This is a genomic window from Chryseobacterium sp. WLY505, from assembly GCF_030846215.1.
GTDB lineage: Bacteria > Bacteroidota > Bacteroidia > Flavobacteriales > Weeksellaceae > Chryseobacterium.
Genome location: NZ_JAVCWI010000004.1, coordinates 115,154 through 172,824, shown reverse-complemented (window position 1 = coordinate 172,824; position 57,671 = coordinate 115,154). Strand labels below are relative to the sequence as shown.

The window sequence follows — 57,671 nt, the reverse complement described above, 5'->3', positions numbered from 1 at the left end:
GCTGTCTATCTGTTTTTTGCTTCTGTATACATAAAGTCCGGAATTTGCTTTTTCCCGGATGGACCGGAATGTTTTAAGGTCTTCTACAAACTGATCTGAACTGAACTGGCCGTTCAAAACAGGTACGTTTTTGGATTCTGCAATAGATACTTTTGCGATTTTACTTTTTTCAAGATAAGATTTGGCCCAGATTTTTACTTCATATTTTTTTCCTTTTTCAGGGGTAAAATACAAACGCTCCACACTTTTTATTCCTCTGGAATCATCCTGCTCTCTCATTTTTTTTCCATCTGTGAACAAAGCGATTCCCAGATTAGCATCAGCAGACTGTACGGAGATCCACGATGGTTTATGAGAATGTGGCAAATATTTCAGGGTGTCTCCCGGTTTAAGCTCCACCTGGGTCTGCGCATAGGCAGTGTTGAAGAATAACAAAAGTGGAATGATAAGAGGTCTGGTCATTATTATTTTTTGAATGGGCTAATATACAAATTAACCTCAACCGATTGAGCATTCTTCAGCTATTCCCCTTGAACATTATAATTTCACACTTTTCTCCTGTACTTCTTCTGCAGAAAGCCCATAAATCTGAGGTGTTTTTACGTCCAGAAGATTCAGATAGATATACAATTCTGCCCTGTGATGGATTTCATGTTCTATCATGGCACGAAGCCATTTCCATACAGAAATTTCACTATTGGCTGGGGTAAGACATTTTCTGGTAAGATCTTCGTCTGATAGTCCTTCAATGATGTGAAGAGTCTGCCTGTGCATTTCGTTGAAAAACTGAACTGTATTTTCATAGCCGTCAGCAAGGTCTTTACCACATCCGGGATAAGCACTTTTTCTTCCTGTAATGGTTTCTCCATACATATACCGTTCAATGGCAGCAATGTGCCTTATCTGATCACCAATGGTAAATTTCCCGGGTTTATAGGAAAAATTAATATGTTCAGGAGGAACAACTTCAATAATACGGTTGGTTCTTTCTCTTATTTTTTCATAATACTCAAGGAATGACTGCACAGTTTTTATTTCCATATCTTTTGCTTTTTTCCGTAAAGTGAATATAAGAAATCTAATGATATTGGGGTTAGGGTTTTATTGTAAATCAGCCATAACATTAAAATAATCCCCAATAAGTGAGTCTAAAATTTGGAAGCTCAATAAATAACCAATATTTTAGTTAAAAAATAACCATGATGAAAAGAGGAATCTGCCTGTGTATTATTCTATTAAGTTTTAAAAATCTTACTGCCCAGTCTGCAAAAATTGATACTGAAAAACTTCTTGAATTTTACGAAACACAACGTTATGCTGATGCTGCTACTTATCTTCAGAGCATATATCCCGGAGATACACAGGATATAAAAGCCCTTTCACAAATTGCTTATTGTAATATGATGGCGGGAAAACTTCCGGACGCAGAAAAAAATTATCTGAAAATCAATACCATTCAACCCAACAACGTGCCTACTTTATTCAGCCTGGCAAGTATCAATTCGAGACGTGGAAATGTTTCTAATGCCAAAACCTATCTTCAACAGATCATTCAGCTTGACAGCCTTAATTTTAGTGCTTACAAACAACTTGCTGCTTATGCAGAAACACCTGAATCCAGACTTCATTATCTTAAAAAAGCCAGTACCCTGAATGCTGCCGATCCTGATGTGGCTTATGATCTTTCCCTAACCTACAGCGGTCTTAAGCAATATCAACCCGCTTATGATATATTGAAAACAGCGATCGCTGCTGATACCGAAAACTTTACTTTACAACAAGCCCTACTGCCTGTGGCCAATCAGCTCACCCAATATCCGGAAGTGATTGAAATTGGTGAAAAGCTTCTGAAAAATCATGCTGATGTGAATGTAATGAACGATGTGGGACAGGCTTATTTTTATGTAAAGGATTATCAGAAATGTATTATACTTTACAAAATGCTGGAAGATATGGGAGTGCAAAATGAAGGCACATTATATTTTATGGCATTGAGCTATCGTGAACTGAAAGATTATAAGAATGCGGCCATCTATACTCAAAAGACTATTGATGAAGCTATTTCAGACCACACCAGCCTTTACTATGCGGCACTGGCAGGCATTTATGAAGCTCAAAATCAGTATAACGAGGCGGTGACCGCTTACAAAAGAGGACTGACTTTTGGGACCAGCAATATTATTTATTACCGTTTGGGACTTCTTTATGATCTCAACCTGAAACAACCTAAGAATGCAGCAACCTACTATCAGCTGTATCTTAAAAACAATCCGGATCAGAACAAAGAAAAAGAACAGATTGCCTATGCAAAAGGAAGAATTCCTGTTTTAAAATAAATTCAAAAAGAGATAAAAGCATTTTGTGATTATAGTCACAAGGGAATGTTCAGTGAACCTTTAATTTTGTATTCAACAATAAAAACAATATTTATGGACGATACAACTCGAAACGTAGCAGAACAGTTTATCCGCTATTTAAATGAAGAAGATTTTGACAAGGCGGAAAGCTGTCTCGATCCTGACTTTAAATTTATAGGAGTATTGGGTAAAAGAGAAGGAGCTTCTGTTTATATGAAAGATATGCAGAAGATGAAATTTAAGTATGAAATTATCAGGACTTTTACTTCCGGTGAAGATGTTTGTTTCTGGTACAATATTGATATGGGAGAAAAAACAATAGAATCTTCGGGATGGTATCATATAAAAGATGGAAAGATCCGTATTTTAAAAGTTCTGTTTGATCCGAGACCTTTATTAAAAGAGTCTTAAATCCAGCCTGCTTTTTTTCTCCAAGCTGTATATTCAACGTCTTTGCTATCAATTTCCGGAATAGCTTCAGGTTCCGGAATTTTGCTGATATCTGATTCAGGCAGAACCCGTAGATTTACCTTTTCACGCTCTGCATTTAAATTTTCTTTGTTTTCTACTGGGTAAATTTTTCCTTCAGAGGTCAACTGTGTCCCATACTTTTGAGGTTTACTCTGAAAAACCTGAATTCTGTCGTATAAATAGGCTTTATGCAAAGGATTAATATCATTGGAATGTTCTTCCATCGTAGCATAACATGTTTTCATAAATTCAGGTTCACCGATAGCATGCTGGATAATCAGCCAGGCTGCATCATTAGCTTTCTCGCCGACTTTTGAGATGGTGGGATAACCAATTTTTGCTATAATTTCCCGCAGCCGTCTGGCATTGGCTCTATGAATATTTTCCATTTCAGGATGATATCCTCCGGATAATTCACCAGCCAGCAAAAGTTTTTCTCTGACGGACAGATCCTGGTCAGCCATTTCGATCAGTTCTTTTTCAAAAGGAAGATTGTTCATATAATAGTTGATAAATGATGATTGATGAATGAGGGGCTTTTTCTATGTGATTCGATCAAGAATAAAACGGGCTCTTCTTTCTATTGAAACTTTAGGAACTTCGATAACAGTATAACCATATTCCTGATAAATTTCTTTCATACACTCAAAGGTTTCCACTGCTTTTTCAAAGGTTTGTTTTCTTTCAGGATCGTTTTCATAGATTTCTTTCCACGGGGGAAGAATGAAAACATTATGATGATAAACCATTTCTCTCGCTTGTGCTTCCATAGACACCGGAATTGAAATATGTTCAAGTTTCATATAGCCCAATGTATCCAATATCCCACGGTCAAAGAAAACAGGTTTCTTATGAGGTATTTTGCTTATTTCCAGGTAGGTTTTTACAGATTCTTTAAACATCAGTTCTGCAAAAAGTTCTTTGTTAAGCCAGGGAAGCCCTTCACCACCGGAATCCATTTGTTCTTTAATGATTTTTCTTCCTTCTTCGGGCACAGTTATCCATTCATGCCGGTGTAATTCATCCAGCAACGTTGTTTTTCCTGCCCCGGGGCCTCCTGTAATGATATATAATGTTGATATATTCTGTTTCATGGATTTGAATTAAAGGATAAATAAAGCTGCATCGCACCACAGAAATTTCATACTGTGGAGTTTATCTGTTATTTTTAATGATACTTTTATAGGTGTTGATACGATCTTCTTCCCGGTACATATTACACAAGATCAGAAGATCATCTGTATTGTACTTTTGGGCGATCTCATCTAATTTCTGATGAACGGACTGTGGTGTTTCTATAATAATTCTGTTTAAAACAGCAAAGAATTCTTCCTCATCCTTTGTTCCCAAAACTTTCTGTTCTACCGCTTCCGGAGAAAGAACCGCATTGGGACTTACCAATTGCCTGGATTGCAAAAACTGATAGGCCATTCCATAGGCATTCCGTCTGGCATCTTCAATTTTATCTGCTATTGATACCGCTACCGCAACCTGTAATGAAGGCTGAGGAAAATATTGTGTGCTATCAAATTCTTTGAGATAAATATCTGTATTTTCTTTTCCATTTTCACTATTCATAAAAGCGGCGAATGAATATCCGATCCCGTGTTTGGCTGCTTCTCTGGCAGAAGTCATTCCTGAACCGAGCCACATAATTTCCGGAATATGCTGTACATGAGTCGGCTGCGCGATAAGTCCATTATAAACTCCTTCTTCGTCTTTTATGAATTGAATGATCTCTTCCAGTTTTGTTTCCATATTGGATAAAATGACTGGTTTATGATTGTTGAGAGCCATTACAGCATCTTTTAATCCGCCCGGTGCTTTTCCCAGTCCGAGAATAAACCGTTCAGGATACAAGGTAGACAGCATTTTGGTCCATTCTGCAATTTTATAGGCAGAATAGTTTCTCATCATAATCCCTGCCGTTCCTACTTTGATCCGGTTTGTTGTATTGAGGGCAATGGCAGCTAAAAGTTCAGGACTTGAACTGGCATATGCTTCTACGCCATGATGTTCAGAATACATAATGCTGTGAAATCCTGTTTCTTCCGCTAATAGAGCAAGGTTAATACTGTATGTCAATGCAGTTGCAGCACTCCCTCCCATTGCGGTGGGTGACTGATCTAATATCCCTAACTTCAGCTTCATATTCTTGAATCTATTTTATGGTGAAGTTATGAAAAAACCTTCCCCTTATCGGAAGGTTTCTTTATAAAAAGTGATTATGCACATAAAAGGGTTCCACAGCCTCCACCGCCGCAGTTTCACACAGTGTTAAATAGTAATTGATTTTCCTATTCTAAAACTTTAGAGCATTCAGATGATCAAAATCTTCCTTTCCGTAGATTTTTTCAATTTTCCCATCCTGGAGCAGTGCAATCTTATCACAGGTATGAAAAAGGGTTTCAATAATATGGGAACTCACCATTACTACTTTATTTTGGGATTTCAACTGTCTGATAATATCATAAAGAATATGAACACCTTCAAAATCTACTCCATTGAAAGGTTCATCCAGAATATTAATAGGCTTATCCAGCATCAGCATTCCGGTGAGAGCCAGTTTTTTCTTCATTCCGCTGGAGTAATACTGTACATATTTTTTTAAAGGAAGATTAAATTTTTCAATAATATCTTTAACCTCCGCTTCTTTTTTTGAAGTGAAATAGGCCAGATATTCTTCTCCAGTAATGTAAGGATAAAAGTAGTTTTCAGTTTCAAGATAGGAGATCATTTCGCGTTTCAACTGTTCGTTCTTCCATGTGATCTCTCCGGAAAACGGAGTACTCTGGTACAGAGATTCAAACAAAGTGGTCTTTCCGGCTCCGTTTTTTCCAAGCAGTCCTACAATGCAGCCTTCTTCTATGGTTAGATTCAGATCGTTTAAAACTTTCTGATTTTTAAAATGGACCTGTACGTTTTTAATCTCCAACATAAGTTTTGATATTTTGGGAAGCTTCTTTTATATTTTTTTTCCATACAAATAGTGCCGGAATGATGGTCAAACTACATATTGTATATTCAATAAAAACTCCCATATTAAAATGATTTCCTCTCTCTTTGTAATGATACTGTTTGTATTTTCTGGTGAGAATCAGTAAGAAATACAGATTCATAAAGACAAAATAATAAAGTATGTACAAGGCCTCGGCAGAATGCAGAACGAGAAACAAACCATATACTGGCAACAGTAAAATATTAAAAAACAGTGAGTTTTTCCTGAGTTTCTCTTTTAAAGTATATTTCCTGAAATACATTTCCAGCATTTCTTTGCTTTCATTGAGCTCGTAAATATGTGAGACATAATCCAGTGCAAATACTCCCGCCAGAATCAACGTTACAGGATGATAAGCCGAACCCCAGATTACGATAAGGCCGAAAATTGCCAGCCAGGTATTTTTTCTCAGAAAACTTTTCCATTCAAATAAATCATCCGGAATAGAATTCCATTGTAACGCCAGCCAGGGTCTTGTTCTTGGTGTGATAAAAGCCAGCACGACAAAGGCCGGTAGTGAAAATAATACTGTTTTCTCCAGTTTGTAATGGATGTTTCCACAAAGCAGAACACTGTAAATAAATACTGCTTCCAACATAATAACCCATCGCCAGCTGGTAACAAAAATTTTTTTCAAAAAAGGAATATCTTTTCTTTCATAATGAAACAGCAATGCCAGTATAAAAAACAAAGGTGGATAATACCAGACTTCAGGCAGCTTCACTACAATCAAAGCGCCAAGCATGATCATAACAGGAATACTTGCTCTGGGATTCAGATTTAACAGTCTGAAACTTTGATGAAATCTGAATTTTAAATGGTGTAAAAGTTTTTTCAATGGGGATTAAAGATTCTCTTTTTATAATATTTTCATCTGAAGATGACAGATTGCGAACGCTAAAGATAAATATTTTTCATCAGGATACCTGAAATTCAAGAAAAAACCCCTTGTCTATGCAAGGGGAGATTCTATCTAATAAAATGAAACATCTAAGTTTTTGGGGTTACTCCTGCATGATCTTTTGAACTTCATTGAATTCACTTTCAATAACAGGATCAGGCTTATAGGTTGATAATGAAACAATCACGTTGGTCAACAGAGAAAGCGTAAACCCAGGAATGATTTCATACCAGTCTTTCAGTGGGTGTTGCAGATAAACCCATGCTAAAACAGTAATTCCTCCTACCATCATCCCGGCAAAGCCTCCCTGCCATGTTGCCTTTTTCCATAAGAGAGAAAGCAGGATCAAAGGTCCGAATGCAGAACCAAAACCGGCCCATGCATTTCCTACCAGATTAAGAATACTATCCTTAGGATCCAGGGATAAAAGTACTGCAATGACAGCTACGAGCAAAACAGAAAGCCTGCTTGCTATTAATAATTGTCTGGAAGTTGCTTTTTTATTCAGAAATGCTTTGTAAATATCTTCTGTTAATGAGCTTGAAGTCACCAATAGCTGGGAAGAAATTGTACTCATTACCGCTGCCAGAATGGCTGTAAGTAAAAATCCTGCAATAAACGGATGGAATAATATACGCGAGAAATAGATGAAAATAGTTTCTGCTTCCGTCTTTGATCCATCAAACTTTATCATAGTATTCAGATCGAACTTTTGCAGATAAGCAATTCCTACCAATCCTATGGCTAAGGCTCCGGCAACAGTAAAGATCATCCATGTAATCCCGATGCGTCTTGCTTTGATCAGATCTTTCGGTTTATCAATGGCCATAAAACGTACCAGAATATGGGGCTGACCGCAATATCCTAATCCCCAAGCCAGTAAAGACAGAATACTTACAGTCGTAGTGCCTCGGAACAGATCCAGATATTTTGGATTTTTTGCTTCAATCAGAGAAAAAGTCTCTCCCACACTTCCGATTTGGGTAATCGCTACAATAGGAACAATCACCAATGCCAATACCATAATGGTGCCTTGCACAAAATCAGTAAGACTTACTGCCAGAAATCCTCCTAGAAAAGTATACAGCACGACTACCAGACTTGTCAGGAGCAAGCCCACCGTATAATCCATCCCGAAAGCTGATTCGAATAATTTTCCGCCGGATACCATTCCTGCAGAAGTGTACAGAGTAAAAAATACCAGAATGAAAACAGAGGATGTAATTTTCAGAAGCTGATTTTTATTTTTAAATCTGTTTTCAAAAAATACAGGTAACGTAATGGCATTCTGCGCCACTTCTGTATAAATTCTGAGCCTTGGGGCTACAATAATATAATTGAGATAAGCTCCAATGGTAAGCCCTATCGCAATCCACGCGCTTGAAATTCCGGACAGATACATTGCTCCCGGAACGCCCATCAAAAGCCATCCGCTCATATCGGCTGCTCCTGCAGACAATGCTGTTACGGCAGCTCCCATTTTTCGGCCGCCAATTAAAAATTCCTCTGAATTACTTGCTGATTTTCTATAAGAATATATGCCTATACCTATCATTAACAACAGATACAACCCCACAGAAATCCCTTCATATACTTGCATATCAATATTTTTATGAAGCCGAATATAACCTTTTTTTGAAAAAGGTTAAATCTTCTTCCATCCATAGAATCTTATGAAAAGGCTAAAAAAATCAGAAAATCAATAAAATTTTAATATACAACCAATAATATATTCAAGGATAAAAGAAATTCATTTTCAGATCTTTCTTATTAATCATCTATTTATGAAAAGGCTATTTATGGCCGGTTTTAGACTTTTCTGCCATTCATAAAATCTTTTAAGCCTTTTGTAGCTTTATCAGTATATAATCTTTTGATAAGATCCAGCTTTCCGGAATAATCATTTGTTTTTTGGATGCTGTCATAAGCCGTCCAAAAATTATCAATATCTGAAGTAAAAATCATGGTCGGTTTCTGTGAAAAACCAGTGGCAAAAACCAGTGAAAAAATAATAGCAGTAAAACGTTTCATGGTCATTTTTAATACAGCAATCACACATATAATTATTGTATTTCACAACGATCTTTTTACCGTTTAAACACTAGAAATTTTAAAAGAACAGAAGATGAAATTATATCGTAATAACTCCAAAAAAACAAAGCAGAAACAGGTACTTTATTATTTATTTATATTAATTCCAAATAATTTTAATTCTTTCCATTTCATTGTCACAAATATTTAATACTTTAGCTTAATAATTTGAACGAATGGGAATAATCCTTAAACCAATTGATATTGTAGATGACATTTCACAAGAAGATTTCCGTGAAAAGTATCTAAAGCCATGTAAGCCAGTGGTAATCAGAAATATGGCAAGAAAGTGGCCCGCGTATCAAAAATGGACGATGGATTACATGAAGGAAGTGGTAGGTGACGTTGAAGTTCCCCTTTATGACAGTTCCAAAGCAGATCCTGCAGCTCCTATCAATACTCCGACTACAAAAATGCCTTTTCGCGATTATGTGGATCTTATTCAGAGAGAGCCTACTGATCTGAGGATTTTCTTCTTTGACCCTATAAAATTTGCGCCTAAACTATTGGACGACTATGTTCCGCCAAAGAATCTGATGGGTGGATTTTTAGATAAATATCCAAGTATGTTTTTCGGAGGTAAAGGTTCTGTGACTTTCCTTCATTACGATATCGACATGCCGCATATTTTCCATACTCACTTCAATGGAAGAAAGCATGTTCTTCTGTTTGAATACAAGTGGAAAACACGTCTGTATAAACTTCCGTATGCTACCTATGCACTGGAAGATTATGATATTGCCAATCCTGATTTTGAAAAATTCCCGGCATTGGATGGTATTGAAGGAATTGAGTGTTTCCTGGAACACGGAGATACATTATTCATGCCTACAGGCTGGTGGCACTGGATGAAATATCTGGATGGGTCTTTCTCTATTTCACTGCGTGCATGGGATAAAAGCTGGGCTGTAAAAGCACATTCTCTCTGGAATCTTGCTGTTCAGCGTAATTTCGATAACTTTATGAAAGCCAGATACAAAAAAAGGTATATGGACTGGAAAGAAAGAAAAGCGGTAGAAAGAGCCCATATTGCATTAAAAAAAGGGCTTCCGAAATAAAATATTCCTTTTAGATAAAAAAATGGATGATTCACTCAGAATCATCCATTCTTTTTTATTCACTTTTGAGATGTGTGGCAAAAAATAATTAAATTGCAAAACGTTCCCCCTAATACAAATACACATATATGTTTGAAAAATTAATCGATAGCTTTGAGAAGCTGTGCCTGCAGATTATTATTGAAATATTATTGGTTCCGGTAACTATCTTCAAGTTATTTCAGGACCCGCGCCGATGTTATGACCTGTCTGTTCATGAGATGGAAAAAGAAGAGGCTGAACGTTTTCACGACTACCTCTCCCCTATCAAATTGTCTGTGTACACCTCTGTGATTATCTCCGTAATTTTAATGGATTATGGTGGTGAGCACAATATTATTTCAAAGATCAAGGGGCTAAGCATGGTAGAAAAAGCGCTCTTTATTTTTTTGATGAATAATATTACTGCAGTCATATTCACTGTTGCTTTGTTATGGTACAAAAAAGAAAAAGTAAATACCGTGATCTTCCGGACCTTATTATTTTCTTTTATTTATACAACCGTATATACTTCTACTCCTTTTTTTATATTAATCAGTTCGGCTATGTTTCTGGGGCAAACTATGAATGTAGATGCTTATATAGAAAACCTGACCAAGATAAGTAACTATGGTACAAGAGAATATATGTTCTTTCTGGTCTTTCTGGTTTTTATTATCATTGGAATTATCGGAATTTTCAAGCTTTTCAAAGCGTTGCATTATATTCTGAAAAATAACTTCAGCTATCATCCTTACATCGTATGGTTTTTCACCGTACTTTTCTTCGTTATTCAGCTCTATTATGCCAGAGGTTTTATTTAGAAACCACACGTACCGGTCTGTTCATATTTTAATTACATTTGTAAAAATTTTACATTATGCCCAAACCCCGCGAAAGAATAATAAGCACTGCTATGGTTCTCTTCCATAGACAGGGTTACAACAATACGGGCATCAATCAGATCATTGATGAAGCTGATGTATCCAAAGCAAGTTTTTACCAGCATTTTAAGTCTAAAGATGACCTTTGTATTGAATTTCTCAATAAAAGGTATGATTACTGGGTATCCGAACTTGAAAAATTTACATCGAAGGCGGAAACATTGCAGGAAAAGTTTCAGAAATCCTTTGATTTTCTGATTGATATGAATAAAAGAGAAGATTTCAGAGGATGCAGCTTTCTGAATATTTTGTCGGAAATTCCTGCAGATAAAGAAGAAATTCACAATGTAATCCGTCATCATAAAAATAAATTGAGAGCATGTTTCAATGAAGATATTCAAAACGATATGGTTTCATCACACGTCTATCTTCTTTTTGAAAGCTCCATACTGACCAGCCAGCTTTACAGATCGAATGAATTAATTGAAAAGTCTAAAATTATCGTGCAGGATCTATTGAATACTTCTCACTAAACGAAAATTCTATGTTTGGGCTAAAGCCAATAGAATTATTTACAATTTGTAAGACGGGCTAAAGCCCACCCCTATTGAATTTTAACAACAAGATCTTTTATCTTTTATCTTTTATCTTTTATCTTTTATCTTTTATCTTTTATCTTTTATCTTTTATCTTTTATCTTTTATCTTTTATCTTTCCATATTAACAATTCTTAAGAAAACCTTAATTTTCTCTTCAACTCCTTTTCCAAACAGACGTTTAATTTTGTTTTGATTTTTATCTAAAATATTAAAAGTGAAGAAAATTTTTACGTCTGTTTTATTTTGTGCCTCTATTTTTTTCTATGCACAAACCGGTTCTTTGTCCGGAAACATCAATGATGACTCAAAGATTGCCCTGCCTGGGGCCAAGATTTCTCTAAGCCCGGGAAATATATATACTACCTCTGATGAACATGGAAACTTTGTATTTCTCAATGTTCCTCCGGGAAGTTATACCATGAAGATTGATTACCTTGGCTATGGTGTGCATGAGTATACTGTAACGGTAGAAGCTGAGAAAAACACCCGTCAGAATATTATTTTCGACAAAAAAGAAACCTCCATTGCTGCCATTGTCGTTTCAGGAGCAACTCTTAAAAATCAGGCAAGAGCCTTAAACAAACAGAAAAACAATGCCAATATAACCAATGTGATTTCTTCCGATCAGATCGGGCGTTTTCCTGATGCCAATATTGGGGACGCTTTGAAGCGTGTTCCGGGAATCACTATACAGAATGATCAGGGTGAAGCCAGAAACCTTATCATCAGAGGGCTTGCTCCCAATCTTAACTCAGTTACCCTGAATGGAGACCGAATTCCATCTGCTGAAGGAGACAATCGTAATGTCCAGATGGATTTGATTCCGTCTGATATGATTTCCACCATCGAAGTTAACAAGACTTTAACTCCGGATATGGATGCCGATGCCATCGGAGGTTCTGTAAATCTTATCACCAGAGCTTCCCCGAATGGTCAGAGAATCTCCGCCACCGTTGCCGGAGGATACAACCCCATCCGTGAAAAAGGAAATTATACCGCCGGATTTGTCTATGGAAACAGGTTTTTGGATAAAAAACTAGGCGCTGTATTCAGCTTTTCCTATAACAATAACAATTTTGGTTCTGATAATATAGAACCTGTATGGAGCCAGGCCAATGATCTTGCCCAAACGGTTTATGTAAGCAAAATGGGAGTACGTTATTATAATGAACATCGTATCAGACATAGTTTTGATCTTAATATGGATTATGAATTCAATTCCAAAAACAAGATCTACGCTTCTGCGATGTACAACTTCCGGAATGATAAGGAAACCAGAATGGCATTGGGATATAAAATAAAGCCTGTTTACAATGCCGATGAAACTGAGATTACAGACTGGAAAGGAAGTATCACCAGACAGAATAAAGGAGGTGATGCCGATAATGACAACACCCGTCTGGAAAAGCAGAAAGTGCAGAACTATGCCTTAAGAGGGGAACATTTATTAGGCTCTAAAGTAGATCTTGACTGGTCTGTAAACTATGCCATCGCCAGTGAAGACAAACCTCATCAGCGTTATATAGAATTTGAAAACAGCAAGATGAACTTTTCTCCGGATCTTAGCAATCCTGAAAAACCAATGTTCAATCTTCTGGCAGCAGACAATCTGGGCAGCTATAAACTGAGTGATCTTTCGGATGCCAATAACTTTACCCAGGAAAAAGAATTGGGCGCAAAAGTGAATGTACGTTTTCCGTTTTCCGTGATTGACGGACAGAAAGGACGTCTTCGTACCGGTTTCCGTATGCGTTTGAAGAAAAAGGAAAGAGAGAATGATTTCTATGCTTTTACTCCGGTCAACAGTATGGGAAGTCTATTATCCGTACCCACCATACATCTTAATGGTGAGAACTTCCAGCCTGGAAATTATGTTCCGGGAACTTTTGTTGATCCATCTTTCCTTGGAGGGCTGGATTTGTTCAATCCAACTTTATTTAACGGCAAACTTAAACCTGAAAAATATCTTTCCAGCAATTACAATGCAAAGGAGCAGATTTATGCAGGCTATATCCGATGGGATCAGGATTTTAATGATAAACTATCGATGATCGTTGGAGCACGTATTGAAACAACCCAGATTGATTACACCGGAAATTATGTGATGAATGAGAAGGATCTGGTAGGACAAATCAATAATACCAACACCTACACCAACGTACTTCCGAATATCTCCTTTAAATATGTTCCGATGCAGGATCTTGTCCTTCGTGCAGCATTTACTACGGCTCTTGCCCGCCCGAATTACTACTCGCTGGTTCCTTACCTGAATGTTATTTCAGAAGATGAAATTGTTGCAGCAGGAAATCCGAACCTGAAAGCGACCTATGCCTACAATTTTGATTTCATGGCAGAAAAATACTTCAAATCTGTCGGAATTCTTTCAGGAGGTGTTTTTTATAAAAACCTGAACGACTTTATTTATACTTATTCAAAGAGAAATTATACTGCGAATGACTTCGCGAATGATTTTGCAGGACAAACCAACCCTATTCCTGCCGGAGAAAGCAACTGGAAATTCACCCAGCAGCGTAACGGTGACAATGTAGATATTTATGGTTTTGAAGTCGCTTTACAAAGACAGCTTGATTTCATTCCCGGAGCTTTCTGGAAGGGACTTGGAGTCTATGTGAACTATACGTACACCAAATCTAAGGCAAAGGGAATTACCAATGAAGATGGGGTGGAAAGAACGGATGTAGGACTTCCGGGAGCTGCTCCTCACATGTTCAACGGATCTCTTTCATGGGAAAACAAACGTTTTTCGGCGAGAGTTTCCATGAACTATGCTTCTCATTATATTGACGAGCTTGGCGGCAAAGCATTTGATGACCGTTATTACGACAAACAGTTCTTTCTTGATGCCAATGCTTCTTACAAGATTACCAGCCAGCTGAGAATTTTTGCAGAAGCCAATAATCTTACGAACCAGCCGTTAAGATACTACCAGGGAATCCCAAGCAGAACCGCACAGGCTGAATATTACAGACCGAGGTTTACGATGGGAGTGAAATTTGATTTTTAAAATACGCATGAAAAACATACATTATATACTGGCTCTTTCAGTTCTTCCTTTTGTGATCAACTGTACAGGGCAGAAAGAAGTTATAGAAAAATTAAAACCGACCGTTATTACAGAAACCGTAGTTCATGATACGGACGATCCTGCCATATGGATCAATCCTCAGGATGCTTCAAAAAGTATCATCATCGGAACAGATAAAGATACTGATGGCGGATTGTATGCCTTTGATCTTAATGGGAAAATTATCAATAAAGTGTTAGGATTGAAACGTCCCAACAATGTTGATATTGAATATGGTTTTATTTTCAATGGAAAGAAAACAGATATCGCAGCGGTAACTGAAAGGGAAACCAACAAAGTAAAATTATACTCGCTTCCTGAACTAAAAGAAGTGGGAGAAATCTCCGTATTTGAAGGTGAAACTGAACGTGGTCCGATGGGAGTTTCCATGTATAAAAATCCGCAGACAGAAGAAATATTTGTGATTGCAGGAAGAAAATCTGGTCCAAGTGATGGCTACCTTTGGCAATATAAACTTTCTGAGAAAAATGGGTCTGTCACAGGAGAAGTTGTCCGCAAATTTGGGAAATACAGTGGTCTGAAAGAGATTGAAAGCATTGCTGTAGATGATGAAATGGGTTATATCTATTATTCTGATGAGCAGTTCGGGGTTCATAAATATTATGCTGATCCGGAAAAAGGAAATGAAGAATTATCGGTATTCGGAAAAGGAGATTTTAAATCTGATGTGGAAGGTATTTCGATCTATCCTACTGCTAAAGGGAAAGGATATATTCTGGTTTCAAATCAGCAGAATGATACCTTCAATGTGTATTTAAGAGAAGATCAGTCTAAAGGAAGGATTGCAGAAATTCCGGTTTCTACACTGGAAAGTGATGGGTCTGAAGTGACAAATGTTAACTTGGGACCGAAATTTCCTAAAGGCGTTTTTGTTGCCATGAGTAATGGCAGAGTATTTCATTATTATGACTGGAGAGTGATTGAAAAAGCAATAAAATCTGCTATGAAATCGGGTAATAAAAAATAATCTTTAAACCATTAAGGCTGATAAGGTTTTAAGAGTATTAAGTTGAGTTACAAGTATGAGATTGCTTCACCTTTGGTTCGCAATGATAGGTTGCTCATCTTAATACTCTTCATTTTTTCATTATTCTTAATGGTTTATAATCTTAAAAGTTTTTCAACGCAAAGTTGATTCTAAGGGTAGCAATATTTTAGAAAGCTAAGAGAGAGTTAATTTGCAATCAACCGATGAAGCTGATGTTTATCTATAAGCTTTTTAAGCAGCTTGCTGCAGCTCTTTGCTACCTTAAAGTAAAAAATTATCTCTTAAACTTTGCGTTAAAATTTAATTCCATTCTTATAAAGTAAAGCTCATTCTAATACTCTTTATTTTTCATTCCTTTCACTGAATATGTTTCCTCAGAAACTCCGCGGTATATGATATTTTGTTTTTCAATAGCTCCGGCGGAGTTCCTTCAAACAATACTTCACCACCAAATTTACCTGCGCCCGGTCCCATATCAATAATCCAGTCTGCCTGCGAAATAATATCAAGATTGTGCTCTATAACAATCAATGTGTTATTCTGATTTACAAGCCCGTTAAAGAACGTAAGCAGCTTTTGGGTATCACTTGGATGCAGTCCGGTACTCGGTTCATCAAGAATAATGATCTGATTGGTGTTTTTCAGTTCTCTTGTGAGTTTCAGGCGCTGTCTTTCGCCTCCGGAAAAGCTGTCCAGCCTTTGTCCTAATGTAAGATAATCAAGACCTAATTGTATCAGCAGACTAAAATTTTTAAGAACAAATTTTTCCTTAAAAAAATCAGCAGCCTCAGAAACCGTCATGTTCATCACTTCCACAATTGTTTTTCCGTTATAAGTATATTGCAATACATCCGGATCAAATCCAGATCCTCCACAAACTTCACAGGGTTGCTCAATATCATCCATAAAAGCAAGGTCAATTTTTTCTATTCCCAATCCTTTACAGTTTTTGCAGGCTCCGTCACTATTCCTGCTGAAGAGTTTATCTGAAACATGATTGGATTGTGCAAAAAGCTTACGTACAATATCTGATATTCCGAGATAAGTAAGCAAATTGGAACGGGCGCTTGCTGCAAAGAGCGATTGATCAATAATGGTCACCTCCGGATAAATTTCCGGCAGAATACGATTAATCAGAGTACTTTTTCCAGATCCCGCCACTCCTGTTACCACTGTCATTACTCCCGTTGGAATCTGTACGGTTACGTTTTTAAGATTATACCTGTTGGCATTTTTAATTTCAAGATAGCCATCAGGTTTTCTGAATTCTTGTTTGATGGAAGGTTTCGTTGCGAAATAAGAACCTGTTTTACCTGCAGAATTTTTTAGATTTTTAAATGTTCCGTTATACACCACTTCTCCTCCATTTCTTCCTGAACCCGGGCCTATATCAATCACACGGTCTGCCATTTTTATGAGATCCGGATCATGTTCTACGATTAAAACAGAGTTTCCTTTGTCTCTGATCTGCTGAATAATAGTGATGATATTCTGCAGATCCTTCGGATGAAGTCCAATACTGGGTTCATCAAAAATATACAACAGATCTATCAGGCTGTTTCCCAGGCTCCTAACCATTTTTATACGCTGAGATTCTCCTCCGGAAAGCGTATTGGTACTTCTGTCCAGAGTCAGATACTGCAATCCGATCGTAATGATATTCTGCAGCTTTGCGGAAAGTTCTTTGATGACGACTTCATATGCTTTTGAATCCAGTGAGGTAATAAACTCAAGCAGTTCATCCACTGAAAGGGCCATACAATCTGCAATACTTTTACCTTCGATTTTACAGGACAGTATTTTTTCATTCAACCGTTTTCCGTTGCATAACGGACATGTTTTGGTAATAACAACATGGTTCAGGGCGTCTTTTCTTGTAATGTTTTCTTTTGAATCTTTTTTCAGAAACGCTTTTTCAATCCTTGGAACAATTCCTTCATATTTTACCGTTTTTCCCCATTCTTTATGAGGATGCTTAGGTTTGTGTTCCGGCGCATACAGCAGGGTTTCCCATTCTTTATCGGTGAAATCCTTTAGTTTTTTATCGTTATCGAAATAACCGGAGAAAGTATATCTTGTTAAACGCCATCCTCCAGGTTGAAAAGTTGGGAAACGGACTGCACCTTCGTGTAAAGATTTATCACGATCAATTAAAACATTGACATTTAATGTCTGAACAAAACCTAATCCTTCACATTCAGGGCACATTCCCTGTAGATGATTGAATGAAAATACATTGGAATATCCTACAAACGGCTCTCCCATTCTCGAAAACAACAGTCTCAGAGAAGCAGACACGTCCGCTGCCGTTCCCACTGTAGATCTGGCATTTCCGCCCAACCGTTTTTGATTGATAATGATTGGAACATTAAGGTTTTCAATTTTATCTACATCCGGAAGGCCATAATGCTGCAGGCGGTTTCTGATAAAACTGTTCTGGGTTTCATTAATCTGTCTCTGTGCTTCAGCCCCAATGGTTTCAAAAACCAAAGATGATTTTCCGGATCCTGACACTCCTGTAAAAACCACAATCCTGTACTTTGGAATTTTTATGGAAATATTTTTGAGATTATTCTGCCGGGCATTAGTAATTTCTATATTTTCCATGATAAAAATGTTTAACTTTGTTAATAATTAACTAAGTTAAGTATAATTCTCATGAAACCCATTGAAAAAGAATTTTTTAACACATTTACTGATTTCCAATGTCTTATTCTGGCTCATATGAATCGGGGCGACATTAACGGAGTAACTGCTGCTCATTATAATATTATTGAATTTATTATGAGGAAAGGAACAGCAACAGGAAGGGAAATATCATTGGCCTTTAACATAAGCCAGCCAGCCATTTCAAAACAGCTGAAATTTCTGATCGGTCAAGATTTGATTGTCCGGGAACAGGAGAAAGCAGACCACAGGAAATTCAATCTTTCAGTAACGGATAAAGGAAGGTTTATTGTAGATAATTCTGAAACGTTCCGTAAGGCTATCACTCATCAGACGGCTTCTATACTTACCTCTGAAGAATTAAAAAACTTTAATTATCTGCTGGACAAAGTACTGAATCATCTGAAACTTTAATGCCAAAAGTTACTTATAGGTTCCGAATACCCTGTCCCAGACCGAAGTATAAAATCCGAAGTTTTTACTTTCATCAAGATGGTGCTGATTGTGAAACCTTGTTGTTCCTACAAAGAAACGGTCAAAAGAAGCCGGAAAAAACTCTCTGTTCAAATGCCCTATCGTTCCCCAGATAAGATTAAGTAAGAGATAAACTGAAATGGAGATCACAGAAAAATCATAGCCTATAAGTAAAACCAGCATCATCATTCCGAATCCTATGGTTTCAAAAGGATGCAGAACAAAAAGGCTCAAAAAATTGGTACTGATATGGTCATGATGTTTTCCATGCAAAACTTTGTAGATAAAAGGTAAATGTGCTGCATAATGAAAGAAATACATCAGAAGATCCATTAAGAGCAGTAAAACAACTACTTCCGTTATTATTCCAATTACAGATTCTGTTTGTCCCAGCACTATCCATCCGTTTTTCCATAAAAAAGCTCCCAGAAGCATTACAAAGCTGTTACAGACTATGGTAAGCAGACTAAGATAAAAGTCAGATTGGGTAACAGGATGATTTTTTTCCTGTAACTGACTTTTACGGCAAGTTTTTTCGATAAAAATATATAAACTTATAGAAAACAGATATAGGAAAATATTAGCGATCAGACTGAATATAACCCATTGTGGCGAGGAAAACTGCCAAAATATCTGTAAATAACCGGAAAGTTCTGTTGGGTTAAAATTCATAAGTTTTTCATCCTTCATCTTGATGGTCATAAAGGTATGAATTTCACCGCAAAATCAACTGATAAAGTATGTTTCAGACATTATTTCTGTCTTGCTTTTCTTCTCAACTCCCGCAGTCTTGACGTCAGTTTCTTTCTTAAATTGTTATGATATTCCCGGTAGTTTTTAATGCTGTTCTCCAGATTTTTTTTGTTGAGCAGATACTCCTCATACAGATGACCCAGTTCTGAAATCTGAGTAATAACCTCTGAAGGCTGGCTTTCGGGATCTTCCGCAGCTTCTATCAGCAGACGGTAATATTCAATACGGCTGGTCAGGTTCATGTGAAGTTTTGGTTCTATTCCCTGCATGATTTTATCATTTTAGTTATTTTGTGAATTGGTAAAGGATAAAGATATTTTTTATATTATTTTTTGTTTTTGTATCCAGCTTATTTTTCCATCATAACCGGAGGTACGTCACTCTGAAATAAAATTTTGATATTTCCATTCTTTTCGTGAGCAGCTGATTTGAAATATCCTCCGTTAAGTGCAGAAGAAATAAGCGTTTCGTTAGGATCTCCCAAAGGTAATAATGGAAGTCCTGCAAATTCATTGACAATCACCTGTGGTGAAATTCCATTGCTGTATTCTCCTCCTCCGTTGGCATTAAAAACTTTATAAATCACCGGATGAATCTGCCAGGAAATTTTTCTCGGTTTACGTTTGTCTTCCACAACAAATCCAGCCATATCTTTCCCCAGCGTAATATCTCCCAGCTGAATAACCTGCATGTAAGGTTTCAGGTTATTCACCACAATTTCGGCTGCAGATGCTGTACTGTTTGATGTGAGGATAAATACTTTCTGCAACCCCAAAGCATTCGCACGCAAAGTTGTAAAGTCCAAAGCTTTGGGATCGTAAGCAATCTGTTGGGCAAATGTTCTTTTTACTTCACCTCCGTTTTTATTTCCTTTAAAAATGATGAAGGGGGAACCAGATGATAATCCCGAAGGAATTAGGGAACAAAGTGCTGCGGCAGAGGATACCGAACCTCCATAATTGTATCGAAGATCCAGAATTAATTCCTTCACTCCGGCGGCTTTCAATTCCCCAAACTTTTGGTACAATGTCTGAGTCATTCCGTCAGGGAAATCATAGATGTACAGATAACCTACTTTTTTACCATTTTTTTCAAAAACTTTGGATAAAACAGGCTGTTCAAAAGAAAAACCATAGTACACGGTGATATTTTTTTCATCCGTAACACCTCCATTTTGCCACTTTCCAACGGTAAGCTCTATAACCGTCTGGTCTTTAATGGATGAAGCTATTGCTTCGGCATTCGCAGCTGTCATTACTTTTCCATTGACTTTGGTAATGATCATTCCTCTTTCCAGTCCTGAATTGAACGCAGGAGAATTCTGAAGCACCAGCTTTACCACCGTAACAACCTCATTATTGACAAGTTGAACAACCGTATAATCAAAACCGTACATATTCCTTATAGAACGTGGATACGAAGAGGAATCTTCCGTATTCACCATGAAAGAAAACCGATCTTTGGAAGACAATAGACTTTTGAAAAAATCTTTTACAGGAAGCTGATAATCCGGCTTTGCAGGCATCTCATCTGCCCAATAATAATACCGTTTCATACTGTCCTGAACCCATAGATTCACAAATTCTGTACTTCCCTCCGGAAAAACGGGTGCACTTTCGTCATTATTATTGGTACACGAAATGAGAAAAACTGCGATGGCAATATATTGAAGTTTTAAAAAGTTTTTCATATATATAATTACAGATATTCTGCTACGTCAATATCTCCTTTTACCACCCATTCTCCATTTTCCATTTTTTCCTGAAGGACAATCATATTGGCGCCCGTGTGTTGTTTTAATTTCACCTGAATCATTTTAGATCCTGCGTAAGGCTCTGTAGTTCCCGGTTTGTACAATTCCAGATATATGGGAGCTGTCGAGCTGAAAAAACTATAGATTTTTACTGCGGTAAAGTTGTCTTTTCCTATATTGTCAAACTCGGCAAGCACGACTCCGTTTTCTCTTTTCAAAATGCCCTTTACATCTTTTAGAGAAGTTCCGGAAAATTCTCCCAGGTTAGGAATAATAAACTCAAAACCTACTTTCCCGAGATTCACCTGAGGTTTTACCGCATAAGTCTGCAGATAAATTCCAGGAAGATTAAAGAAGTAGAGGTCTTTATAATCATTTACATTGTCATATGTAATATTGTATTTTGCAATTTCAGCGCCTGTTTCATTATTGTAGACAGACAATTTGTTGGTTTCTCCCTGATCCAGAACAAACTGAAGCTGGGTTTCTATTTTATTGGTGTAGGACGTTTTTCCAGCTATAGATACAGGCTGTCCGTTGAACCTCAACTGAAGGACATCAGGTTTGGAAAACCCTTTGATATTAACCTCTCCGGGTTTCTGTACTTTATCATACAGCTCCATCGTATTGCTGTCTGTACATGAAAAAAGTGCAGTAAAAAACAGTAGTAATGCAAAGATTTTATTCATCTTTTTCAATTATTTCTTGTAAAACTTAAAAAATATTGCCCGGCCCATGAGCCGGGCAATATATAATTATAAAAAAACTAGTTGGATATGTTCTGGATAACCTTTTTGCGAAGGCTACCCATTATTTTATATAAAATTTCATAGTGCTGCTAAAAATCAGATTCCAGGGGATAGAATGATTATTTTTTAATAAACTTCAGTCTTTCCGTAGTTTTTCCATCCGTAATTTCAGCGATATACGCTCCTGCTATAATACCAGCCATATTTATCGCTTTAGCATATGGAGTGGTTAATACTTTTTGTCCTGCTGCATTGTAAATATTGACTACAGTTGTGTTTTCTTTCAATGCCGGGTTAAGCTGCAGCTGTAAAGATTCTCTTACCGGATTTTCTGCTATTTGTGTAAGTGTTTTGTTTCCTTTTACATCCTTAGTTCCCAAAAATGGAGTATTAAAAATTCCTATTTCATCAATATTAATGTTCTGGACATTATTTCCGCTTGTTTTTCTGTTTGACCACATTCCGATATAGATCTTTTTTCCGGCAAAAGCAGAAAGATCTACAAGGGATTCTACAAACTGGGTAAGATCAGCCGGAAAAGGATTGGCTGAATCACCTACTTGTATTTTATACATACTCTGAACATCATTTCCGTCTGCATCTACGGTCATTGCCTGAAAGTCCGATAACGTTGGAACTTCTTTCTGCGGTGTGCTTACATAGATAAAAAGTTCTCTGGCAACAATTGTATGAGTAGATCTCTGTCTCCCGATATAAGCGGCCAGCGTAATGGTTCCTGCAATATTGGTAAGGTCAATCTGAGGAGAAATAATCCAGTCATTTTCTGTGGTAAATCCGTTAGCATTTCCATTTGGAACCAAATTGATAGAATGGCGGAGAACACCTGCAGTTCCATAGGCCAAGGTAGTTCCGTTGTGATAGATGTTTTCTCCCTGTACCCATCCGTTTCCATTGCCATTGAGGTCATGAAAGGTCCAGCCCTGAAGATCGGCAGGAGTATCAAAAGAATTTCCCCATACCAGAGACTGTGCTGCAGCCAGGTGGGATAAAAACAGAGCAGATGATAAAATTATTTTTTTCATAATGCTGATGATTAATGTTTTTGAAGTAAAAGCAAGGAAGCAGCATAAGCTGTTCCCTGCTTTTTAAAGTTTTTTATTATTCTACAACAGAGAAATTGTATTTTGTCCAAAGTCCCTGGAAGTTTCCACAGTTTCTTGGAGATACATTCCAACCACCTTCGTTGAAGAACGGCTGGCTCATACCCCATAGAGATGCAGGAGTTCCAGTTAACAGATTGGCTGCAGGGATTCCCGCTGTTCCTGTACCTGTAACGGAAGTAGTAAATCCGTGAACCTGGATTGTGCTGTAAGCTGAAGCTGAAGAAAGTTCAGAACCTGTACCTTCTACTTTGATTCCAACAGGATATCCTGTAACGACAGCGTTATTTAATGTTAATCTTCCATGTCTTCTGATGTGGATACCGTTTTCATACAAAGCACCTTTAGTAGAGTTCTTAGAACCAACGATAGTAAGGTTGTTGATCACCGGGTGAGTTAACAATGTTGTAGAAGAACCTTCTGCGTTGTTATCAAGCTCGATACCGTTAGAATCAGGGCTTGATCCGCTAAGACTGTGTGTAGAGTTGTAATCTGCCAAAGCTAATGCACAAGTAATAGTTCCTGTATATCCGTTATCGAAATCGAAGTTATCATCATCTGCAGCAAAAGAAACAAGGTTTGAAGCGTTTACAGTACCACCGAAGAATTCGAAAGAGTCATCTTTTCCGAAAGATACCTGAATATGATCCAAAGTAGTTCCGTTTCCAACCCCTCCTAAAGTAAGACCGTTGATTTCGTTTCCTGAGTTTGGCGCTAAAAGATCGTATCCTGCAAATTCGATACGTACATACTTCAATGTTCCCCCGTTATGAGAAGCATTGGTACCTCCGTAATAGAAATCAGGACCAGATAATCCTTCAATTGTTTTTGTGAAAGGCGTGTTGGTAGGAGCATCTCCTAAGATAATAACCCCTCCAAAGTCACCAGGAGCAGCAGTTGTATCTTCGTTTCCATCTAACAATTTGTAGCTTGTGAAAATGATTGGCTGAGCTTCCGTACCTGCTGCGTTGATTTTTCCTGTTTTAGAAATTACCAAAACTCCTGTAGCTGTATTGTTTGTGTTTGGTTTAGCCTTAATGAATGTACCCGGCTGGATTGTTAATGTAGCCCCATTTTTTACAGTTACAATTCCATTTAGTTCAACTACACCACTCCATGTAGTATTTGAAGTAATATCACCACTTACACTGGTTACCGGCAGCGCAGAAGCTGTAAGGTACTCAGCAGAAGTAGATTTCATTTCGAATGGAGAAGATGAATCTGCCAGTTGATCATTTTGACAAGCTGTAAGAGATAATGCTGCCACTGCAATTAGAGTTAGTCTTTTCATTGTTATAATTTTTAGTACAATCCGGCTGTGTTATTTTTATACCAGATCAGTTTTTTAATATTCAGGAATATCTTCCTCTCTATTCCTTCGATTTGTTTTTTGGTGTTCATCCCATCGCTGCAGGAGGAACTGCATTGCGGGCGTTCCCATAAGAATCGTTAATGCCTGGGAAAAGCTGTTAACGTCCGGTTTTTTCAGAACTGTACTGCTGTGCGCATCATCAGTAATTTTCAGTTTTGATCAGGTTCCCGAAACCTGTACGCTGCTATATTTAAGATATCTTTCTCTATTGTTGTTTTTGATATTCGTGTTTTAGAACATATAGTTCACACTTAGGCTGAACATTCTTCCGCTGTAGGCCCGAAACATAATCTTATCAATATTCTTATCATATCTGTCTGTTGCACCGGGTAAAAGTCCCCAGGCTTCCCGCTCAGTTCCGATGGCACTCCCCAATCCCAGAGGTATCGCATAGGAATTATAATTATTATAGTATTCCTTCACCCTGTTGAATAAGTTTCTGGCATTTAATTTTAATTCAAGGTTTTTATTCCGAAGAAATTTATAGGAGATCTGTGCGTCTGCCACAGCATAAGGGCGCTGTATTTCTTCACCCTTGTAAGCATATCCGACAGTGATATACTGATCTCCTTTAGCATTGTATAAAAAGCTCAGTCCCAAACGGTCACCATCATATGTCAATCCAAGATTATAGGCATAAGGAGTCTGTCCATAGAGCGGGCGTTTTACTTCATAGGTTTCATCATTGTCACCTGTTTTATAAAGGTCTTTAAAAGCCACTACTTTCGTATGGTTATAGGTAAAGTTTCCACTGATGAAAAGCTTTTCCAGAAAGGTTCCGTCTGCAATAAATCCTAAATTCTTTCTTACTTCAGCTTCCACTCCCAATAATTTTGCATTTTTCGAATTACCATTATAGAGATATAAGTTTCCTTCGCTGGAAATATGCCCCTCACGTTCTATCGGCCGGTCTATATTTTTATAATAGAGCCCTGCAGAAAATATTTCTCCCAATCCGGGAAACCATTCAAATTTGAAATCATAATTATTAATGACAGAAGATGTCATTTCGGTATTATAGATTAAACCATTAGCTATCGGATCGAAATAAGGAAGTCCTGTTCTTTCATTGAACTGAGGACGGATCACAGATCTGTTGTAAGCAAGCCTTAGATTAATTTTATTGGTAGGGCTGTAGGTAAAGTTTGCAGAGGGCATCCATTGCCATGGCTTATCCTCAATAGCCGCTCTTTCTACATTCTTTGTATCACTTGGGTCTAATTGCTGTGAGATAAGATCATATTTAAAGTATTCTGCACGAAGTCCCCAAACTAACCTTAATTTCTTCCAACGGTTATCAAACATCACAAAAACCGCATGCTGACTCACCTCTCCTTCATACTTGTCATTTTTATACAATGCTTTGGTTTCCCATCCGATACCACCCGGTACATATTGAGATCCATTGAACCAATCTGCCAGAGCTCCATACATCGTCAAATAATTTTTCTCACTATTCGGAACATTTCTGTTCTCATCCACTCGCAGAAAGAACTTCTGTTGTTGATTGGTATTATTCTTCAATGTACCTGCATAGCCTGTCTTAACCGTATTTTTTAAATTTCCCAAATCTAGATCCCATTTAACGGAAGCTCCATAATTGTAATCTGTTTCTTTATTGGCGATATATCCTCTGTAAAAATTTCCTCCGGTATTATAAATTTTATGATAGGTCAGAATTTCACTCCCGATAAAATCATAAAGTGTCAGATATTGTGTATAATCTTTCGTATCAGATGTTATCCCTGTTCTTGCTGCAAACCAGTTGACTTCTGCATTTCCTATTTTATGATTTCCTTCCAGTTTATTTTGTAGAAGCATCTGAAAAATAGGGTAATTGGTGTTATCAGTATAAGGCCTGTCTAAGTTTTTAATCTGAGCAGGATCATTATTGGGGATGATACCGTTATAAAAATAATTATAGGCTAATTCCGCGTTGGAAGCCATGGAACTACCAGTGGTATATTCATTCCATCCGGTAACTCTTGTCAGTGTATTATCAAAAATATGAGTATATGAATTACGGAATGAGATTCTGTTTTTCCCTAGCTGAAGCCCAAAATTAAGCATCCCCGCTACCGTAGAGTTGTAATTATAGGAAGCTCCTTTATTTTTGAAATTATAAAATGGTATCGGAGCGACTCCCTTTGTTTCCCAATCAGCGACATAAGGTCCTGTGGTATCCAGCCAGTTTCCTCTTCCTGTATGGTCAATATCCAGTTTATTCTGCTCATTTCTGATGACAAATGCTCCTGCAAATCCCCATTTATTATTGTTTTTAAGAGCGTACGTTCTTCCCAGTGCCAGCTGTATATTAGATCCCATGTCACCTCTGGTTTTATAGGTGCTGAAATTGTCATTGGTAAACTGCCTGGATTGTTCAAAAAACCTTGGATCTGTCCAGTTCATCGGCTCCAGTCCTTTTGGAAAATCTCTTGTACCATCATCATATCCAAAATAATCATACTTTCCACGTTTACGGGTTAGAAATTCTTTGAAGGCCGACTGATCATTATATGAAGTTCCCAACGTTACGGTTGTAAAATTTTCATTGGGAATATCTTTCGTTCTCACTTCTACATAACCTCCTGCAAAACTGGCATTCATATCCGGGGTGGCCGATTTGCTTACCACCACACTTTCTACCATTGCCGTAGGAATAATATCAAATGAAAAGTTCTGGTTATAAGCTTCCGTACTTGGCAGGTTGATTCCATCCATGGCAGCAGTGTTCCAGCGTTCTCCCATAGATCGTACCACTACATATTTATTATCAATAGTCGTGATTCCTGTTACTCTTTTCAAAGTTCCTCCTACATCGCTGTCCGGTGTTTTGGAAATTTGTTCTGCAGAAATACCATCACTCATCTGCGCTGCTTTCTTCTGCTGGGCAAGAAGTCCTGCCTGAGTATCTGCTTTACGGGCTGCCGTAATGACCACTTCTTTGATGTCTGTAATTTTATCTGAGGCTTTGTTTAAAGCAAATGAAACAGCATTGGTTTCTTTATTCGTAACAGATAATTTTTCAACTCTCAGCGTATTATATTTAGGTGCTTTTATGGTCAGATTATAAGTTCCCGAGGGAAGATCTATCGTAAAGTCACCGTTATTATCAGTGACCACTGTTTTCTGAGCTACAGTAACTTCTGCTCCGGTAATGGGATTTCCTACCTCATCCACTATTTTACCGGAAATTCGTCCGTTTCCCAATGCGGAAATAGCAGAGCTTTCATATTTTATCGAAATAAGATCACCATGCAGTCGGTAAATAATTGGAAGTCCGTTCGTAATATCCTTCAGACAGTTGTTGACAGAAGTATTTTCGCATTTTACTCCTTTTACCTTCAGCTCTTTAATGTCTACCTTGGAATACGCCAGTCTCATTCCCGTTTTTCCGGCAAATTCTTCCAAAACTTCAATCAACGGTCTGTTGGCAGGTACAGAAAATGTCACTTTCTGAACCAGCTCCTGAGCTTCTGCGGCTACAGTAAAAAATAAGGCTGCTATGGTAATTCCACATTTCAAACTTTTCATACTTAATAGTGTTCTCTTGATTATGATTATTTAATTTTTTTTGAATAATGATTTATTTTTTAAGGATATAGGTGTTTTCTTTTTTCTGTACTTCCAACCCCAGAATGAAGGCCAGGGATTCAATATTTTCGCCAACGGTACCTCCTGTGAAATCGGCAGTAATCTTTTTATTTTCAGATTCTTTAGGATACAGAACCGTTGTACTGTAATTACTTTCCAGGACTGCTACTACTTCTTTTAAAGGAACATCGTTAAAGCTCAAAGACAATATCGCAGGAACTGTTTTTGCTGAGTTTTTTACAGGTTTCAATGCAATAATGGCTGTAGTATGCGCAATTCCAAAGTTGGTCCATTTCTGATTCGGTGCAAGGAAAGAAACCGGAACGCCAGGAGAAGAAACAGCAACCTTCCCTTCATAAAGATCAACCGCTTTTTTCTTGCCTGACTGTGAAATCTTAAATACCGTTCCCAATACTTTGGTACTGAAGCCATCTGCACGAACGATAAAAGGATGTGTTTTAGATTTTGCGACAGAGAATATGGCATCTCCTTTTAAATCCACCACTCTGGTAGACGCAGGAAAAGATTTTTCTACAGTCAGTACAGCGCCTGATAAAAGAGTAACTACAGATCCGTCTTCAAGCTGAACAATACGGTTTCCTGATTTTGCAAGATATACATCAGGCTTAATGAACATGGTGTAGGTAAATATTCCGCCCAATGATAACAACAGAATAATAACTGCAGCTATTTTATAGAGATGTGTTGTAAAGCTTTTTACAGATGAAATAGAAATACTTTCTGTTTGAGGAAAATAATACTCCAGTCCGGACAATATTCTTTCTTTGGATTCTTTCATATGAGTAGCATCCAGATTTTTTTCTGTCTGAGTTCTCCATTGCTTTAAAAGTTCATTTTCTTTTTCAGAGATTGAGTCTTCCGAAACTTCCCGTTCCCAAAGTCTGAAAACAAAGGCTTCAATATTTTTATATGGTAAACGTTTTTTCATAAGGTCTTTCATGTATTCACAGATACTTCTATCTATAAGACAGTGAAAATGAAAAACTTCCCCAGGGCATCCTTAACGTTATATTCACATTACAACCAAATTGTTAATAATTTTCATCCTTTTTCACATTTACTCAACATTAGCGTCATATTTGAGCCCTGTTTTTCAGAAATATTTAATCTTATCACACCCAAAGTTCACAAAAAGTTAATTTTCCTTTAGGTAATTTTGTATCACAATATGAGCCCAACAGACTATACATTATTAAAGAAAATAAAATCAGGCGACCGTCCTGCATTTATGCTGCTGTATGACCGATACTGGGATAGTCTATATCGCTTTGTTTTTGTACGGACACGGGATAAAGAAGTCTCTGAGGAAATTCTTCAGAATCTATGGATGAAGATTCTTGAAAATACAGACGTGATACAAACCGATGAAACGGAAAGCGCCAAAGGCTACCTCCTCCGCCATCTTCATTACCGGATTATTGATTTTTATAACAGCTATAAAAAAGCTCCTCCTACGCTGAGTATTGATGAGTTTGATATTCCGAATGAAATTGAAATGGCAGATTCAGATTATTTTGAAATTCTTGAGGAAAATGAAATTTCTGCTTTGTTATCCATGATTGATGAGGTGGTTGCCCAACTTCCCTCAACAGAGCAGCAGGTCTACGATATGAGAATCAGAAAAAATATGTCTGTGAATGAAACCGCAGAAGCACTGGGAATCAGCAACAAAACCGTGAGCAATAAACTAAGCAAAGCTTTGGGAGAAATCCGTGAACAGCTGAATCCGGAGTATAAGTCTTCTAAAAAGCTGGTTTCTATTCTGTTGTTGATGGAGGTTTTGACGAGGTATTGAGTGTGAGGTACGGGTACGGGATACGGGTTTCGAGATACGGAGTTTCGTCAATCGTCAATTTTTTGCGCCTATTATCAAAATTCACAGCGCAGCGGATTCACCTTTCACTATTCACTAAAGATCGGTAGAAAACCAGTATTAAAGTCCAGGATTTTAAAATCGGCAAGGTTTGAATGAATGCTTTCATCATTATTGGTAAAAATGATAGTCTGCATTCCTGCTTCTTTTGCTGCCTTAAGCCCTGACTGACTGTCTTCAATGGCAATACAGTGCTCCGGAGAGACTCCCAGATTTTTTGCAGAAGTAAGATACACGGCCGGATGAGGTTTTCCCTGAGTTTCAAACTCTGATGAGTGAATGGTATCAAACAGATCACGAACCTGAAGTTTTTCAAGAACCACATGAGCTACACGCAAAGGAGCATTGGTAGCCAGCCCTATTTTATATTCTTTATTCTTAAGATTTTTAATAAATTCCTGTACACCAGACATTGTACAGTCCTGGCCTTGAATCATTTCAATTACTCTCGTCACTACTTTATTTTCGAGATCAGAGGAATCAAAATTTTCCCACGGAAATCTTTCATACCAGAATTCTGTGACCTCCTGAGTGGTCATATATTTGGTTTGTGCCGCCAGGTCATCCGAAACCTGCACGCCATAGGATGAAAAGACATCCAGTTCTGCCTGAGTCCAGAATTTTTCTGAGTCTATCAGAACACCGTCCATGTCAAATATTACTGCTTTTAAAGCCATTTTTAAATGATAAATGATGAATGATAAATGATATATGATGAATTATTGGCTGATTTTATACACACAGCGCTGTCCGCCGGAAATGATGTGATCTACTCTTTCCACGTTGTACTCCTTTCCTATCAACGATTGGAAATTGGATAATTCAGCACGGCAGAAGCCCTGGCATTCGGTAGCAGCAGCACATATCGGACAATGGTTTTCAATCAGATAATATTCTTCCCCTTCTTTTTTCCATTCTGCCATGTAACCTTCATCACTACGGACTTTTGCAAGGGATTCAAGGCGCTGTTCCAGAGATTTTGTCTTAGAAAGCACTTTTTCATACCGTTCATGGGTATTTTTTTCCCGGTCACTGATCAATAATTCCAAAGCATTTTCACCCAAAAGATTTTTTACTGATTTCAAAATCTGAACCGTGACATCTGCATGCGTATCCGGAAATTGAGACAATCCTTTCTCTGTAAGCGTATAATAAGTAGAAGGACGGCCCACTCCTTCGCTTTTCACCGAAGACCGGATCAATCCTTCCTGAGCAAGGTTGAGCAAGTGTTTTCTTGCGCCTTCTTTAGTGATCGACAATTCTTCAGCAATAAGAAGTGATGTAGCCTCCCCTCTCATCTTGAGAAACATCAGAATGCGATCTGCTGCCGGCTTTTTCATTTGACAATATTTTAGTTGTTTTATTTTTCAACAACAAATATAGTCATTTTCTATAATTTCAAAAAATCAGAGCTAAAACAAAGATTTACAATATCTTATTCATTCAAATCACAAAATTGATAAAACAACCTAAAAGTTGTTTTATTAAAATATATTTCTACCTTTGTGACACAACAATTAAAAAAAATAAATACGATGAACCCATTTACATTACCACAGTTACCTTATGCTTATGATGCTTTGGCTCCTTTTATAGATAAAGAAACAATGACGATTCACCATCAAAAGCATCATCAGGCTTATGTAGACAATCTGAATAATGCTCTGGCACAAACCAACGAAACGAATCCTGATCTGGATTCTTTATTACAAAGAATCAGTGAATACAGTCCTGCTATAAGAAATAATGGTGGTGGCCACTATAACCATTCTTTATTCTGGGAAATTCTTTCCGCTCAACCTAAGCTTCATCCTGAGGGGATGCTTCATGATGATATCACAGCTACTTTCGGAAGTCTTGACAATCTAAAAGCAGAAATGAAAAAAACAGGTTTATCACAGTTCGGTTCCGGATGGGTATGGTTATTTGTAAAGTTCAACGGATCTCTGGCTATCAGTTCTACTCCTAATCAGGACAATCCGATGATGGATATTCTTCCTACAAACAGAGGTTTTCCGATTCTTGGAATAGATGTTTGGGAACATGCCTATTACTTGAATTATCAGAATAAACGTGCTGACTACCTTGATGCTTTCTGGTCTGTACTGGATTGGTCTGCCGTTGAAAGAAAATATGAAGAAGCTTTGTCAAAAGTAAGATAAATAACACTGAAAGTAAACAAACTATGACTGAGGAAAATTTCATCAATAAAGCAAAGGCTTCGGGTATTATTGCCCTTGACCTTTCAGAATACAAACCCACTACGGAAATTGTAGAACTGGATATCAAAGATCATCTTTTTATGGGAATGATTGTGAAGGAGAAAGAATTTAAGGAATCAATTGCTGTGGTGGATTTTTCTATATACAATGAAAAAGCAGTAGGAATTATCTGCTCTACGGATGCCATCATTCCTCCGTGGGCTTACATGCTCATTATGGAAAAACTGTCTCCTTATGCTTCTTATGTAGATTTAAACAACGCAGAAACAATATTACTCGATCTCTGGAAACGACGTCTCATTTACGCTGACCTTAAACAGTATAAAAATCAGAAAGTGGTGGTCCGGGCAAGTACAAATCATGATCCTGCTCTGTATTTATTAGTCGCAGGATTATTAAAACCTCTGGTAAAAACACTGATGTACGGCGAGATAGGATTACCTAAAGTAATTTTTAAACAATAAAAAATGAAAGCAATCATATTCAACGGATCCCTGGAAAGAAGAGCTTTATCTACTTCCGGACTGATTTCAGATTATTTCTCAGAACATCTGAAAACGCTGGGAATTCAAACTGATATTTTTACCCTTGCGGATTCCGGTATTCCTCTATTTGATGTTACCCTTACCAAGACTCCTTTGGCTGTAGAGCGCATGACTCAGATGTTCACTGATGCTGATCTTCATATCTGGCTGGCTCCTCTTTACCACGGAAGCATTCCGGGTGTGATGAAAAACTGCCTGGACTGGCTTGAAATAACTGCCAACAGATACGAACCTTATCTTACGGATAAAACTGTGGGATTGGTATGCTGGGCAGATGGGTTGCAGGCTATGCAGGGAATCAACGCCATGGATTCTATTGCCAAATCATTGCGTGCATGGCCATTACCATTCAGCGTTCCCATTGTAAGATCATCATTATTCACAGCTGAACAATCTACGCAAATTTCAGAGCTCTATTCCGGTAAGTTTGATAAGCTTATCAGCATTGCCACCACTAAAAAAATAGAAAAAACGACTATAAACCATTCATAACATGATAGAAACAGATATACTGATCATTGGTGCCGGCCCTGCAGGGTTATTTACGGTATTTGAAGCCGGCCTTCTCAAAATGCGATGCCATATTATCGATGCATTGCCACAGATGGGAGGCCAGTTATCAGAGTTATATCCCAAGAAACCCATTTTTGACATTCCCGGATTTCCAAGTGTCCTTGCCGGAGAACTCATCGATAATCTTTATGAACAGATCAAACAGTTTGAACCAGGCTTTACCTTTAATGAAACAGCCATTCACCTTCTCAAACTGGAAGAAAATCTTTTTGAAGTCATTACCGATAAAGGGACCAAACACCGAGCGAAAGCCGTGATTATTGCCGGAGGACTGGGAAGTTTTGAACCTAAAAAACCACCTATTGAAAATATTTCAGCTTTTGAAGAACGTGGAATTAATTATTTCATCAAAAATCCGGAAGACTATGCCGGAAAACATGTGGTAATTGCCGGAGGTGGAGATTCAGCGCTGGACTGGACCATTCATCTTGCTGAAATAGCTTCATCTCTTACTCTCATTCACAGAAGAAATGAATTCCGTGGCGCACTGGATTCTGTTGAAAAGGTGAAAAGATTAAAACTGGAAGGGAAAATCAACCTGATTACTCCTGCAGAAGTGATAGGAGTAAATGGTGAGGATTGTTTAAAGGAAATTCTGGTTGAAAAAGAAGGCACAATTCAGTCCATTGAAACGGATTACTTTATTCCTCTTTTCGGATTGGTTCCCAAGCTGGGACCACTAGTAGAATGGGGACTGGAGCTGGAAAAGAATGCCATAAAAGTAGAAAACAGCACCGATTTCCAAACCAATATTTCAGGAGTTTATGCCGTAGGTGATATTAATACGTATCCTTATAAAATGAAACTGATTCTATGCGGATTCCATGAAGCAGCCATTGCCTGCCAAAGTATTTATCAGCGTCTTAATCCGAATAAGAAATTTGTTTTAAAATATACTACGGTAAGTGGAATTGAAGGTTTTGACGGAACAAAAAAACAGGCAGAAAAACAGGTAGTCGCAACTATTGACTAAGTAGTATGGAGAATGAAATTACAATTACGGTTATCGACCAAAGCGGTACTACACATACTTTGCTATGCCCTTTAGAAATGGGACTTACCCTTAAAGATATCTGCAAAGCCTATGAATTGCCTATGGAAGCAATGTGTGGAGGCATGGCTATGTGTGCTACCTGCCATTGCTTTGTTTTAAGTGAACCCATTCCTCTTCCTGAAAAAAATGATATTGAAGAAGCCTTGTTATCAGAACTATTTACCTCCAGGACTACAAGCAGATTAGCCTGCCAGATTCATCTTACAGCTCAAATGGATGGGCTGTCGGTAGAAATTGCTGCAGATTAATGAGTTAAAAATAAAAATTAGCACACTTTATGCTGCTTATTTTCAAAGAACAGTGTTGAACTGCTGTAATTAAGTTTAGCGGGGATTTCCCAACTATTCAACGTTGAAGAAATCCCTTTTTTAAACCCTTTAAATTCAAACCATATGGCTATAAAAATAACAGATGCCTGTATCAACTGTGGAGCCTGCGAACCTGAATGCCCCAACTCAGCCATTTACGAAGGCGCTATCGACTGGCGCTGGAAAGACAAAACCAAACTTTCAGGACATATTACATTCCCCGACGGTACGGAAGATGATGCCGATGCTTACCATCCGGCTGTCTCAGATGAAGTGTATTATATCGTTTCCGGAAAATGTACGGAATGTAAAGGCTTTCATGAAGAGCCTCAATGTAAGGCGGTATGCCCTGTAGACTGTTGTGTAGATGATCCTGATCACAGGGAAACGGAAGAAGTACTATTGGACAGACAAAAATTCATGCACAGTGCTTAGTCAACTTCTATCTTTTATATTTAATTTCAACAAAGGCGGGTTTTAATCTAGTCATGGTCGGAAGAAAATTCCGACCATGACTAGGTTTTAATGCGCCTTTTATATTTTTTCTTCTCCGAAATCTTATTTTGCTTTAATCTCAGTGTATATTCTTTCAGTAAAAGGAGTTTCAACACCTACTTCAGAACCATATTTTAACACTGCTCCTGCAAACAATTCCAGTTCGTTATCCTTCTTTCCGGAATTGATATCAAGTTGTAAGGAAGTTGGAGTTTCAAAAGGAAATGTGGAAGCTTTCTTAAAAGTAGCGTCAATAATATCTTCCTGAAGATCTATTCCTTTTTTAGCAGCAATCTGTTGTATTTCTTTCATAATTCCGGTTGCTTCATTCTTTTGCTGTTCATTGGTACATACGGCTCCTATGGATGAGTTATGCTTCGCTGTGATCAATCCAAAGCTTGCTATGAATATGAATTTCGTCCAGATATCTTTTAATGAATTATCTTTAAAATCAAAGTCAATTTTACTTTCACTCAATAGCTCTGTAATCCATTCTATAGGTGCAGAAAAATGCTTAGGATCTCTTCCCACAATGATTTTCCCTGCATTTCCTTTATGTTCTACAGTTCCTCTTTCCTTAATATGAGAAGCTACATACACACAGGTTGGAAGAACAGTATGATCAGGAATAATAGTACGTATTCTGTCATAGATATCCGCTCCGTTCATCATCGGAAGAAGGACAGTATCCTTATTAATAACCGGCAGTAATTGTTTACAGACATTTTCAAGATCATACTCTTTTACACAAATCAGTACCAGATCAGGATTTTTGATCTCACTGATGTTCTGTACGATATCATTAGGATGGGTCTGTGAATTGGAATGCTCCGGAGATAACAACGTCAATCCGTTTTCTTTTACTTTATCAAAAGTTTCTCCGCGGGCGACAAATGAAACGGTATATTTTCCTGTAGTCTCATTGGTCTGATTGATTTTAAAACCAAAATAACCGCCTACACCACCCAATCCTACTACTACAATATGTTTTTTGTTCATGAAATTATTTTTAAGCAAAGATCAGGGATGACATTTAAAATATCACTTGACAAATGAAAAGAAATTACAGTTTGTGAATATCTCTTCTGATCCGGCTCAGTGAGCTGTCTTTAATTCCAAGGTAAGAAGCAATTACCTTCAAAGGAACATGTTGAAAAATATCAGGATCTTTCTTCATCAGGTTAAAATATCTTGTGGAAGCCTTTTGGCTCGCCATTTCGATCAACCTGTCATGAATATTATAATAATTCAAAACAAAAAGAAGCCTGCTGAACTCTCTGAACTCGGGAATGTTATGGAAATTATGCTGTACATTTTCCAATCCTGTTTCCCAGAAAACGCAATCGGTTACGGTCTGGTATATTTCTTTGGCAGGCTGCTGCCTGAAAAAGGACAGAAAATCATTTACAAAGCAGGGAGCTCTGTAAATATTGGTCGTGATCTCCTCATTATCTTCATTCAATAAATAAGACCTTACATAGCCTTTTTCCAGAAAATAGGTTTTGGTACTGATGGCATCTTTATCCAACAAAACAGTATTTGCTTTTAGCTCAAAATGACTGAATTTTTCAGTAATTTTTTCAACTATCTCAGCCTGGATACTGAATAATGAATGGAAATAGGTATTAAGTGATGATTTGTCCATTAAAATGTCCTCATAAATATACTTTGAGCCATCTAAAGTAGCAATAATTCATTGAAGTCTGGTTAATTTGAAGCGGTAAAACCAGCCCGTCAAAAATTCTTTGAATTTTCGCCACCCTTCCAAAGGAGAGGAATTTCTCACGTCATTAGCAATGATACTCCTAAAAACCGTTGATACTTACATGACTTGTATTATTTCAATTTCACGGCTTTTGTTGCTATGAAAGTAGGAAGGTACTGATCAATTAAAAAACGTGGATTGGGTTGCATTTCTTCTGTAAAATCCGCAATCATAAAACCTGCCTTCAACTGTCCTCCGATAAGATCTGCAAGGGTATGGCCGAAAACCAAAGCTTCATTATTCTCCAGTTTTTTGTTGATCTGAGTCTGATCCAAATCTTTTATATCAGCATAAGGAAGTGTATATTTCGGTCTGATAATTCCCTCTTTTATATCCTGAGGATTCCGGTCTGCTACGAACACTACAGGATTAAAAAAACTTGCAAGTAGTACGCCTCCTTTTTTCAATACTCTGTAAGCTTCTCTCCAAACCGGATTCACATCTTCTACATAATGATTGGAAATCGGATGGAATACAATATCAAAGGTTTCGTCTTCAAATACACTCAGGTCTCTCATATCGCCCTGAACTGTTTTCAGAGACAGCCCATCACGTTCTGCTACTTTTTCATCCTGCTTCAGCTGTTCCCTGGCAATATCAAAAACTACAACAGAAGCTCCTGCAGCAGCCAAAACCGGAGCCTGCTGCCCTCCTGCCGATGCCAGACACAGAATTTTCTTTCCTTTCACCTCTCCCAGCCATTCTTTATTCATTGGTTTTGGAGTCAGGTGAACATCCCATTTTCCTCCTTTTGCATCATTGATCAATTCTGAGCTTACCGCTTTTGACCACTCATTCTGGGCTAATGCCTGTTTGTTCCAGGCAGCTTCATTGTGTTGTAAAAAATTAAATTCCTTATCTTGCATAGTATTCGTTTTCATATTGCATCTCTTATTTACAATGCTTTATATAATTCAAATATAGAGACTTTAAAGATGACAATAGTAGATTAGAACTCTATTTTTTTCAAAAAAATCAAATTCCATGAATGTTTTTTATTAAAAAAAACAAAACCATTAAACTTTTGAGTTTAATGGTTTCCTATTCCATCACCGAGATAATAATACCAATTATTCTTCAGACATAACTTCATCATAAGTAACAGGGTCAGTGACCTCCTGATATTGTTCCCACTCTGCTTCAAGCTGTTTATTGGTTTTCATATCTTCTTCGAGCTTTAATGTTTCACGGTATTGTTTTGCCTCTGCTACCAGTGTCCATTTACAGCCAATCCCCATTGAATCAATGTAATTTCTGATATCGTGGATATTTAATTTAAAAAACTCTTTTCTTGGATTAATTTTATTCAGTTGGCTTCTTAAAAACTTCTTATGAAGCTGTTTCTCCAAAGCCGGAGCATCTTCAGCATAAATCATAGCATGAACATCAAATTCAAAAGGAACACTTGCATCACCCAGCTCACGAACACGATCAAGAGGATCAAGACGTCTTGTCATACCAATTTTATAAACATCCTCCCCAAATGAGCCAATGTTTGAAATAATATAAACATTCCCTGTTCTGGTCTGCTGTGCCATAGATATCGCTCTTTGATTTTTTTCTTCTGCCTGAGTAAGCTTTTGTTGTAGCTCTTCAAGCTGTTGCTGGAAAAGTATCTTTTGTTCTTCATTGGCCCTTGCTACTTGCAATTCCGCCTTCTCTATAAGTCTTTTTAAGGTTTGTTCTTCTTTTTCAGCATCTTTAATAGCCTTTTCATATTCCTTGCGGGCTCTTTCTTCTTCTCGAATCTGCTCACGAATTTGTCTCTGCTCTTCTTGTTCTTGCCATTTCAGTTCCTGAGCAACAACTGCCCATTTTAGTTCTTCAATTCTTGCACTGTGATAAACCTCAGATATTCTGGCATTTCTAAAAGCCTGTCCGTTGAAGTTTACCAACTGGAATGCATCATCCATCTTTTGTTTCAGAATACCAAAGTTATCTTTCTTTACTGATGCTAAAATAGAATCTACCTTTCCATTGTAAGCATCAATAACAAAATCAATAGCTGTATTTCTTCTTGATTCATCCATATAATTACAAATACCAGCTTGTCTGCTAACAATCATAAGCTTATTGTTATGTCGAAGTTTTTTAAGATTTTCACCAGCCTCCTTATGCCCGAAGTCTTCCGCTAATTCATCCAATAAAGTATAAGTAGGGACCAAATATTCATTACCATACCCTTCAATAACATTTTTCATTGCTTTTATTCTATCTGCAATCTGATCTGATTCTCTTAAACTTCGATAAGCATCCCCACCTATTGATTCTGCCCTCGCTTCAGCATTATCAAGAATACGCTTAGCTTCGTTTACTGCATTTTCGTACAGTAATTCAATCTCTCGTCTTTTTTTCTCGGTAGTTTCCTTTACATTCCTACGAAGTTCACGGGCTTCAAGCTGTGCGTTGGCAAGCTCTTGTCCGGCCCTGTCTCTTAATCTCAAGCTATCTCTTTCTGCCTTTTTAAGAAGGTAATCGCATTCAACTTTAATATCAATAATGTCCTGATACTTTCTCAATGCATCATTATGTTGTGATAATTCAGCTACTTTTCTGCTTAAATTACTTTTATCAATCTGTAATTTAGAAACCTCCATTTTCAAATGGTTATTCTCTCCTTTTAGATTTGTAATTTGAGTATCTTTGTGAAGAGATTCTTTTTTAAACTTTCCTGATGTACTGAATGCGTAGAGCATTAATATAAACAAAACAATAATCAATAAAATTGCCATGGTTGAGATTTTATCCGGCAATATTAAATAAAAAAAAACGTTACAACTTACGGTAAACCGTAACTTAAAAAAAGCCACCTTTTATATTGAAGAATATTAATTCCCGGATTATAGTGAATGTATCAATAGCTTTGTAATTTATCACAAATTTTGTAATTTTCTTCTTCAAAAGCAACCTGCGCAGATCATCATTATGGACAATGATTTCACTTATACCTTCATCGAACCTGACAAAGAGATCACAGATTTTGTTGAAAATCTGGGAACTTTTCAGAACCTTTCAGATGAAGCTAAGGAAGTAGTGATCATTCCTGATGGAAGAATTGATTTATTTTTCTCACAGTCGGCTTCAGAACCTTTCCATATTACCCTTCTCGGACTGGAAACTTATCCTGAACAAAGATTTATCGCTCCCCATACAACAGCTTTTATCGTTAGTTTCAAACCTCTTGCTGTGGAATATATTTTAAATACTTCCATCGCTGATTTATTGAATACCGGAAAAGAGCTTTCTCCTGATTTCTGGAATTTTAAAAGTGATGACTTAAAGGATTTTAATCATTGCTGTACAAAAGCCACTCAAAAAATAAAAGAATTGCTTCCTCAAAAAGCAGATGAAAGAAAAATCAAACTTTTTGAATTGGTATATGCTTCAAAAGGGGAAATGAGCGTACAGGAACTTTCTGAGAAAACAGGATGGAGCAGCAGACAAATCAACCGGTACTTTACCAAACAACTTGGTTTGTCATTGAAAGCCTACGCTACTATTTTGCGATTCAGAGCATCATTGGAACATATTGCCCAGGGAAGACTTTTCCCGGAACTTAATTATACCGATCAGAATCATTTCATCAAAGAAGTAAAGAAATTTTCAGGAGTTGCTCCTAAAGAATTGTCCAAAAATAAAAACGACCGATTTGTACTATTATCTGTATTGAAAGGAAAATAAATTTGCATTGTAAAATTTAAATCAACAATGCTGATAGACAATAAATCAATAGCAATCGTTGGTGGTGGTCCGGCAGGACTTACACTGGCAAGACTTTTACAACTGAAAGGTGCAGATGTAAAAGTATATGAAAGAGATGTTAATAAAAATGCCCGTGTACAGGGCTCCCCTCTTGATATGCATGAAGATTCTGGGCTGGCAGCCATCCGCAAAGCAGAACTTTTGGAAGAGTTTAAAAAGACTTTCCGTCCGGGTGCAGACAGAACACTGATCATGAATGAAAAGGCAGAAATATTTTTTAACGATCATGAAACAAAGCCTGAAGAAGATTTCGGCCATGAACATTTCCGTCCTGAAATAGACCGTGGTCCATTAAGAAATATGCTGCTGGAATCTCTAGATCCTGAAACCGTTGTCTGGGACAGTCATTTTCTCTCTATGGAACGTCAGAATGAAGGCTCGCTGCTGCATTTTAAAAATGGAAATTCGGTGTACGCTGATCTTGTCATTGCTTCAGATGGTGCCAATTCTAAAATCCGACCTTATCTTACTGATCATAAACCTGTTTATTCAGGAATCATTATGCTGGAAGGAAATATTTCAAAAGAAAATGCGCCTCAGATTGATGCTTTGATCAAAGGGGGAAAAATTATGGCATTCGGAAATTCTCAAAATATTTTACTGGGACAAAAAGGCAATGGAGATCTCGGATTCTATGCAAGCTTTAAAGCTGATGAAAACTGGCCTGCCACCAGCGGTCTTGATTTTTCTGATAATGCACAGATGCTAAAATGGTTCAAAACAGAATACCCGGAATGGGATTCTATATGGGACGAATTGTTTGAAAATGCTGCAACTCCTTTTATTCCACGTTTGATTTACTCTATGCCTTTAGATCAAACATGGGAAACTCTTCCCAACCTCACATTGATTGGGGATGCAGCCCACGTAATGCCGCCATTTGCGGGAGAAGGTGCTAATATGGCCATGCTGGACGCCCTGGAACTGAGTGAATATATTACCAGTGACAAATACAACACCTTACAGGAAGCCATTTCCGGCTATGAAACAGCAATGCAGAAAAGAGCTGCAATTGCCACACAGGAATCTCTTGAGAACGGAGAACGGATGCATTCTGAAACCTCATTAACCACTATGCTTGATTTTTTTAACGGTCATCTGGCTTCATAAGTAAAACAAAAGGCTGCCTCATCCCGAGACAGCCTTTTTAAGTTTAATAAACTCTTTTTCTCTCCGCTTTTAGATCCTGATACGGAGATTCATTCGTGCCGTTTATTTTTTGATTAATTTGGTGTTATAAGTGTTTTTCTCATCTTTTATGGTGATCACATACATTCCTTTGATCAGAGAAGCAACATTGATTTTTCCATCAATCTTACCTTCCTGAACAAGTCTTCCATCTGCACTGTAAATTTTGTAATCCCCTTTACCTTTAAGATTCTTCACTTCTACAAATGTATCTGCAGGATTAGGATAAACAGATACCTCTGACGATTTTGTGTCTACTGTTTCTCTCACAGCAAGCGTGCTCGCAGTAATTTTCACAGGAAGGTCCACAATACCTCCGGCCTGGCTTTCCAGCTCACCACATACGCTATTTAAGGCACTCGTTGCAAATTTACCAACCACTCTCATTCTTAACACCTTATCTCCAGAGTAAGTGGTAGCAGGAACAGTGAAGTTAAAACCTGGTAACCCTATATTACCTGCATTTGTTGTCGCTGAAGTCTGCCCTACCCTTTCTGTAGCTTCAAATACTCCGTTTCTATTGTAATCAATCCAGGCAGATACATTTACCGGCATTCCGTTTTGCAAAAGATTCCCTATTCTAGGCGTAAGTGTATAGGTGCTGCCTTGTGTCAAATTAACAACCTTAGTAAGATCTTCGCTTAAATCTTTATAGGACCTTGCTGTAAGATCACTATAATCAAGATTTGCAACAGTAACTTTTAAGATGGATCCTACATAAGGTGAACCTGAATTTAAAAGACAGTAATCAACTCCTGTCTTTAATCCTTTTGTTTTGAATGTATAAGTATTAGAGAATGTCCCGGGAACTGAATTAACTACACCCGCTACCTGTACTTCATAACTCGTTTCATCTTCTAAATTATTCAGAACTACAGAATTTGCCTGGCTCACAGCATTAGACCAGTTTCCTGTTCCTGTTTTTCTGTAGTTAACAGAGTAAGTCGCTCCCGGAACACTATTCCAGGATACTCTTGCTGTTGTTTTGAAAATCTCAGTATCTATTGTAGAAATGCCAGTCGGTGATGATGTAGGAGATGTAGGTGCACTGCCCACGTTGATAGCAGGAGAAACAGCATAAAAGATATTTCCTACAGCTGAAACTCTTAGTTTTACAGCTCCATTTATATTTCCTGGCATTTGTGCGCTATAGCTTCCGGTATTTGGTGTTGCAGCAACAAGGTTGGTCCAGGTTGTGCCATTATCTGTAGTATAATCTATTTTCACACTCGCTGTGTTATAAGGTGCAGCATTTGTATTGGCAACATCCCAATAGATTGTGTTTACAGCATCATTGTACAATACTGAAGATGCAGTAAGCCCATTGAATTTAAACGGTCCATCATTCCCTACAGTCACGGTAGTTGTTGAACTTGAAACCATAGGACGCTGAGCATTCTGATCTCTTACTGTTACAGCATAATTTAATGTTCGGGGGATATAAGATACTGTTTCCCATGCCTGCTTGTCTGTTAGATTTCCGTTCATCACACTCGCTAACGTTGGAAAATATCTTCTTCCGTTTGCTGTTCCGGGAACTGATCTTGTTAAAGCTCCTTTTGGGTTGTATCCCCATCCGCTATCCCCTGAAATTGTAGAAAACTCATCGGTACTGTCATTCTGTTCCCAGGTATAGTTTACAGGATCATTTTCTGCATCCGTAGCTGAAGCTTCAAGATAATAAGCGGTTCCTTTAGGAATACTATAAGCTACCAATGGATTAATTGCTGGTGCAGTATTATTGTTTATATTCTGAGAAGCTCCGCAATTAATCTTGCTTTCCAGATTAGTTAGTACCTGATCAATCGATTTATAATGGAAATATCCATCAGCGTTCGCCTGCACATTATCATAGGTAATCCCGGCATAGCCCATAATAGTAGTTCCTCCTCCAGGCTCTACATTGGCTCCCTGATTGGCATCTGTAACAGAAGTATTTGAAAAGGTGTGATTAGCTCCCAACTGATGTCCCATTTCATGCGCTGCAGTAAAGTCAAAAACTTCACCTACAGGGACAGGTCCCTGGGTGTAAGCAGAACCTTTTTTTATTTCAGTATTAGTGGCCGGATCTACACAGACAATTCCGATTCCTCCTGCATTTCCGCTTCTTTCTGCGTTTTGATTAAGAACGTGTCCGATATCATAGTTGGCATTTCCCACTACAGAGGTAAGGGTCTGTTGCAGCTGGAGATTTAAATTATTAGAATAAGGATCTGTTGCCGGATCAAGATAGATGATATCAGGAAGATTCTGAACGGTAAGATGAGCCCCGAAATCACGTTCAAAAACTCCATTTATTCGGGTCATCGTATTATTCATGGCAGCCAGTACTACTCCTTTTTTTACGTCATCTGTTGCATTGGCAGGAGTACCTGCTGCAGTTAACTGATATTGGCTGTATTCTCCTGTAACGGACAATGCCATTCTAAAATCTCTGTATTTTGTGTTGGTAGGTCTGCTCGCAATTCCAACTCCGGAAAGCATTTTTTTGCCATTCTCTACCAGTTTATTGATAGTCTTGAAATCACGTTCCCCTGTATCACATTTAAAGCCATGTTCTCCCTCATTCTTTGTTTTATAGAATACTCCATAAGTTTGTTTATCAGCACTTATCGGCTCTATAAACTGGAATACACCATTTTTAATAATCATAGACTGCATATCGTTGGGAGATGTACTGAATCTTAAATACTTAGACGGATCATCTACGCCCACTCCTACATATGATCCAAGCTGATATCTTTCGGCCAGCGAAACATCCATCACAGGATTGCTATACACAGCAAATTTCTCAATCTTTCCTTCTACAGTAGGTAAAGAAATAATAACCGGTCTTGCACTTTTCCCGGTTTCTTCAGCATTTCTCAGCATTTCCTGAAGAGATTTAAGATCCACTCTATAGGAGTGCTGCACTTCAACTCCTTCTCTTATCTGTGAAGTTTTCTGAGAGACAGATTCCCATCTCTGAGCATTGAAAACCGTAAAACAAGATGCTAATGCACAAACGAATAAAATTCTTTTTTTCATAGATTTATTTAAAATTACTTTGGTTGTATGATTACATGTTGTTTATTTTTTATCAAAAAGATCATTTAAGATTCTAATTAACACTACAAATAAATATTATGATAAATTCAATAAAATAAAATCAATGATGAAAAATTCACAACAAATCACTTCGCAAAACTTATATATTCTCAATGAAAAACAAAAATAAATGATACTACACGCGTACAACAGCAGAGACAATTCATTAATTATCAACCACTTATATTTCGCAGTAAATCTAGTTCCTACATAAATCTATTATTTATGAATAAGTATTATTAAAAAATTGGATCTGAAAAACGGATAAAAAATATACTGAAAATCAGTTAAAAAAAGATGAAATAGAAAAAGAAGAACTAACTATTCCGTCTAAAAAAGGGAAAGATTAAAAAAACTATTGAGATTTTTAAATAATAAACCTGATCGTAGAAAACAATCTGTAATTTATTAAAAATCAAGTATTTAATAACCTAAATAAAACATGTAGTATCTGTGTAGTACAATCTTTTTTCCTCTTTCCACTAAAAATTTTCATATTTGAACCATTGAGACCACTAAAAAAAACCGAGTGGTGAAAAGAGAATATTTCGAGTACTGTCTGACCTGATAAATCAGACAGTTTTTTTTGGATTATTTTAAAGTATCAAAGAAATGGTAAATATCTGTTTCTCCCGGAATATTTAATTTTTTTCTGATTCTGTATTTTTTCTGCTGAATACTCCGATGCTGAACCATCGTATAGTTTGCTATTTCTTTAGAAGTAAAATGTAGTTTAAGCATTGCGCAAAAAATCAGTTCAGAGTTTTCAAGATTGGGATTTATCGTTAAAAGCTGAGCAATAAACTCCGGGTAAGTTTCTTTAAAACGATCCAGAAATTCAGGATCATTCTTTTTACCGAGTTCTATAACTTCTTCCTGTTTATTGTCATTCATTCTTATTTTCAGATTTTCAGCTTCTATCGTAAGAACTTTTTTCCGTTTCCTTAAGGCAATAATAATTCTCCAGGCATATAGCCCCAACAGAAAAAGTCCTATAAGCGACAGGGAAACGATCCAGTATATTTTACTTTTATGATGGCTGGCATCCTGCTGGGTTACTGTAATAAAAGACTCCATATCCTGATTAATGGTAGCCAGCAGGGAGGTATTTGTTCTGTAAAAAGCATCTGTGTAGGCTTCCAAATAAAAATAGGCCTTCTCTTTATCACCGGTACGTTCATATAACATTCTGAGATCATTATAGATATACTTACCATAATAAGCGTAGACACGTTTTGTTTTATCATTGATTTTCAATGCTTTTTTCAGAGCCTGTTCTGCCTTATCATATTCTTTATAATAAAGAAAATATTCCCCCATAATGGTATTGGCATAAAGAGCTATTCCGTCCTCTTTACCTCTCATATTGGCTTTGTTGTAAGCAGTCGTTATATATTTATAGGCAGAATCCTTGTTTCTCCGTATATACACATAATCACTGATAGCACAATCTGTAAGACCTGTATCATCCAGTTTTTTCGCTTTATGGAAATATTCAAGGGCTTTTCCATAGTCTTTTTTTTGAACAAGATAAATAGCCTGTCTGAAATAAATGCTGAAAAGCAGATCGTTTTTAAGTTCTGACGGATCACTTTTCTTTATAAAATTCATGGCTTCATTATTATATTGAAAAGCTTTATCAATCCTCCGAAGCTCTATATTGAAGCGGCCATACACATTATAAAACCTGGCTTTATGGAGATTGTCCTCTGAATCTTCCAGAATTTCTTTTGCATTATCAAAGAGAATCTGCGATTTTTGAAAATTTTCAAGCGATATATTAAGTTCTGCCAGATTGATATAACACAGTGCCTTCCCATCTTCATAATTCATTTGATCGGCCTGTTTATAATATCTTTTATTGAGATTAATCAACGAATCATATGCTCCTTCTAATCTGAACCTTTCATTCTGCTTCAGTAAAGCGGTGTCAAATTTCTTTTCAGCCTCTTTCTTTGAATGAGAATGGCACGAAACTAAAACAAAAAGCAACACAGAAAGAAAAATACGCATCATATGTTTCTCTAATTACGCTAAAATTGATGATTAAACAATGATCTTATTAAGATGAAATTTTGTATAATTATAAAAGTATCAATGGTTATTTCTGATAGGATCAACAATAAAATCTTTTCATAAAACAAAATCCTGCCGCTTTTATTGTGATCTATTATTGTATTCTGTCAAGTTTTCAAAAAAGTCATAAATATCTGTTTCTCCGGGAATATTCAGTCTTTTTCTGATCCTGTATTTCTTCTGTTGAACAGACTTGTGCTGTACAAAAGTATAATCTGCAATCTCTTTGGAAGAAAAACGTAATTTCAGCATTGCACAGAAAGCCAGCTCTGAATTCTCAAGATCCGGATTGATCTTCATAAGTGATTTAATAAAATCAGGATAGAATTCCTTGAATTTCAACAGGAAAGAGGAATCATTCTTTTTAGCCAATTCAATCACTTCCTCCCGTTGCATTGTCTGGACATGATTTTTCAATGTATCGGTTTGTTCTTTTAAAGTATTCTTCTTCTTTTGTAAACCATTAATTATTTTCCGGACATATACCCCTGAAACGGTAAGCACTGTAATGGATAATGCAATAAATAAAGGAAGATCATTTTTATGCCAGTCTGATTCCTGCTTCATTTCTGAGATAAAATCTTCCGTAGCTTTATTCATAACGGCAAACCGTTCTGCATCAAACCTTCCCTCCTCTTCCATATATTTCTTCAGATAAAAATAGGCCTTGCCTCCGTCATTTTTTTTCTTGTACAGTTCTGCCAGTGCTTTGTAGACTTCTTTTATATGGGAAGAATAAGTCCGTCTTGTTTTAATATTGATCTCCAGTGCTTTTTTAAGTGCTTTTTCAGCCTGTTCACTGTTATCAATTTCATTATAGTAATATCCCATTGTATAATAAACCCAAAGAGACTCTACGTCTGTTGTTTTCTGTCTGATCATTTTTTCATCTGCTCTGGCAATGTATATACCGGCAGAATCAGGTTTACGGGTAAATAAATAATATTGCGCCACCATACAATTGGTATACGCCGAGTTTTCCAGCATATTTGCTTTTGTAAAACATTTTAAGGAAGTTCCGAACCATCCTTTCCATGCATAGTAAATCCCTTTGTTTACATAAAGTCTTGGCAGAAGTCTTTGGCTAAGCTTTGTTTTTTTCGCCTGTTTTAAATAATAGAATGCTTTTTTATTACATTCTATCGCTTTGTCATTGAGTTTAAGGTGGGAATAATAAAGGCTGTAATCATCATAGAAGACTGCTTTGTGGTAATTGTTTTCAGAATTGATAAGGTCTTTTTCTGCTTTATTGAAGAAAAAACGGGCTTTTTCATAATTCCCTGCAGAAACATTTACACCTGCCATATTCAGATAGCAGAGTCCTTTTCCACCTTTGTAACGCATTTTGGCGGCTTTTTTCAGATATTCTTTATTAAGCCTGACAAAAGCTTCATATTCACCGGACAGCTGAAGTTCTGAACTTTCAGTCAATAGAGACACATCAAAGTTTTCCCTGTCTGCATTTTGAGAATCATTGTGACATGAAAATATAACAAGCAATAACCCCACGCAGATTGTAAGGGCAACTATTTTCTTTATCCCTTTTGAATGTTCCTTTATCTTTTTAAAAATGATTAAGTCAATTTTTCCCATCATCACACTTTTCCCATGTGTATCCACATATCTACCTATTCACTCATTTACAAATAAGCTGATAATTACCTGACGTTATTTTAATATTATTCCCCAATAAGTGTTATAAATATACATAATTTATCATGTTTATTATGAAATAAACTAGTTATTTCGCAAAAATGTAATATTGAAATAAATAATGTAATATCCTCACTTTAAACAAACACTTTTTAAAATTCCCATATTGCATTGATATACGTATTCTGATCAAAAAAGTGTTTATTGTGTCTATAATAAGACTATCTGAAATGAAAATTGTTACAAATAGATAAGACCAATGTATAATTTTAACTATGTATTGCAAATTCCGTTATCTGATAAAATTATTTTCATCTTTGTATATTAATATAAATAAAACCTGATGAGCATGAATTATATTTGTTATCGAAAACTTCACCCTGAAGAAAGTAAAGCATACCGCGCAATCCGTCTGGAAAGTCTTGAACAATTTCCCGAATCATTTTGTGCCAACTATCATGAAGCCCTGAAAATTGAAAAATTTCAATTAGAAACAGACATTGAAGAACAGACTTTTGGAAAATTTGTATTGGGTGCCTACGCAGATGATGTGCTTATCGGCATATGTACTTTCGTCAAAAGCGACAAAAACTCTGGTACAATTTACCAAATGTATGTAAAAAAGGAGTTTCAGGGGAAGAATATAGGTCAGGGATTGATTGAAGCTGTTATTCATGAAGCAGGCAGGCAATTTAATGATATTGAAATTCTTTTAGAAGTTGCCCCGGGAAATGATAAGGCTTACAATTTATACAGAAAGACAGGATTTTTAGAAATAGAAAACACTTCTGCCCAGAATATCAATAAGGTTATTATGATGAAATATACACCTCAAAAAAATTGAATAACCATTGAAAGTCTTAACCAGAAACCTAGCACTGCATAGTTAAATATTATTATGTAATTGGGGTATTTATTACATTTAACAGAGAAAAGGATACCACTACAATGTATCCTGATTTTTAAAGTTAAATTAAACATGAAAACGGAAAATTTTGAAACAATATGTGAAGACGGTATAAAGCTTAGAGGAATTCTTCTTATTCCGGATCATCCGAAAGCCGTCATCCAGTTTAACTGCGGCACCGGAACAAAGAAAGAATTCTATTTGTCTTTCCTCACCTATCTTGCTGAAAATGATTTTCTGTGCTGTCTTTGGGATTACAGAGGAAGCGGAGATTCTTTTTACGGAAGTCTGAAAACCTGTGAGTTCACCTTCTCAGATTATGGAGTAAAAGATATGCCCGCCATCAAAGATTTTCTCAATAAGAGATTTCCTGATCTTCCGTTTATGATTGTTGGGCATAGTGCGGGCGGGCAGCAAATAGGATTTATGAAAAATCTGGACAATGTAAAGGGAATGATCAATTTTGCTGTATCAGCTGGATATTACATGAATATGCCATTCTCTTACAGAATGAAGGCGTATTTTTATTTTTACATTTTTGCGCCGATAAGTGTTCTGATGACAGGATATGTAAAAGCCAAAACCTTTGGATTAATGGAAAACCTGCCTAAAAATGTAGTCTATGAGTGGCGAAACTGGCTTGAAAAGAAAGATTATTTTTTCGATGCTCAATTTTATGGTACCACTGTTCCTACAGGGCATTTCAAGAATTATGCATTTCCTATTCATTTATTCTGGACTACGGATGATACCATTTCAAGCCGGAAAAATACAGAAACGTATTGGCAGCACATTGACAGTAAAGAAGATATTACTTTCACAAAACTGGTTCCTTCGGAATTAGGATTAAAAAAAATTGACCACTTTGGTTTTTTCAAAAAAAATATGAAAGACAGGCTTTGGGAAAACGTAGTATGTACATTAAACGGTTTTCTTTAAATATTTAAAAAAATATTTTTCAGCATTGAAATTCATCAGAAGAAAAATATCAGGCAAGAAGATAATGATCATATTGAGTCTAAAGTAATAATTTATAAATCAACTATTTAAAAAAACAAAATTAAATTACTATTGATTATTTTTTTCTACTTATTTTTCTTTTTATAAAGCCTTTTACCAAATTTATAAATTTCAAACCACAACACACAAACAGAAGCTGTAAGCAATGCCCAGCCAAGCTCTTTTAAAGAAAGAGAAGTCACACTGAAAAATTTTGACACAGGAGCCAGATACAGAATTACCAAAAGCAGAAGAAGAACTACAACAGAAATTCCTGTAAGCAGTAAATTACGGTTTTTAAAACTCTCCACTACGCTATAATAAAAAGAGCGGTTCACGAAGCTCAGGAGTATATTGGAAAATATAAGAGTACTGAAAACCAGCGCCCTCGTTTTAGTTTCATCGTTTCCAAAATCCACAGAATTCTGGTACATCCAAAGGATTCCACCAGTAATAACCAACCCCTGAATAATACTTAATGTGAGTTCCCTCCAGTTCAGAAATGTATCTGTAAGAGCTCTGGGATGTTTCTGCATCGCGTTTTTTTCTATAGGTTCATTTTCATAAACAATAGAACACGTTGGCCCCATAACCAGTTCAAGAAAGATTACATGTACCGGCGTAAATATATGTGGAAATACCCAACCCAGAAATAATGGTAAGGAAACAGTAAGTATAATAGGAATATGAATGGAAATGATATACTGAACGGCCTTCTTTATATTAGCATAGATTCTGCGTCCGGCAGCTATACCGGTGACAAGTTTATCCAGATCATCATTGGTTATCACCAGGGCTGCAGCAGATTTTGCAATTTCAGTACCTTTATTTCCCATCGCCACTCCTATATGAGCAGCTTTCAGTGCAGGTCCGTCATTCACACCGTCTCCGAGCATCGCCACAATATGACCTTGTTTTTTTAATGCTTTAACAACTTCAAGCTTTGCTTCCGGGAACATTCTTGTAAACAGTGTTGCATTCTCGGAAAGTTTTAATAAATCTTGTTCTGAAGTTGTAGTAATTTCATTTCCGTTAATTGCCGGAGCATTGTTTTTAATTCCAGCCTGCAATGCAATAGCCTTTGTAGTATCTGCATTATCTCCGGTAATTACTTTTACTTTAATACCTGCTTCGTAAATATGCCTGAATACATCTTTTATCCCTTTTTTAGGAGGATCATAAAATACCGTCAATCCTAAAAAATCAAATATAAAATCCTGCTGTTTATCAGGGAAATTATTTCCTTCAAATTGAGATTTAGCCACCCCGAGCACTCTGTATCCCTGTTCACCAAAGTCTTTAATTACCTTTCTTATTTTATTTTTCTCGTCCTCTGAAAGATTTGAAACAGCGATAATAGCTTCAGGGGCTCCCTTAGCTGCAATCATTCTGTTTTTTTGTGAATTCTCAAAAAGGTGGGTCATCATTGGAGGTTTTCCCTCCAATGGATATTCATGAACCAACTGATAGTCTCTTCTCTTGTCGGGCCTTTGGGTTTGCTCATATACTTTATGCAGCGTTACCTCCATAGGATCAAAAGGTACGGGCTCACTACTCCACATTGCATAATCAACAAGTTCATTCAGTTGGTTTGTTTCAAATTCTGTCTCCTGATAAATTTTATCGGAATGATAGTCATAAAGATATTTCAACTGCATAGCATTCTCAGTAATTGTACCTGTTTTATCGGTACAGATTACAGTAACGCTGCCCAAGGTTTCAACAATACTGCTTTTCTTTATAATGATTCCTTCCCGCATCAGTTTCCAGGCTCCCAGCGCCATGAAAGTAGTAAAAGCTACGGGAATTTCTTCGGGAAGTACAGACATGGCCAATGTAAGCCCGCTCAAAAGGCTGGTTACAAAATTACCTGTTTTGACAAAACTGAAGATGCATACTGCCAAAAAAATGATTATTCCGATAACAGCCATGCTTTTTACAAAGTTTCTGATCTGAATTTGTAAAGGAGATGCTTCTGTTTTTATATCCAGAATAGATTGTCCTATTCTTCCTACTTTCGTTTCTTTTCCTATATTTTCAACCTCAAAAACAGCAAGACCAGAGACGGTAATTGTTCCGCTATATACTCTGTTATCTTCTGACTGGCTGTCTTTGAAAACAGAAAAGCTCTCTCCCGTAAGCGAAGATTCATTCACAGAAAAATCGTTGCTGTGAACAATTCTTCCGTCTGCATTGATAAGATTTCCTTCTTCGGTAATGCATAAGTCTCCGACAGCTATTTCAAAAGTGGGAATATTGACTATCCTTGAATCTCTAATCACCTTACTCAAAGGTTCGTTAAGTTTTTCAAGTTCCTCCAGTGCCTTTTTACTGCGGTTATCCTGATAAAATGAAATGGCTGTAACTGCAATAATGGCCGCCAACATAAACAAGGCCTCTCCATAATCACCGGTAAGAACATAAACAAAGGAAACACATATCAGAAGAATGAGCATTGGCTCTTTCAAAATACCGATAAGCAGGTCTGGCCATGATTCTTTTTTCACCGCTTCAAGACGGTTATATCCGTACTTTTTCCTGGAAACCAATACTTCCGCTTCCGTAAGGCCTTTCAAATCCTGAGGTATATTATAATTCATATGAGATGGATATAATATTAAATTTACTCATTGTTTTTCTTATATTGACATATTTGTCCCGTATTTTAAGAAACTGCTATTGAATCTCTTTCTTCAGATCTTTTACCCACGCTTCAATGTCCGCCTTTTCAGTTGCAGACAGTTTTGCGCTATGGTGAATCATAGTGTATGAGGCAAGGGGCATTTCATCATTTTGCATCGTTTCCACAACCTCATCAAGTTTATGCAATTTTTTTTCTTTAGAATAAGTATTAAATTCATCAAAATTAAAATGCCGCTTTCCTGAATTAACATGATCTGCCAACCACCATTGTACAGGCTGTATATTATTATACCATGGATAAACAGTTGTATTTGAATGACAATCATAGCAGCTTGTTTTCAATAATTTCTGCACATGGGCAGGAACTTGATAGTGTTTCCCGATTTCATTCCCCGAGGGTGCGGCAGCTATATTTTTTTCATTGTCAACAAACTGAATGATCACAAAAAGCATGAGTATAAATCCTGCTCCTATTTTTATTAAAGATGATATTTTCATTATGATATGTATTTTTAAATAATTCTATAACCGCAATTTTATTCATCTGCAGTATTTTAAAATTTCACGAGAAGAGTATAAGCATTTCTATATCTGTTGCATCAAAAGAAGGTGCTGTAGTAAAAACTTACACCCGATTACGTGTATTGTCCGGCATCATATCGATGGTTAATTTTATGCCCAGATAAGATCAACCTCACGATCAGCAATGCAATACCGATTTTATTCTTTACAGAAAAAATCAATGACTTTTAAAAGCTTAATTTAATGGAGTAATCTGTTGTTTTGAAGAAATTCCACTATTCTCAGTCATAGGCTTAATCGTATCTGCGCAGTATACAGACACTTTAATGTAGAAAAACAGAATACCTTCCCAATCAAAAAAATGATTAAAAACAGATTACGATTGACCAGATCTTGGCGGCTGCCATATAGAATTGATAATTTCTTTATTGTACAGACCACTTTTGTGAATGGCCTTCTTGATCTCAATAGGATTAAATATTTTCTCTATACCATAAAAATCCAGCGAAGGAGTAATCGTGAAAACTACCGACAGCAGGTTTGCATGGGATACAAAAGGTAATCTTTGGTCCTGATCATGGTCACTGTCTTTCACAGGATGATCATAATGGGTTTTGAGGAATGCCGTAAGAGACATTTCAGGGTTTTGGTTTTTGTGCTGAATATAATGCTCAATAAGAAGCGGCATTTTCAAAAACTGATATAACTCGGTTGTAGAAACCAAATATAATGATAGCAACAATATGGAAATCAGCTTTTTCACTATATCAAAGTTATGAAATATTTCATTAAGAATGATTTTAAATAAGTAGCCGGAAGCTCTTGTATACGGTGGTCGATAAGTGATTATATACTAAGCATTATTTGGTCAGAAAATTATAGAAAATAGAGTTATAAAACGATCTGTCAGTATGATGAATCAATAAAGCACTTTTACTTAAGCTTGAAAAATTGGAAAATTCAGAGAAGGATTATCGGAAAAACTCAGCCGCAAACCTAAATAATAAGCTAACTATATAAAAAAAGAACAAATCATTTTTATTAATGATTTGTTCCATCCAGTGACCCGGCTGGGATTCGAACCCAGGACCCATACATTAAAAGTGTATTGCTCTACCAGCTGAGCTACCGAGTCGGCCATTTACTTTTTCAAGCAAATCCCTTTGTTTAAGGGACTGCAAAGATAGAAACTTTTTCTTTATTTATAATACTTTCGTAAAATTTCACGCACTGAATTTTGCTAACTTTTACAAAATCAGAGACAAAAATTTTCAGGTTCAGCCACAGATCTAAGTTTTAAATCCTGTAAAAAAGGATAAATTAGATTTTAATAAAAAGGATTATTCAATTGAATAACCCTTTTTATCATCACTACAGTATCTGTTAAAAATAATCTCTTTCCTGAAATTTCTTATAAATTTTCTTTGAAAAAAGGAACAACTTTTTCCAATGCCTGCTTTACCGGCTCAGGCTGGTCATAAAGATCATAATGGGAGAAACCTTTTATAACTGATAATTCTTTTTTCTGTGATGCAGCACGACGAATAATTTCGTATCCGTCCCTGTAGGCTCCGAATCCACCTGGCTTATCACCCACCACTACCAGAATGGGTTGAGTCAATAAGGTTTCAGCAAGATAAAACGCATCCCAGCCCATTCCTATGCCTAGGCGTGAATAAACAGCACTTGTGGCACCTCCAATAGCCTGCCCTCTTGAAGTTTTATAATAATCCGTAGCCTCCAGTACATCTATATCGTCAATCCCTGCAGCTTTACCTACTTCTACACTTTCAGGCAGCATATTGATCGTCAATAAATCATCACCTTTAGCTTCAGAACTTCTTTGTGAAGCAATCTGGCCCAGGACTTCCATAGGACTTCCGCCTGCAAAACCGTCACGTAACAGACGTCCAAAGTTTACTCCAGTAATGGAAACCACTGCTTTGATACGGCGTTCAGTCATCGCAATATTCAAAGAATACGCTCCTCCTCCACAAACTCCCAATATCCCGATTTTTTCAGCATCTACATAAGACAGGGTCTCCAGATAGTCAATGGCATATCGAACGTCATCTGTACGCTGGTATGGATTTTCAATATATCTAGGCGTTCCTCCACTTTCTCCCTGAAAAGAAGCATCAAATACCAACACAACAAACCCTGCTTCTGCTAATGCTTTACCATACACATTTCCTGCCGTCTGTTCTTTACAGCTTCCAATAGGATGCATGGAAATAATGGTTGGATATTTTTTATTCTGATTGAAATCTGCTGGAAAATGCAGAATTCCAGCATTGTCCCAAGCTACGTTTTTAAATGTTATTTTTTGTGTATTCATTGTGATTAAGTTTGATAATGTTTATAATTTTTCAGAAAAGAAAGCTGCCAGCTGAGCAACAGCCTCATTTACATTATTTTCTCTGTCGTACAATGACATGTGGTTGGCTCCTTCTATGATATATTTTTTCTTATCTGAAGTTGCTGCAATCTTTAGAAGATCATCACTCATCCACGCACTTCCTGCAACACTTCCGACAATAGCCAGCAGAGGTTGTGTGAAAAACGCTTCTGCTTTGTTATAAGCATCATAGGTAATAATCTGTGTAAGGCTTCTTAATGTCGCCCATCCCGGAGCTGTAGGATATTGACAGCGGTCTGTGTGGTAATATTCCCAGGCTTCTCTCAATTCTTCGTTGGGGGCGTCTTCTTCTTTCATAGGTGCTAAAGGCATAGTCTGCAGTCCTTCTTTTGCATCCTGGGTTCTTGCATCGGCTCCTGCGATCAGATAGGGCATTGCATCGGCATCTTTTACATTATTTTCCCAGCCATTACGAAACATGGAACCAATATTCACTGCACTTACCATTCCTACCGCTTTAATTCTGTGATCATTAATGGCTGCATTTGCAGTATAGCCGGCACCGGCACAGATACCCATCGCTCCAATCCTTTCTGCATCTACATAAGAAATAGTGGTCAGATAATCTATTACTGCACTTATATCCTCCGTTCTGATATAAGGATTTTCCAGCTGGCGTGGTTCACCTGTACTTTCCCCCTGATAAGAAGCATCGTAAGCAATAGTGAGCCATCCGTTTTCTGCCAGTTTCTTTGCATACAGTCCGGATGCCTGTTCTTTTACACCGCCACCGGGATGCGAAACTACTATCACCGGATATTTTTTATTTTCATCAAATCCTTCAGGGAAATTAACAATTGCTGATAAGGTAATATCCTGTCCGTTTCCATTTTTAATACTGATTTTCTTTTGTAACATGATCTTATTTTTTAAATTAAAACATTTGTTATTTTGATAGAACAAAGTTACCATGAGCACCTGCTCAGATACGTAGACAGATTACTCCAAAACGGAGACTTTTTACAGTTTATAATTTTTCTCCAATAAAAAAAGCAACCTCAAAGGCTGCTTAATATGTGAATAATTCAGATGTTTTATGACTGCATTCCTCGGAATACTTTTGGAGACATACCGGTTTTTTTTCGGAAAAATCTTGCAAAATAATTAGGGTAATCAAAACCCAGACTGTAAGAAATTTCACTGATGGAAAGTGACGTGTTTTTAAGCTTGTCTTTTGCTTGTTTTAATACAAAATTATGAATATGCTCTATAGGAGATTCGCCGGTAAAATGCTTGATCAGATCTCCAAAATAATTGGCAGACAGGTTGGCCTTCTGTGCAAAAAATGCAACAGACGGAAGACCTGAAACTTCTTCTTTCTGACTGAAATACTGTTTCAGGTTTTCATAAAAATTTTCAATTACTGAATCATATATACTGCTTCTTGAATCAAATTGTCTGTCATAAAACACTTGGGTATAAGACAAGATCAAAGTAATATACGACAGGATAATATCTCTGGAATAGTTTTCTTTCTGGAATTCATTATATGCCTTTTTATAAAGATCCCACAGGATTTCTTCCTCTTCTTTTGTAAGAAACAATGCCTCATGGTTATTGTAGTGGGGGAAATTATATTCTTTTGCCAGCTTATTGATATATCTG

The 57,671-nt window shown here is 37.0% G+C and carries 52 protein-coding genes and 1 tRNA gene (2 of these 53 running past the window's edge); 19 read left to right on the top strand and 34 right to left on the bottom strand.

Going from position 1 to position 57,671, the window contains the following annotated elements:
• Both RAH34_RS11105 and RAH34_RS11100 read right to left on the bottom strand, forming a co-directional pair.
• Window positions 1–462, bottom strand: the start of a protein-coding gene (locus tag RAH34_RS11105; protein ID WP_306596188.1) for a S41 family peptidase. 1,302 nt of this gene lie to the left of the window's left edge; only the first 462 of its 1,764 coding nucleotides appear in the window; its start codon is at window positions 460–462; its stop codon lies beyond the left edge, outside the window.
• Window positions 463–537: 75 nt separating this feature from the next.
• Window positions 538–1,041 (bottom strand): DinB family protein, encoded by a 504-nt coding sequence (locus RAH34_RS11100; protein ID WP_306596187.1) that lies wholly within the window; start codon window positions 1,039–1,041, stop codon window positions 538–540.
• Window positions 1,042–1,199: 158 nt separating this feature from the next.
• Here RAH34_RS11100 and RAH34_RS11095 point away from each other — a divergent pair, with 158 nt between their 5' ends.
• Complete coding sequence (locus RAH34_RS11095) at window positions 1,200–2,336, top strand: tetratricopeptide repeat protein (protein ID WP_306596186.1); 1,137 nt, start codon at window positions 1,200–1,202, stop codon at window positions 2,334–2,336.
• Between the two features lie 93 nt (window positions 2,337–2,429).
• Window positions 2,430–2,768, top strand: coding sequence for a nuclear transport factor 2 family protein (locus tag RAH34_RS11090; protein WP_306596185.1), 339 nt, complete (start codon window positions 2,430–2,432; stop codon window positions 2,766–2,768).
• Here RAH34_RS11090 and RAH34_RS11085 read toward each other — a convergent pair.
• The 7 genes from RAH34_RS11085 to RAH34_RS11055 all read right to left on the bottom strand — a co-directional run bounded on the left by RAH34_RS11085 (window position 2,765) and on the right by RAH34_RS11055 (window position 8,758).
• On the bottom strand, window positions 2,765–3,328 hold the full coding sequence (locus RAH34_RS11085; RefSeq protein ID WP_306596184.1) for a DUF6624 domain-containing protein: 564 nt from the start codon (window positions 3,326–3,328) through the stop codon (window positions 2,765–2,767). The genes RAH34_RS11090 and RAH34_RS11085 overlap by 4 nt on opposite strands.
• Window positions 3,329–3,370: 42 nt before the next feature.
• Complete coding sequence (locus RAH34_RS11080) at window positions 3,371–3,922, bottom strand: AAA family ATPase (RefSeq protein ID WP_306596183.1); 552 nt, start codon at window positions 3,920–3,922, stop codon at window positions 3,371–3,373.
• A 61-nt stretch (window positions 3,923–3,983) separates the two neighbouring features.
• Window positions 3,984–4,979 carry an MsnO8 family LLM class oxidoreductase gene (locus tag RAH34_RS11075; protein WP_306596182.1) on the bottom strand — a complete coding sequence of 332 codons (996 nt, stop codon included), beginning with the start codon at window positions 4,977–4,979 and terminating at the stop codon, window positions 3,984–3,986.
• A gap of 151 nt (window positions 4,980–5,130) precedes the next feature.
• Window positions 5,131–5,766 carry an ATP-binding cassette domain-containing protein gene (locus tag RAH34_RS11070; protein WP_306596181.1) on the bottom strand — a complete coding sequence of 212 codons (636 nt, stop codon included), beginning with the start codon at window positions 5,764–5,766 and terminating at the stop codon, window positions 5,131–5,133.
• Window positions 5,753–6,664 (bottom strand): hypothetical protein, encoded by a 912-nt coding sequence (locus RAH34_RS11065; RefSeq protein WP_306596180.1) that lies wholly within the window; start codon window positions 6,662–6,664, stop codon window positions 5,753–5,755. The genes RAH34_RS11070 and RAH34_RS11065 overlap by 14 nt, the downstream gene beginning before the upstream one ends.
• Before the next feature lie 166 nt (window positions 6,665–6,830).
• Entirely contained in the window at window positions 6,831–8,327 is a 1,497-nt protein-coding gene (gene putP, locus RAH34_RS11060; RefSeq protein ID WP_306596179.1) for a sodium/proline symporter PutP, read from the bottom strand.
• Window positions 8,328–8,536: 209 nt separating this feature from the next.
• Window positions 8,537–8,758 carry a hypothetical protein gene (locus tag RAH34_RS11055; RefSeq protein WP_306596178.1) on the bottom strand — a complete coding sequence of 74 codons (222 nt, stop codon included), beginning with the start codon at window positions 8,756–8,758 and terminating at the stop codon, window positions 8,537–8,539.
• 236 nt (window positions 8,759–8,994) lie between these two features.
• Between RAH34_RS11055 and RAH34_RS11050 the strand changes: the two genes are divergently transcribed.
• The 5 genes from RAH34_RS11050 (at window position 8,995) to RAH34_RS11030 (ending at window position 15,450) form a co-directional block, all read left to right on the top strand.
• Entirely contained in the window at window positions 8,995–9,876 is an 882-nt protein-coding gene (locus RAH34_RS11050; RefSeq protein WP_306596177.1) for a cupin-like domain-containing protein, read from the top strand.
• A 128-nt stretch (window positions 9,877–10,004) separates the two neighbouring features.
• Window positions 10,005–10,718, top strand: coding sequence for a hypothetical protein (locus tag RAH34_RS11045; RefSeq protein ID WP_306596176.1), 714 nt, complete (start codon window positions 10,005–10,007; stop codon window positions 10,716–10,718).
• 56 nt (window positions 10,719–10,774) lie between these two features.
• Window positions 10,775–11,311 carry a TetR/AcrR family transcriptional regulator gene (locus RAH34_RS11040; RefSeq protein WP_306596175.1) on the top strand — a complete coding sequence of 179 codons (537 nt, stop codon included), beginning with the start codon at window positions 10,775–10,777 and terminating at the stop codon, window positions 11,309–11,311.
• A 280-nt stretch (window positions 11,312–11,591) separates the two neighbouring features.
• Window positions 11,592–14,402, top strand: a complete 2,811-nt coding sequence (locus tag RAH34_RS11035) for a TonB-dependent receptor (RefSeq protein ID WP_306596174.1) — start codon at window positions 11,592–11,594, stop codon at window positions 14,400–14,402.
• A 7-nt stretch (window positions 14,403–14,409) separates the two neighbouring features.
• On the top strand, window positions 14,410–15,450 hold the full coding sequence (locus RAH34_RS11030; protein WP_306596173.1) for a phytase: 1,041 nt from the start codon (window positions 14,410–14,412) through the stop codon (window positions 15,448–15,450).
• Between the two features lie 378 nt (window positions 15,451–15,828).
• Here RAH34_RS11030 and RAH34_RS11025 read toward each other — a convergent pair whose 3' ends face one another.
• Window positions 15,829–18,078: an excinuclease ABC subunit UvrA gene (locus tag RAH34_RS11025; protein WP_306596172.1), complete on the bottom strand. Its 2,250-nt coding sequence runs from the start codon at window positions 18,076–18,078 to the stop codon at window positions 15,829–15,831.
• A gap of 51 nt (window positions 18,079–18,129) precedes the next feature.
• Between RAH34_RS11025 and RAH34_RS11020 the strand changes: the two genes are divergently transcribed.
• The gene (locus RAH34_RS11020; RefSeq protein ID WP_306596171.1) at window positions 18,130–18,552 is read left to right on the top strand and encodes a MarR family winged helix-turn-helix transcriptional regulator; all 423 of its coding nucleotides are present in this window, start codon (window positions 18,130–18,132) and stop codon (window positions 18,550–18,552) included.
• A 9-nt stretch (window positions 18,553–18,561) separates the two neighbouring features.
• Here RAH34_RS11020 and RAH34_RS11015 read toward each other — a convergent pair whose 3' ends face one another.
• From RAH34_RS11015 to RAH34_RS10980, 8 genes are all read right to left on the bottom strand, one after another.
• Window positions 18,562–19,314 carry a sterol desaturase family protein gene (locus RAH34_RS11015; RefSeq protein ID WP_306596170.1) on the bottom strand — a complete coding sequence of 251 codons (753 nt, stop codon included), beginning with the start codon at window positions 19,312–19,314 and terminating at the stop codon, window positions 18,562–18,564.
• A 50-nt stretch (window positions 19,315–19,364) separates the two neighbouring features.
• A complete protein-coding gene (locus RAH34_RS11010) occupies window positions 19,365–19,634 on the bottom strand; it encodes a hypothetical protein (protein WP_114821524.1) in 270 nt (89 codons plus the stop codon).
• 80 nt (window positions 19,635–19,714) lie between these two features.
• A complete protein-coding gene (locus tag RAH34_RS11005) occupies window positions 19,715–21,055 on the bottom strand; it encodes a S41 family peptidase (protein ID WP_306596169.1) in 1,341 nt (446 codons plus the stop codon).
• A gap of 8 nt (window positions 21,056–21,063) precedes the next feature.
• A complete protein-coding gene (locus RAH34_RS11000) occupies window positions 21,064–21,807 on the bottom strand; it encodes a hypothetical protein (RefSeq protein WP_306596168.1) in 744 nt (247 codons plus the stop codon).
• A gap of 179 nt (window positions 21,808–21,986) precedes the next feature.
• The gene (locus RAH34_RS10995) at window positions 21,987–22,910 is read right to left on the bottom strand and encodes a T9SS-dependent choice-of-anchor J family protein (RefSeq protein WP_306596167.1); all 924 of its coding nucleotides are present in this window, start codon (window positions 22,908–22,910) and stop codon (window positions 21,987–21,989) included.
• Between the two features lie 76 nt (window positions 22,911–22,986).
• Window positions 22,987–24,279: a hypothetical protein gene (locus RAH34_RS10990; RefSeq protein ID WP_114821527.1), complete on the bottom strand. Its 1,293-nt coding sequence runs from the start codon at window positions 24,277–24,279 to the stop codon at window positions 22,987–22,989.
• A gap of 312 nt (window positions 24,280–24,591) precedes the next feature.
• Window positions 24,592–27,894 (bottom strand): TonB-dependent receptor, encoded by a 3,303-nt coding sequence (locus tag RAH34_RS10985; protein ID WP_306596166.1) that lies wholly within the window; start codon window positions 27,892–27,894, stop codon window positions 24,592–24,594.
• 52 nt (window positions 27,895–27,946) lie between these two features.
• On the bottom strand, window positions 27,947–28,903 hold the full coding sequence (locus RAH34_RS10980) for a FecR family protein (protein ID WP_306596165.1): 957 nt from the start codon (window positions 28,901–28,903) through the stop codon (window positions 27,947–27,949).
• A 240-nt stretch (window positions 28,904–29,143) separates the two neighbouring features.
• Between RAH34_RS10980 and RAH34_RS10975 the strand changes: the two genes are divergently transcribed.
• Window positions 29,144–29,770, top strand: a complete 627-nt coding sequence (locus tag RAH34_RS10975) for an RNA polymerase sigma factor (RefSeq protein WP_114821530.1) — start codon at window positions 29,144–29,146, stop codon at window positions 29,768–29,770.
• Window positions 29,771–29,877: 107 nt separating this feature from the next.
• On the opposite strand, the gene hxpB is transcribed toward RAH34_RS10975, so the two are convergent.
• Both hxpB and RAH34_RS10965 read right to left on the bottom strand, forming a co-directional pair.
• Entirely contained in the window at window positions 29,878–30,525 is a 648-nt protein-coding gene (gene hxpB, locus RAH34_RS10970; protein WP_114821531.1) for a hexitol phosphatase HxpB, read from the bottom strand.
• Window positions 30,526–30,567: 42 nt separating this feature from the next.
• Window positions 30,568–31,188, bottom strand: a complete 621-nt coding sequence (locus tag RAH34_RS10965; RefSeq protein ID WP_114821532.1) for a metalloregulator ArsR/SmtB family transcription factor — start codon at window positions 31,186–31,188, stop codon at window positions 30,568–30,570.
• A gap of 195 nt (window positions 31,189–31,383) precedes the next feature.
• Between RAH34_RS10965 and RAH34_RS10960 the strand changes: the two genes are divergently transcribed.
• From RAH34_RS10960 to RAH34_RS10935, 6 genes are all read left to right on the top strand, one after another.
• Window positions 31,384–32,010, top strand: coding sequence for a superoxide dismutase (locus RAH34_RS10960; protein ID WP_114821533.1), 627 nt, complete (start codon window positions 31,384–31,386; stop codon window positions 32,008–32,010).
• A gap of 23 nt (window positions 32,011–32,033) precedes the next feature.
• On the top strand, window positions 32,034–32,534 hold the full coding sequence (locus tag RAH34_RS10955) for a DUF2480 family protein (RefSeq protein ID WP_306596164.1): 501 nt from the start codon (window positions 32,034–32,036) through the stop codon (window positions 32,532–32,534).
• Window positions 32,535–32,537: 3 nt separating this feature from the next.
• Window positions 32,538–33,107, top strand: a complete 570-nt coding sequence (locus RAH34_RS10950) for an NADPH-dependent FMN reductase (protein WP_306596163.1) — start codon at window positions 32,538–32,540, stop codon at window positions 33,105–33,107.
• A 1-nt stretch (window position 33,108) separates the two neighbouring features.
• On the top strand, window positions 33,109–34,161 hold the full coding sequence (locus RAH34_RS10945) for an NAD(P)/FAD-dependent oxidoreductase (protein ID WP_114821536.1): 1,053 nt from the start codon (window positions 33,109–33,111) through the stop codon (window positions 34,159–34,161).
• A gap of 5 nt (window positions 34,162–34,166) precedes the next feature.
• On the top strand, window positions 34,167–34,490 hold the full coding sequence (locus tag RAH34_RS10940; RefSeq protein WP_114821537.1) for a 2Fe-2S iron-sulfur cluster-binding protein: 324 nt from the start codon (window positions 34,167–34,169) through the stop codon (window positions 34,488–34,490).
• Window positions 34,491–34,634: 144 nt separating this feature from the next.
• Window positions 34,635–34,985, top strand: coding sequence for a 4Fe-4S dicluster domain-containing protein (locus tag RAH34_RS10935; protein ID WP_114821538.1), 351 nt, complete (start codon window positions 34,635–34,637; stop codon window positions 34,983–34,985).
• Between the two features lie 123 nt (window positions 34,986–35,108).
• Here the strand turns inward: RAH34_RS10935 and RAH34_RS10930 are convergent, their stop codons facing one another.
• The 4 genes from RAH34_RS10930 to RAH34_RS10915 form a co-directional block, all read right to left on the bottom strand.
• Window positions 35,109–36,044 carry a ketopantoate reductase family protein gene (locus tag RAH34_RS10930; RefSeq protein ID WP_306596162.1) on the bottom strand — a complete coding sequence of 312 codons (936 nt, stop codon included), beginning with the start codon at window positions 36,042–36,044 and terminating at the stop codon, window positions 35,109–35,111.
• Between the two features lie 64 nt (window positions 36,045–36,108).
• Entirely contained in the window at window positions 36,109–36,690 is a 582-nt protein-coding gene (locus tag RAH34_RS10925) for a Crp/Fnr family transcriptional regulator (RefSeq protein ID WP_306596161.1), read from the bottom strand.
• Window positions 36,691–36,881: 191 nt separating this feature from the next.
• Window positions 36,882–37,676 carry a class I SAM-dependent methyltransferase gene (locus RAH34_RS10920; RefSeq protein ID WP_306596160.1) on the bottom strand — a complete coding sequence of 265 codons (795 nt, stop codon included), beginning with the start codon at window positions 37,674–37,676 and terminating at the stop codon, window positions 36,882–36,884.
• Window positions 37,677–37,880: 204 nt separating this feature from the next.
• Window positions 37,881–39,542 carry a DUF4041 domain-containing protein gene (locus RAH34_RS10915; protein ID WP_306596159.1) on the bottom strand — a complete coding sequence of 554 codons (1,662 nt, stop codon included), beginning with the start codon at window positions 39,540–39,542 and terminating at the stop codon, window positions 37,881–37,883.
• 193 nt (window positions 39,543–39,735) lie between these two features.
• Here RAH34_RS10915 and RAH34_RS10910 point away from each other — a divergent pair, with 193 nt between their 5' ends.
• Together RAH34_RS10910 and RAH34_RS10905 are read left to right on the top strand one after the other, a co-directional pair.
• Complete coding sequence (locus tag RAH34_RS10910) at window positions 39,736–40,491, top strand: AraC family transcriptional regulator (RefSeq protein WP_306596158.1); 756 nt, start codon at window positions 39,736–39,738, stop codon at window positions 40,489–40,491.
• Between the two features lie 27 nt (window positions 40,492–40,518).
• Window positions 40,519–41,682, top strand: coding sequence for an NAD(P)/FAD-dependent oxidoreductase (locus RAH34_RS10905; protein WP_306596157.1), 1,164 nt, complete (start codon window positions 40,519–40,521; stop codon window positions 41,680–41,682).
• A 102-nt stretch (window positions 41,683–41,784) separates the two neighbouring features.
• Here RAH34_RS10905 and RAH34_RS10900 read toward each other — a convergent pair whose 3' ends face one another.
• From RAH34_RS10900 to RAH34_RS10890, 3 genes are all read right to left on the bottom strand, one after another.
• Window positions 41,785–44,787, bottom strand: a complete 3,003-nt coding sequence (locus RAH34_RS10900; protein WP_306596156.1) for a reprolysin-like metallopeptidase — start codon at window positions 44,785–44,787, stop codon at window positions 41,785–41,787.
• A gap of 651 nt (window positions 44,788–45,438) precedes the next feature.
• Window positions 45,439–46,863 carry a hypothetical protein gene (locus RAH34_RS10895; protein WP_306596155.1) on the bottom strand — a complete coding sequence of 475 codons (1,425 nt, stop codon included), beginning with the start codon at window positions 46,861–46,863 and terminating at the stop codon, window positions 45,439–45,441.
• Window positions 46,864–47,004: 141 nt separating this feature from the next.
• Window positions 47,005–48,516, bottom strand: a complete 1,512-nt coding sequence (locus RAH34_RS10890) for a tetratricopeptide repeat protein (protein ID WP_306596154.1) — start codon at window positions 48,514–48,516, stop codon at window positions 47,005–47,007.
• 409 nt (window positions 48,517–48,925) lie between these two features.
• Here RAH34_RS10890 and RAH34_RS10885 point away from each other — a divergent pair, with 409 nt between their 5' ends.
• On the top strand, window positions 48,926–49,420 hold the full coding sequence (locus RAH34_RS10885) for a GNAT family N-acetyltransferase (RefSeq protein WP_306596153.1): 495 nt from the start codon (window positions 48,926–48,928) through the stop codon (window positions 49,418–49,420).
• A gap of 135 nt (window positions 49,421–49,555) precedes the next feature.
• Window positions 49,556–50,422 (top strand): serine aminopeptidase domain-containing protein, encoded by an 867-nt coding sequence (locus RAH34_RS10880; RefSeq protein WP_306596152.1) that lies wholly within the window; start codon window positions 49,556–49,558, stop codon window positions 50,420–50,422.
• A 146-nt stretch (window positions 50,423–50,568) separates the two neighbouring features.
• On the opposite strand, the gene RAH34_RS10875 is transcribed toward RAH34_RS10880, so the two are convergent.
• The 7 genes from RAH34_RS10875 to RAH34_RS10845 all read right to left on the bottom strand — a co-directional run.
• Window positions 50,569–53,082: a cation-translocating P-type ATPase gene (locus RAH34_RS10875; RefSeq protein ID WP_306596151.1), complete on the bottom strand. Its 2,514-nt coding sequence runs from the start codon at window positions 53,080–53,082 to the stop codon at window positions 50,569–50,571.
• A gap of 76 nt (window positions 53,083–53,158) precedes the next feature.
• A complete protein-coding gene (locus RAH34_RS10870; protein ID WP_306596150.1) occupies window positions 53,159–53,623 on the bottom strand; it encodes a heme-binding domain-containing protein in 465 nt (154 codons plus the stop codon).
• Between the two features lie 400 nt (window positions 53,624–54,023).
• A complete protein-coding gene (locus RAH34_RS10865; RefSeq protein ID WP_114821550.1) occupies window positions 54,024–54,410 on the bottom strand; it encodes a hypothetical protein in 387 nt (128 codons plus the stop codon).
• Window positions 54,411–54,709: 299 nt separating this feature from the next.
• Window positions 54,710–54,782 (bottom strand) — tRNA-Lys (locus RAH34_RS10860).
• Between the two features lie 276 nt (window positions 54,783–55,058).
• Complete coding sequence (locus RAH34_RS10855) at window positions 55,059–55,985, bottom strand: alpha/beta hydrolase (protein ID WP_306596149.1); 927 nt, start codon at window positions 55,983–55,985, stop codon at window positions 55,059–55,061.
• A 21-nt stretch (window positions 55,986–56,006) separates the two neighbouring features.
• Entirely contained in the window at window positions 56,007–56,924 is a 918-nt protein-coding gene (locus RAH34_RS10850; RefSeq protein WP_306596148.1) for an alpha/beta hydrolase, read from the bottom strand.
• 176 nt (window positions 56,925–57,100) lie between these two features.
• On the bottom strand, window positions 57,101–57,671 hold the 3' portion of the coding sequence (locus RAH34_RS10845; RefSeq protein WP_306596147.1) for an AraC family transcriptional regulator. The gene runs 299 nt beyond the window's last position; the window shows 571 of its 870 coding nt (coding positions 300–870); the start codon falls outside the window, past its right edge; it ends in the stop codon at window positions 57,101–57,103.

Coding starts and splice junctions, on each gene's coding strand:
- RAH34_RS10925 (WP_306596161.1), bottom strand. CDS start 36,690: ATGGACAAATCATCACTTAATACCTATTTCCATTCATTATTCAGTATC.
- RAH34_RS11075 (WP_306596182.1), bottom strand. CDS start 4,979: ATGAAGCTGAAGTTAGGGATATTAGATCAGTCACCCACCGCAATGGGA.
- RAH34_RS10930 (WP_306596162.1), bottom strand. CDS start 36,044: ATGAACAAAAAACATATTGTAGTAGTAGGATTGGGTGGTGTAGGCGGT.
- RAH34_RS10855 (WP_306596149.1), bottom strand. CDS start 55,985: ATGAATACACAAAAAATAACATTTAAAAACGTAGCTTGGGACAATGCT.
- RAH34_RS10890 (WP_306596154.1), bottom strand. CDS start 48,516: ATGGGAAAAATTGACTTAATCATTTTTAAAAAGATAAAGGAACATTCA.
- RAH34_RS10870 (WP_306596150.1), bottom strand. CDS start 53,623: ATGAAAATATCATCTTTAATAAAAATAGGAGCAGGATTTATACTCATG.
- RAH34_RS10945 (WP_114821536.1), top strand. CDS start 33,109: ATGATAGAAACAGATATACTGATCATTGGTGCCGGCCCTGCAGGGTTA.
- RAH34_RS10995 (WP_306596167.1), bottom strand. CDS start 22,910: ATGAAAAAAATAATTTTATCATCTGCTCTGTTTTTATCCCACCTGGCT.
- RAH34_RS11015 (WP_306596170.1), bottom strand. CDS start 19,314: ATGACCATCAAGATGAAGGATGAAAAACTTATGAATTTTAACCCAACA.
- RAH34_RS10985 (WP_306596166.1), bottom strand. CDS start 27,894: ATGAAAAGTTTGAAATGTGGAATTACCATAGCAGCCTTATTTTTTACT.
- RAH34_RS11000 (WP_306596168.1), bottom strand. CDS start 21,807: ATGAATAAAATCTTTGCATTACTACTGTTTTTTACTGCACTTTTTTCA.
- RAH34_RS10950 (WP_306596163.1), top strand. CDS start 32,538: ATGAAAGCAATCATATTCAACGGATCCCTGGAAAGAAGAGCTTTATCT.
- RAH34_RS11010 (WP_114821524.1), bottom strand. CDS start 19,634: ATGCAGGGAATAGAACCAAAACTTCACATGAACCTGACCAGCCGTATT.
- RAH34_RS11055 (WP_306596178.1), bottom strand. CDS start 8,758: ATGAAACGTTTTACTGCTATTATTTTTTCACTGGTTTTTGCCACTGGT.
- RAH34_RS10975 (WP_114821530.1), top strand. CDS start 29,144: ATGAGCCCAACAGACTATACATTATTAAAGAAAATAAAATCAGGCGAC.
- RAH34_RS10850 (WP_306596148.1), bottom strand. CDS start 56,924: ATGTTACAAAAGAAAATCAGTATTAAAAATGGAAACGGACAGGATATT.
- RAH34_RS10935 (WP_114821538.1), top strand. CDS start 34,635: ATGGCTATAAAAATAACAGATGCCTGTATCAACTGTGGAGCCTGCGAA.
- RAH34_RS11080 (WP_306596183.1), bottom strand. CDS start 3,922: ATGAAACAGAATATATCAACATTATATATCATTACAGGAGGCCCCGGG.
- RAH34_RS10895 (WP_306596155.1), bottom strand. CDS start 46,863: ATGATGCGTATTTTTCTTTCTGTGTTGCTTTTTGTTTTAGTTTCGTGC.
- RAH34_RS10910 (WP_306596158.1), top strand. CDS start 39,736: ATGGACAATGATTTCACTTATACCTTCATCGAACCTGACAAAGAGATC.
- RAH34_RS10915 (WP_306596159.1), bottom strand. CDS start 39,542: ATGGCAATTTTATTGATTATTGTTTTGTTTATATTAATGCTCTACGCA.
- RAH34_RS11030 (WP_306596173.1), top strand. CDS start 14,410: ATGAAAAACATACATTATATACTGGCTCTTTCAGTTCTTCCTTTTGTG.
- RAH34_RS10900 (WP_306596156.1), bottom strand. CDS start 44,787: ATGAAAAAAAGAATTTTATTCGTTTGTGCATTAGCATCTTGTTTTACG.
- RAH34_RS10885 (WP_306596153.1), top strand. CDS start 48,926: ATGAATTATATTTGTTATCGAAAACTTCACCCTGAAGAAAGTAAAGCA.
- hxpB (WP_114821531.1), bottom strand. CDS start 30,525: ATGGCTTTAAAAGCAGTAATATTTGACATGGACGGTGTTCTGATAGAC.
- RAH34_RS11090 (WP_306596185.1), top strand. CDS start 2,430: ATGGACGATACAACTCGAAACGTAGCAGAACAGTTTATCCGCTATTTA.
- RAH34_RS11005 (WP_306596169.1), bottom strand. CDS start 21,055: ATGAAAAACTTTTTAAAACTTCAATATATTGCCATCGCAGTTTTTCTC.
- RAH34_RS11025 (WP_306596172.1), bottom strand. CDS start 18,078: ATGGAAAATATAGAAATTACTAATGCCCGGCAGAATAATCTCAAAAAT.
- RAH34_RS11045 (WP_306596176.1), top strand. CDS start 10,005: ATGTTTGAAAAATTAATCGATAGCTTTGAGAAGCTGTGCCTGCAGATT.
- RAH34_RS11095 (WP_306596186.1), top strand. CDS start 1,200: ATGATGAAAAGAGGAATCTGCCTGTGTATTATTCTATTAAGTTTTAAA.
- putP (WP_306596179.1), bottom strand. CDS start 8,327: ATGCAAGTATATGAAGGGATTTCTGTGGGGTTGTATCTGTTGTTAATG.
- RAH34_RS11100 (WP_306596187.1), bottom strand. CDS start 1,041: ATGGAAATAAAAACTGTGCAGTCATTCCTTGAGTATTATGAAAAAATA.
- RAH34_RS10990 (WP_114821527.1), bottom strand. CDS start 24,279: ATGAAAAGACTAACTCTAATTGCAGTGGCAGCATTATCTCTTACAGCT.
- RAH34_RS11050 (WP_306596177.1), top strand. CDS start 8,995: ATGGGAATAATCCTTAAACCAATTGATATTGTAGATGACATTTCACAA.
- RAH34_RS11085 (WP_306596184.1), bottom strand. CDS start 3,328: ATGAACAATCTTCCTTTTGAAAAAGAACTGATCGAAATGGCTGACCAG.
- RAH34_RS10940 (WP_114821537.1), top strand. CDS start 34,167: ATGGAGAATGAAATTACAATTACGGTTATCGACCAAAGCGGTACTACA.
- RAH34_RS11070 (WP_306596181.1), bottom strand. CDS start 5,766: ATGTTGGAGATTAAAAACGTACAGGTCCATTTTAAAAATCAGAAAGTT.
- RAH34_RS10905 (WP_306596157.1), top strand. CDS start 40,519: ATGCTGATAGACAATAAATCAATAGCAATCGTTGGTGGTGGTCCGGCA.
- RAH34_RS10960 (WP_114821533.1), top strand. CDS start 31,384: ATGAACCCATTTACATTACCACAGTTACCTTATGCTTATGATGCTTTG.
- RAH34_RS11040 (WP_306596175.1), top strand. CDS start 10,775: ATGCCCAAACCCCGCGAAAGAATAATAAGCACTGCTATGGTTCTCTTC.
- RAH34_RS10965 (WP_114821532.1), bottom strand. CDS start 31,188: ATGAAAAAGCCGGCAGCAGATCGCATTCTGATGTTTCTCAAGATGAGA.
- RAH34_RS10880 (WP_306596152.1), top strand. CDS start 49,556: ATGAAAACGGAAAATTTTGAAACAATATGTGAAGACGGTATAAAGCTT.
- RAH34_RS10980 (WP_306596165.1), bottom strand. CDS start 28,903: ATGAAAAAACGTTTACCATATAAAAATATTGAAGCCTTTGTTTTCAGA.
- RAH34_RS10920 (WP_306596160.1), bottom strand. CDS start 37,676: ATGCAAGATAAGGAATTTAATTTTTTACAACACAATGAAGCTGCCTGG.
- RAH34_RS10955 (WP_306596164.1), top strand. CDS start 32,034: ATGACTGAGGAAAATTTCATCAATAAAGCAAAGGCTTCGGGTATTATT.
- RAH34_RS10875 (WP_306596151.1), bottom strand. CDS start 53,082: ATGAATTATAATATACCTCAGGATTTGAAAGGCCTTACGGAAGCGGAA.
- RAH34_RS11020 (WP_306596171.1), top strand. CDS start 18,130: ATGAAACCCATTGAAAAAGAATTTTTTAACACATTTACTGATTTCCAA.